This window comes from Paenibacillus sp. URB8-2 (assembly GCF_013393385.1).
GTDB lineage: Bacteria > Bacillota > Bacilli > Paenibacillales > Paenibacillaceae > Paenibacillus_AQ.
Window position 1 is genome coordinate 230686 of the sequence record NZ_AP023239.1, and the last position, 57671, is coordinate 288356.

General features: G+C 51.1%; 49 protein-coding genes, 1 tRNA gene and 1 pseudogene (2 of these 51 only partly in view). 33 read left to right on the forward strand and 18 right to left on the reverse strand.

Annotated elements, in window-relative coordinates; genetic code table 11:
• Window positions 1-706, reverse strand: the 5' portion of a protein-coding gene (locus tag PUR_RS01155) for a Bug family tripartite tricarboxylate transporter substrate binding protein (RefSeq protein WP_232101665.1). The gene continues 125 nt to the left of window position 1, outside the view; the window shows 706 of its 831 coding nt (coding positions 1-706); it begins with the start codon at window positions 704-706; its stop codon lies off the left edge, out of view.
• A 537-nt stretch (window positions 707-1243) separates the two neighbouring features.
• Here PUR_RS01155 and PUR_RS01160 point away from each other — a divergent pair.
• From PUR_RS01160 to PUR_RS01170, 3 genes are all read left to right on the forward strand, one after another.
• Window positions 1244-1690, forward strand: coding sequence for an Lrp/AsnC family transcriptional regulator (locus tag PUR_RS01160; protein ID WP_165103569.1), 447 nt, complete (start codon window positions 1244-1246; stop codon window positions 1688-1690).
• A gap of 180 nt (window positions 1691-1870) precedes the next feature.
• Window positions 1871-3322, forward strand: coding sequence for an IS1182 family transposase (locus tag PUR_RS01165; RefSeq protein ID WP_179033663.1), 1452 nt, complete (start codon window positions 1871-1873; stop codon window positions 3320-3322).
• A 283-nt stretch (window positions 3323-3605) separates the two neighbouring features.
• Window positions 3606-4871 carry an acyltransferase gene (locus PUR_RS01170; protein WP_179033664.1) on the forward strand — a complete coding sequence of 422 codons (1266 nt, stop codon included), beginning with the start codon at window positions 3606-3608 and terminating at the stop codon, window positions 4869-4871.
• 104 nt (window positions 4872-4975) lie between these two features.
• Here the strand turns inward: PUR_RS01170 and PUR_RS01175 are convergent, their stop codons facing one another.
• From PUR_RS01175 to PUR_RS01185, 3 genes are all read right to left on the reverse strand, one after another.
• Window positions 4976-6034, reverse strand: coding sequence for a hypothetical protein (locus PUR_RS01175; RefSeq protein WP_232101666.1), 1059 nt, complete (start codon window positions 6032-6034; stop codon window positions 4976-4978).
• Window positions 6035-6188: 154 nt separating this feature from the next.
• On the reverse strand, window positions 6189-6590 hold the full coding sequence (locus tag PUR_RS01180; protein WP_179033666.1) for a hypothetical protein: 402 nt from the start codon (window positions 6588-6590) through the stop codon (window positions 6189-6191).
• The gene (locus PUR_RS01185; protein WP_179033667.1) at window positions 6563-6730 is read right to left on the reverse strand and encodes a helix-turn-helix domain-containing protein; all 168 of its coding nucleotides are present in this window, start codon (window positions 6728-6730) and stop codon (window positions 6563-6565) included. The genes PUR_RS01180 and PUR_RS01185 overlap by 28 nt, the downstream gene beginning before the upstream one ends.
• Before the next feature lie 487 nt (window positions 6731-7217).
• Here PUR_RS01185 and PUR_RS01190 point away from each other — a divergent pair, with 487 nt between their 5' ends.
• From PUR_RS01190 to PUR_RS01200, 3 genes and pseudogenes are all read left to right on the forward strand, one after another.
• Entirely contained in the window at window positions 7218-8411 is a 1194-nt protein-coding gene (locus tag PUR_RS01190; protein ID WP_442953818.1) for an MFS transporter, read from the forward strand.
• A gap of 133 nt (window positions 8412-8544) precedes the next feature.
• The gene (locus PUR_RS01195) at window positions 8545-8988 is read left to right on the forward strand and encodes a hypothetical protein (protein WP_179033668.1); all 444 of its coding nucleotides are present in this window, start codon (window positions 8545-8547) and stop codon (window positions 8986-8988) included.
• Between the two features lie 349 nt (window positions 8989-9337).
• Window positions 9338-10163, forward strand: a pseudogene (locus tag PUR_RS01200) (aldo/keto reductase).
• A gap of 80 nt (window positions 10164-10243) precedes the next feature.
• Here PUR_RS01200 and PUR_RS01205 read toward each other — a convergent pair.
• Complete coding sequence (locus PUR_RS01205; RefSeq protein WP_179033669.1) at window positions 10244-11098, reverse strand: HDOD domain-containing protein; 855 nt, start codon at window positions 11096-11098, stop codon at window positions 10244-10246.
• A gap of 385 nt (window positions 11099-11483) precedes the next feature.
• On the opposite strand from PUR_RS01205, the gene PUR_RS01210 reads away from it, so the two are divergent.
• The 4 genes from PUR_RS01210 to PUR_RS01225 all read left to right on the forward strand — a co-directional run bounded on the left by PUR_RS01210 (window position 11484) and on the right by PUR_RS01225 (window position 15042).
• Window positions 11484-12449, forward strand: coding sequence for a S8 family peptidase (locus PUR_RS01210; protein ID WP_179033670.1), 966 nt, complete (start codon window positions 11484-11486; stop codon window positions 12447-12449).
• A complete protein-coding gene (locus PUR_RS01215) occupies window positions 12446-13246 on the forward strand; it encodes an endonuclease I family protein (protein ID WP_179033671.1) in 801 nt (266 codons plus the stop codon). Before PUR_RS01210 ends, PUR_RS01215 begins: the two co-directional genes overlap by 4 nt.
• Before the next feature lie 213 nt (window positions 13247-13459).
• Window positions 13460-13544, forward strand: a tRNA-Leu gene (locus PUR_RS01220).
• A 112-nt stretch (window positions 13545-13656) separates the two neighbouring features.
• A complete protein-coding gene (locus PUR_RS01225; protein WP_179033672.1) occupies window positions 13657-15042 on the forward strand; it encodes an MATE family efflux transporter in 1386 nt (461 codons plus the stop codon).
• A gap of 1103 nt (window positions 15043-16145) precedes the next feature.
• On the opposite strand, the gene PUR_RS01230 is transcribed toward PUR_RS01225, so the two are convergent.
• Entirely contained in the window at window positions 16146-16868 is a 723-nt protein-coding gene (locus tag PUR_RS01230) for a hypothetical protein (protein WP_179033673.1), read from the reverse strand.
• 313 nt (window positions 16869-17181) lie between these two features.
• Between PUR_RS01230 and PUR_RS01235 the strand changes: the two genes are divergently transcribed.
• Both PUR_RS01235 and PUR_RS01240 read left to right on the forward strand, forming a co-directional pair.
• Window positions 17182-17604, forward strand: coding sequence for an ArsC/Spx/MgsR family protein (locus PUR_RS01235; RefSeq protein WP_179033674.1), 423 nt, complete (start codon window positions 17182-17184; stop codon window positions 17602-17604).
• Between the two features lie 345 nt (window positions 17605-17949).
• Window positions 17950-18276, forward strand: coding sequence for a NifB/NifX family molybdenum-iron cluster-binding protein (locus PUR_RS01240; RefSeq protein ID WP_179033675.1), 327 nt, complete (start codon window positions 17950-17952; stop codon window positions 18274-18276).
• A gap of 102 nt (window positions 18277-18378) precedes the next feature.
• On the opposite strand, the gene PUR_RS01245 is transcribed toward PUR_RS01240, so the two are convergent.
• Window positions 18379-19473: a glycosyltransferase family 4 protein gene (locus PUR_RS01245; protein ID WP_179033676.1), complete on the reverse strand. Its 1095-nt coding sequence runs from the start codon at window positions 19471-19473 to the stop codon at window positions 18379-18381.
• A gap of 13 nt (window positions 19474-19486) precedes the next feature.
• Window positions 19487-20293 (reverse strand): glycosyltransferase family 2 protein, encoded by an 807-nt coding sequence (locus tag PUR_RS01250; protein ID WP_232101667.1) that lies wholly within the window; start codon window positions 20291-20293, stop codon window positions 19487-19489.
• Between the two features lie 549 nt (window positions 20294-20842).
• On the opposite strand from PUR_RS01250, the gene PUR_RS01255 reads away from it, so the two are divergent.
• Genes PUR_RS01255 through PUR_RS01270 form a run of 4 tightly spaced genes read left to right on the forward strand, consistent with a single transcriptional unit; the run spans window position 20843 to window position 24747 of the window.
• Window positions 20843-21655, forward strand: coding sequence for an ABC transporter ATP-binding protein (locus tag PUR_RS01255; protein WP_197970139.1), 813 nt, complete (start codon window positions 20843-20845; stop codon window positions 21653-21655).
• A gap of 18 nt (window positions 21656-21673) precedes the next feature.
• Window positions 21674-22450, forward strand: a complete 777-nt coding sequence (locus PUR_RS01260; protein WP_179033678.1) for an ABC transporter permease — start codon at window positions 21674-21676, stop codon at window positions 22448-22450.
• Between the two features lie 32 nt (window positions 22451-22482).
• On the forward strand, window positions 22483-23508 hold the full coding sequence (locus PUR_RS01265) for an ABC transporter substrate-binding protein (protein ID WP_179033679.1): 1026 nt from the start codon (window positions 22483-22485) through the stop codon (window positions 23506-23508).
• Window positions 23509-23547: 39 nt separating this feature from the next.
• Entirely contained in the window at window positions 23548-24747 is a 1200-nt protein-coding gene (locus PUR_RS01270; RefSeq protein ID WP_179033680.1) for a radical SAM protein, read from the forward strand.
• Window positions 24748-24871: 124 nt separating this feature from the next.
• Here the strand turns inward: PUR_RS01270 and PUR_RS01275 are convergent, their stop codons facing one another.
• The 3 genes from PUR_RS01275 to PUR_RS01285 form a co-directional block, all read right to left on the reverse strand.
• On the reverse strand, window positions 24872-26116 hold the full coding sequence (locus tag PUR_RS01275; protein ID WP_179033681.1) for a SpoVR family protein: 1245 nt from the start codon (window positions 26114-26116) through the stop codon (window positions 24872-24874).
• A gap of 138 nt (window positions 26117-26254) precedes the next feature.
• Window positions 26255-27613 (reverse strand): DUF444 family protein, encoded by a 1359-nt coding sequence (locus tag PUR_RS01280; RefSeq protein WP_179033682.1) that lies wholly within the window; start codon window positions 27611-27613, stop codon window positions 26255-26257.
• Window positions 27614-27809: 196 nt separating this feature from the next.
• Window positions 27810-29711 (reverse strand): PrkA family serine protein kinase, encoded by a 1902-nt coding sequence (locus PUR_RS01285; protein WP_179033683.1) that lies wholly within the window; start codon window positions 29709-29711, stop codon window positions 27810-27812.
• A 492-nt stretch (window positions 29712-30203) separates the two neighbouring features.
• Here PUR_RS01285 and modD point away from each other — a divergent pair, with 492 nt between their 5' ends.
• The 5 genes from modD to PUR_RS01310 all read left to right on the forward strand — a co-directional run bounded on the left by modD (window position 30204) and on the right by PUR_RS01310 (window position 34135).
• On the forward strand, window positions 30204-31055 hold the full coding sequence (gene modD / locus PUR_RS01290) for a ModD protein (RefSeq protein WP_179033684.1): 852 nt from the start codon (window positions 30204-30206) through the stop codon (window positions 31053-31055).
• Window positions 31056-31280: 225 nt separating this feature from the next.
• Window positions 31281-32045: a type IV toxin-antitoxin system AbiEi family antitoxin domain-containing protein gene (locus tag PUR_RS01295; protein WP_179033685.1), complete on the forward strand. Its 765-nt coding sequence runs from the start codon at window positions 31281-31283 to the stop codon at window positions 32043-32045.
• Entirely contained in the window at window positions 32046-32987 is a 942-nt protein-coding gene (locus PUR_RS01300; RefSeq protein ID WP_179033686.1) for a nucleotidyl transferase AbiEii/AbiGii toxin family protein, read from the forward strand.
• Between the two features lie 109 nt (window positions 32988-33096).
• Entirely contained in the window at window positions 33097-33258 is a 162-nt protein-coding gene (locus PUR_RS01305; protein WP_179033687.1) for a hypothetical protein, read from the forward strand.
• A 157-nt stretch (window positions 33259-33415) separates the two neighbouring features.
• Complete coding sequence (locus PUR_RS01310) at window positions 33416-34135, forward strand: YebC/PmpR family DNA-binding transcriptional regulator (RefSeq protein WP_179033688.1); 720 nt, start codon at window positions 33416-33418, stop codon at window positions 34133-34135.
• A gap of 312 nt (window positions 34136-34447) precedes the next feature.
• Here PUR_RS01310 and udk read toward each other — a convergent pair whose 3' ends face one another.
• A complete protein-coding gene (udk, locus tag PUR_RS01315) occupies window positions 34448-35080 on the reverse strand; it encodes a uridine kinase (RefSeq protein WP_179033689.1) in 633 nt (210 codons plus the stop codon).
• A 167-nt stretch (window positions 35081-35247) separates the two neighbouring features.
• On the opposite strand from udk, the gene PUR_RS01320 reads away from it, so the two are divergent.
• From PUR_RS01320 to PUR_RS01350, 7 genes are all read left to right on the forward strand, one after another.
• Window positions 35248-35586 carry a DsrE family protein gene (locus tag PUR_RS01320; protein WP_179033690.1) on the forward strand — a complete coding sequence of 113 codons (339 nt, stop codon included), beginning with the start codon at window positions 35248-35250 and terminating at the stop codon, window positions 35584-35586.
• Window positions 35587-35718: 132 nt separating this feature from the next.
• Window positions 35719-36696, forward strand: a complete 978-nt coding sequence (locus tag PUR_RS01325; RefSeq protein ID WP_232101668.1) for a threonine aldolase family protein — start codon at window positions 35719-35721, stop codon at window positions 36694-36696.
• Window positions 36697-36809: 113 nt separating this feature from the next.
• Window positions 36810-37943: an alanine dehydrogenase gene (gene ald / locus PUR_RS01330; RefSeq protein ID WP_179033691.1), complete on the forward strand. Its 1134-nt coding sequence runs from the start codon at window positions 36810-36812 to the stop codon at window positions 37941-37943.
• A 296-nt stretch (window positions 37944-38239) separates the two neighbouring features.
• Window positions 38240-39493: a PucR family transcriptional regulator gene (locus PUR_RS01335; RefSeq protein ID WP_179033692.1), complete on the forward strand. Its 1254-nt coding sequence runs from the start codon at window positions 38240-38242 to the stop codon at window positions 39491-39493.
• A 169-nt stretch (window positions 39494-39662) separates the two neighbouring features.
• On the forward strand, window positions 39663-40898 hold the full coding sequence (locus PUR_RS01340; RefSeq protein WP_179033693.1) for a Zn-dependent hydrolase: 1236 nt from the start codon (window positions 39663-39665) through the stop codon (window positions 40896-40898).
• A 133-nt stretch (window positions 40899-41031) separates the two neighbouring features.
• Window positions 41032-41499, forward strand: a complete 468-nt coding sequence (locus PUR_RS01345) for a nucleoside deaminase (RefSeq protein ID WP_025332770.1) — start codon at window positions 41032-41034, stop codon at window positions 41497-41499.
• Window positions 41500-41624: 125 nt separating this feature from the next.
• Window positions 41625-42293 (forward strand): Type 1 glutamine amidotransferase-like domain-containing protein, encoded by a 669-nt coding sequence (locus tag PUR_RS01350; protein WP_179033694.1) that lies wholly within the window; start codon window positions 41625-41627, stop codon window positions 42291-42293.
• Window positions 42294-42426: 133 nt separating this feature from the next.
• On the opposite strand, the gene PUR_RS01355 is transcribed toward PUR_RS01350, so the two are convergent.
• Window positions 42427-46551: a S8 family serine peptidase gene (locus PUR_RS01355; RefSeq protein ID WP_179033695.1), complete on the reverse strand. Its 4125-nt coding sequence runs from the start codon at window positions 46549-46551 to the stop codon at window positions 42427-42429.
• Between the two features lie 504 nt (window positions 46552-47055).
• Between PUR_RS01355 and PUR_RS01360 the strand changes: the two genes are divergently transcribed.
• Window positions 47056-47355 carry a GNAT family N-acetyltransferase gene (locus PUR_RS01360; protein ID WP_124696159.1) on the forward strand — a complete coding sequence of 100 codons (300 nt, stop codon included), beginning with the start codon at window positions 47056-47058 and terminating at the stop codon, window positions 47353-47355.
• A gap of 89 nt (window positions 47356-47444) precedes the next feature.
• Here the strand turns inward: PUR_RS01360 and PUR_RS01365 are convergent, their stop codons facing one another.
• The 3 genes from PUR_RS01365 to PUR_RS01375 form a co-directional block, all read right to left on the reverse strand.
• Window positions 47445-50474, reverse strand: coding sequence for a DEAD/DEAH box helicase (locus PUR_RS01365; RefSeq protein WP_442953819.1), 3030 nt, complete (start codon window positions 50472-50474; stop codon window positions 47445-47447).
• A gap of 98 nt (window positions 50475-50572) precedes the next feature.
• On the reverse strand, window positions 50573-52303 hold the full coding sequence (locus PUR_RS01370; RefSeq protein ID WP_179033697.1) for an SWIM zinc finger family protein: 1731 nt from the start codon (window positions 52301-52303) through the stop codon (window positions 50573-50575).
• A gap of 92 nt (window positions 52304-52395) precedes the next feature.
• Window positions 52396-54660, reverse strand: coding sequence for a 7TM diverse intracellular signaling domain-containing protein (locus PUR_RS01375; protein WP_179033698.1), 2265 nt, complete (start codon window positions 54658-54660; stop codon window positions 52396-52398).
• Between the two features lie 365 nt (window positions 54661-55025).
• Between PUR_RS01375 and PUR_RS01380 the strand changes: the two genes are divergently transcribed.
• Genes PUR_RS01380 through PUR_RS01395 form a run of 4 tightly spaced genes read left to right on the forward strand, consistent with a single transcriptional unit; the run spans window position 55026 to window position 57171 of the window.
• Window positions 55026-55628 carry a bifunctional transcriptional activator/DNA repair enzyme AdaA gene (locus PUR_RS01380; protein ID WP_179033699.1) on the forward strand — a complete coding sequence of 201 codons (603 nt, stop codon included), beginning with the start codon at window positions 55026-55028 and terminating at the stop codon, window positions 55626-55628.
• Complete coding sequence (locus tag PUR_RS01385; protein WP_179033700.1) at window positions 55594-56148, forward strand: methylated-DNA--[protein]-cysteine S-methyltransferase; 555 nt, start codon at window positions 55594-55596, stop codon at window positions 56146-56148. Before PUR_RS01380 ends, PUR_RS01385 begins: the two co-directional genes overlap by 35 nt.
• The gene (locus tag PUR_RS01390) at window positions 56129-57028 is read left to right on the forward strand and encodes a DNA-3-methyladenine glycosylase family protein (protein ID WP_179033701.1); all 900 of its coding nucleotides are present in this window, start codon (window positions 56129-56131) and stop codon (window positions 57026-57028) included. Before PUR_RS01385 ends, PUR_RS01390 begins: the two co-directional genes overlap by 20 nt.
• The gene (locus PUR_RS01395) at window positions 57025-57171 is read left to right on the forward strand and encodes a hypothetical protein (protein ID WP_179033702.1); all 147 of its coding nucleotides are present in this window, start codon (window positions 57025-57027) and stop codon (window positions 57169-57171) included. Before PUR_RS01390 ends, PUR_RS01395 begins: the two co-directional genes overlap by 4 nt.
• Before the next feature lie 159 nt (window positions 57172-57330).
• Here PUR_RS01395 and PUR_RS01400 read toward each other — a convergent pair whose 3' ends face one another.
• Entirely contained in the window at window positions 57331-57543 is a 213-nt protein-coding gene (locus PUR_RS01400; protein ID WP_124696166.1) for a cold-shock protein, read from the reverse strand.
• 83 nt (window positions 57544-57626) lie between these two features.
• On the reverse strand, window positions 57627-57671 hold the 3' portion of the coding sequence (locus PUR_RS01405; protein WP_025332779.1) for a cold-shock protein. Its footprint extends 156 nt past the window's final position; the window shows 45 of its 201 coding nt (coding positions 157-201); the start codon falls outside the window, past its right edge — the gene reads right to left on this strand; it ends in the stop codon at window positions 57627-57629.

Here is a 57671-nt window from a genome sequence, read left to right on the forward strand (position 1 = left end):
GATCTGCCAAAGCTTTCTCGTATGCGTTGTCCAGCACATCGAGAATTTCGGCCGGAGTTCCTTTCGGTGCAAACATTCCACGGGATACCGGAAGGGAGAAATCGATACCCTGTTCAATCATTGTAGGCACATTCGGCAATGCGGCATCGCGCTCCGTGTTTACGATACCGAGCGGTACCAGATCGCCCGACTCAAAATATCCTTTACCGGATGCGTAGTCGGCAACCATACCTTCGACCTGATTGGCGACCATGGCGGCATATTGTGGCCCGGTACCCGGATAGTTTACGTATTTCAACGATTTCGTATCTACGCCCGCTTTGTCCAAAAGCGACGCAATGGTGTAGTGGTCCTCGGATCCGACCGTATAGGCCCAAATCACTTTACCGGGATTTTTTTTCACATAATTGATAAAATCGGTCATGTTTTTGACATTGTTCTTTTGGGAGAATTCTTTGGTGACTGCAGGAATGTGCGGGGTGGACGTAATCTGGGCGATGCCTTCGAAAGAAGAAAAGCCGTAATCTACAATTCCGGTATGCTGCGCTGCGGCAACAACCTGGTGAGATCCGAGAATCGTATAGCCGTCCGGAGCGGCATCTTTTACATACCTGGAACCAATAGTTGCTGATGCGCCTGCCATATTGACCGGTACAATCGGTTTGCCCAGATGCTTCTCGGCGTAAGAGGCGACCAACCGGAACAATACATCGGAACCTCCGCCCGGTGGATAAGGGATAACCATTTTAACGGGTTTTTCAGGAAACTTAGTACTAGTCTCTTTTGCAGACCCGGCTGCAGAACCTGTCCCAGAGTTAGATCCCCCGGATGATACTGAGTTATTGGAACAAGCGGTAATAAGAATTAAGCACAAAACTAACATACCAACCAGCTGCAACCTCTTCATGAGTGTACCATCTCCCCTAAATGTGATATTTATCATAACAATATAAGTCATATTACATTACGTCAATACTTTTTTGATAAAAAGTAACCAAATTTGAAAAAACACATACATTTTGATTGATATATAATAAAATCATTACAAAAGGTAACCGTTTTCATATATTTTGTTTCATGTTGGATATAAATGGTTGATTGATATTGGTCAAAATGTATGAATAAGGTGGCTATAATGGTTTAACTATGATAGAAAACATGACATTAAAGAGAACGCTTCTTTTCAACGTCCTTCTTTATTTGCTACAATCCTAAATATGAGGATAATGGGGTGATACCAAATATGTTGGATCAAATAGACACGCTTATTTTGCACCAGCTTTCCAAAAACAGCAGATTGTCTTACGTCGATCTAGCCAAAGAAGTCGGTTTGTCGAGGGTGGCAGTCCGGGAACGGATCGACAGGCTTATAGAAGAAGGAATTATTGAGCAGTTCTCCATCGTCATCAATGCGGAGAAGTTAGGAAAGAAGGTTTCCGCTTTTCTGGAAATTGATGTAGAGCCGAAATATTTCGAAAGTGTAGCGGAAATGTTGATGGCAAACCAGAAGGTTGCCGTTCTGTATCAAATGACAGGCCCCTGCACGCTCCATATGCATATCCTTGTGGAAGATCATCAGGCTTTGGATCGATTTCTGCGGGATTCGGTATATTCCATCGAAGGAATTGTCAGAGTGGAAAGTCATATTTTGTTGAGGAGATTCAAAGCTCAGGATGGTCTTAATATTTGAGGGAGTAAATCGTGGATTTAAGATTTGGCTCCATACCATGCGAAAAACACCGATCCGTTGGAGAGGCCACTGAAAAAGTCCGTCTCATAGGAAAAGGTACAGATCTTCAAGAAAATTGAAGAGGCTGTACCTTTTTTGTTTTATACTGAAGTCATCTAACAAAAAAGCGGGTGTGAGTGGATGATTCGGCAACAACAAACCTTAGTTTTGAGTCCTTATGCGGCATTGTATGACATCGTTGTCCCGAAGGACAATATACTCCGTCAAATCAATGAATTGGTGGATTTCACTTTCATATACGAAGAACTGGAAACAAAGTATTGCTTGGATAATGGACGCAACGCCATTGATCCGGTGCGCATGTTTAAATATTTACTGCTGAAAGCCATTTTTGAACTCTCTGACGTCGACATCGTGGAGCGTTCAAAGTACGACCTGTCGTTCAAGTACTTCCTCGGCATGGCGCCGGAAGACCCGGTCATCGATCCGAGTTCCTTAACGAAGTTCCGTAAACTACGTTTGAAAGATATCAACCTTTTGGACATGCTCATCGGCAAGACCGTAGAACTTGCCATCGAGCAAAATATCCTAAAGAGCAATTCCATCATCGTCGACGCCACGCATACGAAAGCACGTTACAACCAGAAAACGCCTCAAGAAATTCTACAAGACCGTGCACGGAAATTGCGAAAAGCCGTGTACACCATGGATGAGTCAGTCAAGGTCAAAATGCCGGCAAAGAATACAACGAGCGAACTCGAAGATGAAATTGCGTACTGCCAAAAACTCGTCAACTTCATCGAAAATGAGAGTGGCATTGCACAAGTGCCAAAAATTCTGGAGCCGCTTAACCTGCTGAAAGAAACGGTTGCGGATGACGTCGAGCAACTTCGCCTGGCGGCGGATCCGGATGCGCGCGTTGGCCACAAGAGCGCAGATTCCGCATTTTTTGGATACAAAACTCATCTAGCGATGACTGAGGAACGCCTTATTACGGCGGCTGTCATTACAACCGGTGAAAAGAATGACGGCAAGCAATTGCAGACCCTTATCGAAAAAAGCAAGGCAGCTGGCATGCAGGTCAAAACGGTGATTGGGGATACTGCATATTCCGAAAAAGATAATATTGCGTACACGAAAACAAATGAAATTGAACTTGTGGCCAAACTAAATCCCCTCGTCACGCAAGGTGCGCGTAAGAAAGAAGACGAATTTTTATTCAACAAAGATGCAGGCATGTACGTATGTCCAGCTGGACATATGGCCATTCGAAAGGCTCGGCAGGGTAAAAAAGGGGTCGGCAAAAATCAAACAGACACCTATTATTTTGATGTGAAACTATGCAAGCATTGTCCGTTCAAGGAAGGGTGCTACAAAGAAGGCGCTAAAAGCAAAAGCTATTCGGTAAGTATTAAATCCGATGAGCACACCGAGCAAATGACGTTCCAAGATTCAGAGTATTTCAAGGAAAAATCCAAGGAACGCTACAAAATTGAAGCGAAGAACAGTGAACTCAAACATGGACACGGGTATGATGTCGCGACATCCTCGGGTCTGCTTGGCATGGAAATGCAAGGGGCGATGACAATTTTCGCTGTGAATTTAAAACGAATCTTAAAGTTAACAGACTAAGAATTACCGAATGATGGAGCCGTACTTGACCTAAAAAAGAAGACATCCGTTCCTAAAAGGTGGGAAATGGATGTCTTTTTGTTTGAGACATAAGCCGTCAAAGAAAAATACGTAAGTTTTTCAGTGGCCTCCCGTTGGACCGGTGTTTTTTTGCATCTAAACTAGTAGAGGGAATTTTTTTGCGGGCGATTATTTAATCGAATTCCGTTTTTTAAGCTTCTGCTAATATTGATAGGTTAGAATCGTTGAATGTTACCCAAAAGTAAGGGGGGAGGACAATAAAATGCCGCAACGAACCGTGACGACATTGGATTTGCAGGCTGCCCCGCAGACCGACTTGCTCCCGACGAAAAAGAAAGAACGGATCGAAGAAATAACCCTGTTAAGGGCGTTTGCGTTTCTCGCCATTACCATGCAGCACAGCATAGCGGAATATATTTACCGGAGCGATATTTTGCAGTCCGATGCAATAATGCTGGCGATGCTGTTTGATTTCACACGTTTCGGGACGCCGGCTTTTGTGTTTCTGTCCGGGCTGCTGCTGTTTTACAACAACAACGGCAAGCTTTCCTATTGGCCTTTTGTTCGAAAAAGGCTGGTAGATATTTATTTGCCGTTTGTATGCTGGACGGTCATTTATTGGATCGCCGTACAGGGGGTTGCATTCGGTCAATTGGGAAATCCGGCAGACTGGCCGAGGACGTTGCTCCATGAGCTGTTCCTGCCGACATACGGTTATCATCTGTGGTTTATTCCAATGATTTTTCAATATTATCTCTTATTCCCGCTGTTTGCGCTTGCGATCCAGAAGGTGCGCCAAAAGCTTCAAGCGATGCCGGGAGGAGCGTCTTTCCGCCGCGTGTTTATGATCGTTACCTTTATGGGTGCGTTATACGGCATCCTGATGTGGTTATCCAGTTACCGGATGCCGGACTGGGCGGACGATTGGGGCGGGTTCTGGGCGAGCGTACTCTCTTACCGATCGTATTATTTTGTGTTTTACTTTTTCTACTTTCTGCTTGGCGCGGTTTGCGCCTTGGGACTTCAGCGCTGGCGGCGTTTTGTGGAAGATGGCTTTATCTGGTTCGGATTTGCATTTATTGCTCTGTACATCTGGCAAGGTTATGAGATCCTTAACCATTCTACGGAAACGATAAACCTGAACTATGCCGGATATTTGAGGCCTTTTACCTTCGTTCTTATCGTGTCCCAGCTGCTACTGCTGTACGGTATTATACGGTTCGTGCAGACAAGGGGAGGAGCGGCGTGCAGGATCTTTCGCTTTATCGGCACTTATTCCTTTGGCGGTTTTCTAGCTCATGCCTTTGTTCTGATGCTGATCAGCTCCATCACCAGGCCGCTTGCGCTCACCGGCTACCATCTGCCTGCGGCTGTCCTTACCTTTGCGCTAACGGCGGCGGGTTCGATCGGGCTTGCCAAGCTGCTCAGCAAGCTGTCTTTCGGGCGGTGGCTTATCGGAACGACAGGGAAGCGGGCGAACCGAAATCGGATAAAGGCCAGTCCGGCGCAGCAAACCTTTCCTCAATAAAGGCCGTTCGGCTCCATATAGCCGCGAAAGACACCCTTCCGGGTGTCTTTTTCATTCTACCATCTGTTTTTACTGTACAGGGAAGGCCGTCCTCCAAAAATGTCTTAGTCCTTTCCAGTAGCTGCTAAGATTCGCCTGGCCAACTCATCCCCTCGCTGTTCCAGAATCTCGATGGAATGGAGTAAATCCGCTTGATGCTGCCGTTGCTCCTTCGTCCAGGCTTTTTTTGGGGAATCGTAGGTGTCCAAGGATTTCGCATCTGTCAGACTCGCGTAGAAAGGTTGAAGCCGGGAATGCATTTGCTCGTAGACGTCCGCCATTTCGCTTAGGTACACGGTTAGGGAGGACGCCGGGAATGAGAGCATATACTTTAAATAGATTGCCGCACTTCTTCTGGCATCTGTCAGAGCCATTAGACAAAAGTGGTTGACGCCGAGTCTTCGAGCAAAATCCTGCTGGTTCGCTGTTTGATACCATCGTTCATCCAGCAATCCTTCCCGCCATGCTTGCAGGGCTTGATAACCTAGCTTATATCCTCTGTTTTCCTCGGCGTACATGGAGTCCAATTTGACCTGAAGCGAAGCGTAGAGATTGTCCAGAGCGGATGGCTTTGCGACTTCGCCGTTAAAACGAATGAGGATGAAAGGCCATTGATCCACATTCAGGTACCCTTTGCTTATTTTCATGTACTCTTGAAATTCCGGGTCATCCTTATGATCCTCAAAGGTCTCATCGTCAAAATAACTCCGGCACAGCAAGGTTTCTCCACCATTTAGATAGCCTGTGATGATTCCCCACTCGGGAGCAACCCGCAGATTAATGGCTATCGGCAAGTGATGTTTTTTGATGCTTTCCTTGATGTGTTGCATTTCCAATTCGCGTTCTTTGGATGTGATCCGGTCTGTCCAGCTGACCTGAAGGCCATAGGTTTTAAATGCCGGAGCGGCATAGTCGTAAGCTACCAGAGCATCCGCGGAGCTATAATCCCAAACGGGGGTAAAAGCGACTCTCCAGCACGCCCCGGAAACGCCCATTACGGTTTCATAAGCGGTTTCCTGTCCCATGGTTTTTAGTGAAAGATAAAGAGCGCCTGCCCATGAACAATCCATACCTTGACCAAAGCCCAGATGGCCCACATCCTGAGCAATATAGCAATCATTCACGGAGTCACTTCTAAAAAGTTTCGTCCGGTCCGGTGTGTAATGAATCGTATCTCCTTCCAGGCAGCTTATGGCGTGTATGCCGGTGGCGTTTACATAAACAAGCAAGAGATAATCTTCACCGTGATTTTCGATAAGGCTGGGAACAGCTCATGAGTTACGGTGAAATGCTCCACTTAAAATATTGATAATGTTTCATTTTATTCATGATATTCTGATGCTTCCGCTCATTGCCGTATGCAGAACATACAAATTCCAGTTCTCCAGGGGATAGATCATAGCCCTCGCTATCGAGATTGATAACTAACAGGTCATCCTGCAAAACGTAAGCGGCATAGGTGCCCGAAGGGATCTGGTATTTGATAAGCAGCAGCTTAATTCGTTTGCTTTGAATGCGGTGGGGGAGGGTCTGGTCATTAAGGATGAATGTCAATTGATTGTCGATAACGAACTGGTTTACAAAATGAGTGACATCGTGGCTTTCAAAACCATCGGTGTACATGGCTTGAAGAACAACCAATTGCTGCGGCATCAAAATGCGGTCGATCGATTGGGCCAATATATGTGATAGTAACCTGTCTCCCACTTTGAAACGGCTTGGGCGCTGACATTTAATTGTTCAGCCAATTGTTCTTGTGACAATTGTTTTTCTTTGCGAAGAGTACAAATCCGTTTCCCGACTGCTTCGGCACTTATCATTAATCACATCTCCCAAGATTGGATTGCGACGTCGCTGTTTTTATTATAGTAGCTTGGAAACGGGAGCACCATTTATCCAGAGATGAGTGTAGCTGATATTCTGCAACTGGGGGTTGAGTGGTAGATGCTAGAGATATGTCAAAAAGATTATCCTGATTGACACATAATCATCTGAATAATACGATGAGTACGAATCTGGTTGTTTTAAAGGAGGCTTGCTTATCCATGCATTCCATTCGCTGGAGATAAGACGGCAATACAAAAGCAGATTTTTTTCCATTTTTTATGGGATTTTTTGTTGTGCTTATTTTCCGAATTGGAGTAAACATGGATGAGTTAAGGAATAGCCTCTATTCGCTATACCTTTTATTTCTCTATGCTTTTTCGTCGGAGTGCAGACTTAAGCCCGTAATTGTGGACTTGAGGCCTGCATTTTTTATTGCCTAAAAATCAATAAAACCAATAAAAATGCGGGGAGAAATAGATGATGAAAAATCAAAAGATGAATTGGAAACGAAGTTTTTTCACAATTTGGGCGGGCCAAGCCATATCACTGATTACTAGTGCTATTCTTCAAATGGCGATCATTTGGTATTTGACCGAAAAAACAGGTTCGGCTATGGTGCTTTCCATGGCAACGCTGGTCGGATTTTTGCCGCAAGCGGTTGGCGGGCCTATGATCGGTGTACTGGTGGACCGTTGGAGCCGCAAAAAAGTAATGATTTGGGCGGATATTGTCGTTGCTGCAGCGGCTGCTTCTTTGGCCGTGGTCGCTTTTTATATGGACTTGCCTGTCTGGGTGATTATGGTTGTGCTGTTTTTGAATGCGACAACGCCTTTGATCGTACCGGAGGTTCAGCTGGCGAAATGTGCGGGGTACAGTCAGTCCGTGCAATCGTTCAGCTATATTATTAGTCCGGCGGCCGCGGCGCTCCTGTACTCTAGTTGGGATCTGAATGCGATTATCGCCATTGATGTTGTGGGTGCATTGATCGCTTGTATTGCGGTCGCGATGATATCGATCCCGAAGCCGGGACACGTAGAGTCCGCTACTCCAAGCAGCTTTACAGAAGAACTCAAAGCAGGATATGATGCGCTGAAACATCACAAAGGCTTAGTTGCTCTTTTTTGGATTGGAGGATTATTCATTTTTGCTTTTATGCCGATTAATGCGTTGTTTCCTCTAATGGTAATGGGTTATTTCGGGGGAACGATGAAACAAGCATCCGCTGCAGAAATTATTTTTGCTGTCGGCATGTTGGCTGGGGGTTTACTCCTTGGCAAATGGGGAGGCTTCAAGAACCGATCTCTTACTATTGTCACTTCTATTTTCGTAATGGGCTTTGCGTTGTTCATCTCGGGATTATTGCCTGCAAGCGGGTTTTTCATTTTTATGGCATGCTGCGCCGTAATGGGCTTTTCCGGGCCATTTTACAATGGGGTGCAGATGGCGTTATTTCAGGAACAAATTAAACCGGAGTATTTGGGAAGAGTGTTTGGATTATTCGGGAGTGTGATGGCTCTGGCAATGCCCCTTGGCCTGGTCATTTCGGGTGTTTTTGCGGATCAAATCGGTGTGAATCGGTGGTTTATGCTGTCCGGTATAATGATTATTGGGATTGCAGTAATTTGCTTGGTTGTTCCGGCAATTAGACACCTTGATGACTCGCCAGAGCAATAATTATGTAAACCAGAAACAAAAACAATTGCTCCGTTCCATTGCGATGCTATAATAACAACGAAAGAACTAAATCCATTGATTTCCTGTTGCACTAAATATACATCATCTATTTTTCGCAAAGGAGTTCTACAGAGTGAGTTATTTCTGGGGATTTTCGTGGGAAGGGCTTGTCGTTTTCATATTGGTTATGGTACCGAATCTGTTTTATTTTTGGCTTCCAAATTCAAGTGAATCGGGAAGAACCCCAAGCAAACATTTGATTTTGGATATTATCGAGCATGGAAGCCAGGCCATTTTTGTCTTGCTTTTAGTGTTTTTGATAAGCCGTCACGATTCTCCTTTGCTAAGTCCATATACTTTAGGTATGGCGATATTCCTATTTGTATATTATTTGCTATGGATCTTCTATTTCAGAGGCTACAAAACTTTGACCGTGCTGCTTGGAATGGCTGTTGTACCTGTGGCGTATTTCATTCTGGCGGAAATTTGGCTTCATAAAGGGCCGGCAATTGTGCCGACCGCGATTTTTGGATTCACACATATCGTTATTACCTATATCGATTATCGAGTAAAATAAGGCACCTTTCGGGGTGTCTTTTTCATTTTTCGGCCTGTTCAGGCTGTATGGGGGCATCCCCGCAAATAAAAAAGCCAAACCCAAGTATCAAAAACATCAACTTAGGTTCCCTATAAGGAATCCGTCCTTCGAGACGATGCGGCGCTCATTGCTAAGGATGTACAGGTTCCCGTTATATTGGTTGGACTGAACAGAACGCCCGCTGTGATGGAAGAAATATTGAATACGACGGACATCGAATATTTTGCCGTATCGCGCCCCCTGATCCATCAGGCGGATTTGCCAAAAATGTGGCAGGAGCAGGCCAAGCAGCAGGCTTGAAAAGTAGAATGGAAAGGATGTCGATCATATGAACAAGATTACGGATACCGTAACACTCCATAACGGTGTGAAAATGCCGCGCTTGGGGTTTGGCGTATATCAGGTTGAGGACGGCCGCCAGGTGGAGCAGTCAGTGCTGTCCGCACTCCGCTCGGGCTATAGAAGCATCGATACGGCGGAAGCCTATTTTAATGAAGACGGAGTGGGAAGAGCGATTAGGGCAAGCGGCGTACCTCGGCAGGAGCTGTTCGTCACGACAAAAGTCTGGAATTCCACATCAGGGCTATGAAACGACGCTTCAAGCGTTTGAGAACAGCAGAAAAAGGCTCGGTCTTGAGTACATCGATCTCTATCTGATCCACTGGCCGGCGAGAGGAAAGTACCTGGAAGCGTGGAGGGCTTTTGAAAAATTATACCGGGAAGGCTATGTGCGCGCCATCGGGGTGTGCAACTGCCACGAGCAGCATTTAAACGCGATCATGCAAAATTACGAGACCACGCCGATGGTTAATCAGGTGGAGCTGCATCCGCTGCTTTCGCAGGAACGGCTGCGCGCTTTTTGCCGGGACAACGGCATTCAAATCGAGGCTTGGGCACCGCTGATCCGTGGGCAGTTAAACATCCCCCTGCTTTGGGAGCTGGGAAGAAAATACGGCAAGACGCCTGCGCAAATTATCCTCCGCTGGGACTTGCAGCACGGCTTCGTCACCATTCCCAAATCGGTTCATGACAGCCGGATTCGGGAGAATGCCGACATTTTTGATTTTGAACTTGCCGAGGAAGATATGAGAGCCATCGATGCGCTGAACCGTAATGCCCGCTGGGGGCCGGACCCTGATAATTTCAACTTTTGAGCTGCCATACGCGAACTCTGAAAAAAACCAAAAGGAGCCCTGCCGCTGCACAAGCTGGCGAGCTCCTTTTTTCTGTGCAATTAGGCGAAAATCCGGCTGACTTGCTCGACTTCGTCCGGAAGCGATGCTCCTGTTTCCTCCACCATATCCTTGGTGATGCCCAGGTTTTGCATGACTCTGGCATTGATCGGATGGTGCACATTCAGTCCAATCAGCCTTTGATAATATTCCGTACTGATGCAGTCGGCTACGTGAATGAGTTCAATTTCGTTTAGATTGTCTGTGGACAGCAAAGGGGAATGGTGATATTTTACGACCAGCCCCAGATCCTCGGGAAGACCCCATCGTTCACAAATCCATGAGCCGATATCTGCGTGGGTCTTACCTCCTAAGGTGATTTTTTCCGCCACGATATGATGGACGCCTCGATTCATAGCTTCATATATCTTATCAACAAGCTCCGGAAGACAGGCGTTGAGGATCGCGAAGCCAATATCATGACATAGGCCATAGGAGAAAAGCTGAAATTTGTCCCCGATCTTCAGTTTGGACGAGAGCAGATTGCAGGCTACCGCGGTTCCCAGATTATGCTTCCAGTATTGATGGCTTGAGAAAAGCGTGGATTTCCCAAATTCATCATGGAATAACAGTTCCGTAATAAAATAAATCAACAAGTTCCGCATCGTTTTCATGCCTAGGAAGACTATGGCTTCATTTATATTATTGATCGTTCTGGATATTTGATAATATCCGGAATTTACATTTGCAAGAACAGCTTGATTTAATTCATCGTATAACGTTACTTTTTCCGCAAGCAGATCGATATCCAGCTGATCCGGTTGTCTGATCATTTCAAAAATATCACGGATTGCCGGTGGAATAACAGGCATTTTGGGCGACGCTTCAAGCGCTTTGTACACGTCTATTTGATTCATGATTTTCACTTCCTCCAATACTTTGGCGATACATGTCGAAATGTTTCGTGAACGTGAAATTGTAGCTGGACTATATAATTATATAATACACGGAAGTGCAATTGATGGATAAAATGTTACAAAATCCCCGGTGACAGAATTGAGAATATTGAATAAAGAGTTGAACGGAATGAGTCACGCGATTAAAAGTGAATTCAATAAATTGATTGTTTTAATTGGAATGTTCTGTTAAACTATGAATATATCAAGAACAAATGTTCCTATTTATTGAATGAGAGAGTTTGAAGGTGTTATAATAAGTTACTCCAAAAAATACTAAAATTAAGATTTTAAGGGTGCGTTGGCTGGCGATTCTCATTTTACTCTTAGGAGGAGGAGAGAAGAAATGGAACGACGGAAAATCAAGCTGTTTCCTTATCGGGTGGAAGCTCAGGCCCAGAAGGTAAGCGAAATTCCGAAAGGCATCGAGATGATTCAGGCGCCGGCGGTGTGGGGCCAGACAAAGGGCGAAGGCATTACGGTAGCCATTCTGGATACGGGGTGCGAAGTCTCACATCCGGATTTGAAGGGACGGGTCGCAGGCGGGCGGAATTTTACGGACGATGACAACGGCAATCCGGACGTATTTGTGGATTATAACGGGCACGGCACGCATGTAGCCGGGACGATAGCGGCGATCAGCAATAATACCGGTGTGGTTGGTGTAGCGCCGGAAGCGAATCTGCTGATCCTGAAGGTGCTGAACAAGGACGGCTCAGGCCAATATGAGTGGATTATCAATGGAATCAATTACGCGGTTGAGCAAAAGGCGGATATCATCTCCATGTCGCTCGGCGGACCGGAGGATGTGCCGGAGATGCATGAAGCGATCCAGCGGGCGGTGGCGGCGAATATTTTGGTTATCTGCGCGGCGGGGAATGAAGGCGACGGTAATTTCGCTACCGACGAATTTGGCTATCCCGGCTCCTATAATGAAGTCATCAGCGTGGGCGCCGTCGATTTACAGCGGAACTCGACTAATTTTACGAATTCGAATAATGAAGTGGACCTTGTCGCGCCGGGTGCGGGAATTCTGTCAACCTATTTGAACAAGACCTATGCGACACTCAGTGGCACCTCCATGGCGACGCCGCACGTATCGGGTGCGATGGCGCTGATCAAGCTGATCGCGAACGAAAGCTTCGGCCGTGACCTGACCGAACCCGAGCTGTATGCGCAGCTGATCAAGCGGACGATCCCGCTTGGCAACTCGCCGCGGCTGGAGGGCAACGGACTCTTGTACCTGACAGCTCAGGAGGAACTGGCCAAGGTCTTCACGCCCGCTGTCATCGCGAAGGTATTAAGTCTATGACGCATATGAGGATGCTGGCGCTTGAGCTGGAAGAGGCCAGGGAAATCCACCTCGCGATGGCCGGCGAACGCCCTTATTACGACGAAATGCGGGATAACGAGCTGAAAGCTAGTTACTACAGCGGTGGCATTACGAATATACATGAACTCCAGCAGCTGCTGGACCGGACTCATGACCACCGGCTGCCTTACAAGCCTTACCGCTATGTCTATCCGTGGGTCGATCTGCAGGAGAATGGGCAGCTCAAAAGCCTGTATTCCGGCCGTGCTATGTCCCCGCTTGAAGCAATTGAAGCGGATATCCGGCTGCTTGAAGCGGAGGATGATGTAAGCCTGGCGGGAGAGATCATGCTGAACTGCGAGCATGTCGTGCCGCAGTCATGGTTCGGTAAGAGAGAACCGATGCGGGGCGACCTGCATCATCTGTTTGCCTGCGAGCCGGGCTGCAACAGCCGCAGAGGGAATAATCCGTATTATGATTTTTTGGATTATACGCCGGAAGCGAGTGTGCAGAATGTGATTGCAGGCTGCGGCAAGCAGGAGGACGGCCGATTTGAGCCTGAATACGGCAAAGGCATTGTCGCCCGCGCAACCCTTTATTTCCTGCTGCGCTATCCCGGCGTTATCGGCAGCAGCCATGTCGATGAAACGCTGCTGCTGGAATGGCACCGCTCTTTTCCGGTTACGCTTTATGAATTGCATCGGAATTTGGCGGTTTTCGAGCTGCAGGGCAACCGCAACCCGTTTATCGATTTTCCGGAAGAAGCAGAGCGGTGGGCGGGAAGCGGCGCTAATTAGTGTGTTATTCATTGCTCGACACTCTTATACACATTCCGACACTCGATTTTGTAATCATTGAACCCGATGCCATGCTCATTCCTCTCCGGATATCGTGCTTAACAATATGGAGGAGCTTTTTCGCCCTCTACTTTAAATTAAAAAACTCTTATTGTCCTTTCAATTAATTCATGCTATATTATTTTTTGTGCCCGCACTATTTTTATTGCATACGCGGTCGTGGCGGAATTGGCAGACGCGCACGGTTCAGGTCCGTGTGGGCTAACCCCCCGTGGAGGTTCGAGTCCTCTCGACCGCATATTTAAATAGACAGATAACATCAATGCAGGCCGATCCCTTGAGCAGCTCTTCAAATATGAAGAGCCTTTTTCTTTTTCGGCGACATATTCTATTGGAAATGAAGTGAGGTTATGATTCAGCCCAATGCGAACGTTAAACAAGGATTGCTTAATAAATATTTTTCCGGCGAAGCGATAGATTACCGGCAGATGATCTCGCTTTTTATCCCGATTCTGATTGACCAGGCTTTCGTAGTCGGCCTCAATTTGATCAACACGGCCATGATCAGCTCGGCGGGAGTGGCCGCGATCAGTGCGGTGAACATGATTGACTCGCTTAATATTTTTCTTCTCAGCGTGTTTATCGCCGTAGCGACGGGCGGGACGGTTGTAGTGGCCCAGTATAAAGGAAGCGGCAACGATGCCATGGTCTCCAAGGCGACGGCCGGAGCTGTATCTTCGGTGTCTCTGCTCGCGCTTTTCGTCGGTTTATTCGGCATTTTGTTCCATGGTCCGCTGCTTAACCTGCTGTTCGGCGCGGCTGAACCGGATGTCATGGCCAATGCCCGAACGTATTTGATCGGAAGCAGCGTGTCCTACTTGGGGATCGCCGTCGTGGAAGCGGTATGCGGAGCCCTCAGGGGAACCGGAAGAACGCGGGCGTCGCTGGTGCTGTCGCTGATCATGAATCTGATGTATGTCCTCCTTAATCTCGTGTTTATCAATCTTTTGCAGATGGGCGTTCTTGGCATGACGATTTCCATCAATGCAGCCCGTTATTTGGGGGCGGCTTGCGCTCTGTATTATTTGTTCCGGATGGACAGCAGCCTGCAAATCAAAATCCGCGATATCCTGACGTTCAATCTATCCATGCTGAAAAAAATCATGTTTATCGGCTTGCCGTTCGCCGCGGAACAGATGTTTTTTAACGGTGGCAAAATTTTGACCCAAATATTCATCGTCAGCCTGGGCACGTATGCGATTGCCACCAACGCGATCTGCTCCGCTCTTGCCGGAGTTATGCAAATTCCTGCGAATGCGCTGGCTTTGACGATTATTACGGTGGTCGGCCAGTGTATGGGAAGCGAAAATATCAAAGATGCTAGAAAATTCACTAAATCTTTTACTGTGGCATCTTCGCTTTCCTTTGTAGTCATGGGGCTATTGATCCTGCCGATTTTTAAACCGCTCGTATCGCTGTTTCATCCCCCCGCTGAAATTGTTGACGATATTTTCTTGATCGTACTTATCAATACAATTGCCCAAATCCCGCTGTGGTCCACCAGCTTTGTCATGCCTTCTGCGCTTAGAGCGGCAGGCGATTCCAAATTTACGTCCATCGTTTCCATGCTATCCATGTGGCTGTTCCGCGTCGTGCTCGGTTACATTTTGGGTATTGTTCTGCATTTGGGCATTCTGGGCGTCTGGCTCGCAATGGAATGCGAATGGGCTGTCCGGGGCGGGATCTTCCTGAAGAGATTTCTCGGCAAAAAGTGGTATCAGCACCGGCTTATTTAATCGAGTATTACTATGATTGGTATGCAGGGTACGTGAGGTATTTCAGAAATTTCATGCTCATTACCATCAAGGTGATACTCCGGATGAAGTCAAAAAATATGCTTATTTTTACCTTCATACATTTACCTCCTTTGGTTGTAAACTTGACCATCACAAGGTGCTTTGATGGTATAATAAATATCAAACGGGAAAAAAGTAGTCGTAGTCGCGCTTGTGATGATACAGACTAATTGATTTCTCATCATTCGATGATGACGAGCCCGAGTTCTTCTGTTCGGAATGTATTGGAACACACGAGAAAGAAAGAGCATACGAACAAATGAAACATCAGCGAGAAAGATTAGCTACCTGTTTGGGAGAGCACTGAAAAAGTCTTCTTTACCGAGCTGAACTAAATACTCAAGGAAAAACGAGCCTCTAGAATCGTTTCTAAGGCTCGTTTCGCGTGTAAGGAGGCATATTTGCCCCCCTAATTTTTATTGTTTTTTCAAAATCGGTAGTTTATTATCAGTGCTTTACCTGTTTGGGTGATTTTGTTTGTTGTCGGGTAATGTTCTGAGACTAGATGTTGACAAGAACATTGTCCGATTCCCGATTCATGACAAGAACATAATCTAATTCAGGGTACAGAAAACCTCGTTCTCAAATACTGCAGGATGATCGTTGTTAAAATGAGTTCTGCTGTACATCATCCGAAGTAGTTAAACTCTGCCGGAGGTCAAGAAGGTTATCCCGCAAATAGTAGTGAAACTCGCACCTTTTTTAATTTCGATTTTCGAGGTTTCAGATGATGTGTGTTGTATTCACGACGCCTTACCACCTTAAGTCCCGAAGGACACGATAACGAATAGGATAAGCAACTTGAATTGACTGTCGGTCCGTTTACTGAGAAGAACTGGACAAATAAATATAAGTAGCAAAAATCATATATACAAGAAGAAATGCAAGTACTACAATTATTATTCTTAGAAATGTTCTTTTCCGTTTATTCATTTGCTTTTTCAATAGATTACCCCCTTGAATTTTGTAATCAATTAAATTGATTACAGATATGAGAAAAAAGGGAGCTGAGTAGCTCCCTCATATTAAATGTAGGGTTAATCTTAGAAAGACCAATCGTGTTCTAGTTGCTTTGAAGTAATATCTCCGACACCTTCCCATATAATCGACAATGTCAGAATACCAACAATGTGGGCATACCCACCTGTTCTGTTACTATTAATTGTAGCATATGATGCACCAGCTTTGTGCTCCCAGCTATTCCCAGGATGGAAGCCCAATAGAGCACTATCAGTTGTTGCTGGATCACTATTAATCTTACCATCAACAAAATGAACTGTCACGTATGAGTACATCCAAGATAGTCCATTATCATTCCATTTCTTAGAATAAGTAGTCCAGTAATCATTTGACGACGCTAGTGTAGATACTGTGTTTGTCTCTACTTCAACAGGATTATTTTGAGCATTTGTTGCTAAATCGTTGTAGTAATACAACAGCGCAGCATATTCATCCAGCGAATCTACTTTAATACTCTTATTGGGTTCTACATTAGTTGAAAGATTAGCTGAAGCTTTAGAGGTGTTGGTATCGTAACCAGCAGCCTTTTTCAACTCATCCACTGAGTCGAACTTTCCTGCATAAGTTTTAAAGTAAGATTTTGGTACAATGTCATGAACAGGAACGACAGTCTTATTGGTGGAGACCGATGACTGAGTTTTATCAGCAGCAAGAACTACGGTTCCAGAAAACATACTAGCAATTAAAGCGAAAGAGAAAAGCATTTTAGTAGAAAAATTAATAACATATCCAACAAATCGTAGCAATTAATCCCACTCCTGTTTAATATTAATGAATATATTCATTAAGCAGTCGACTGTTACACATTACATTTTTTACAATAAAATGTAAACCCATATTTTTAATTTAATGGAAAAAGAGTATGTTTGTTGGGTAATATGGGAGTTTATTATTCTATATTCCGGTCGTTGGATATAGTCAGTCTTCTAAACGAAGTGTAAGCAGGGGAAGTTCATCAATTGTCCAAACTCTCGCTGCGGAGGTTCGGAATTCATTGCCCGGGATAGAGGGACTGCCTTATGATGGATGTAATCAATCTGTCCTAGGGAGGTATAGTAAATGGCGCAAATTATTTTATATACGAAAAATGGCTGTATGGGGGGTGCCCGTCAAAAGGCGCTACTCGAGAGTTATGGTCACACGGTGGAGGAGCGGTCGCTGCTTGATACGGAATGGACGCCTGAAACGCTGCAGCCGTATCTGGCCGGCCTTGAGCTGAAGGACTGGTTCAACCCAAACGCTCCCTCGGTCAAAGCGGGCCGGGTCGTCCCTGGAGCTCTTTCCCGGGAGGAGACGCTGGAGCTGTTATGCAGCGACCCGATTCTGATCAAGCGCCCGTTGATCGACACCGGCAGTCAGGTTTTTGCGGGATTCGATTCGGAATATCTGAAGGAGATCGGTCTCTGTGAAGTTCCCTCGGGATACAATACAGGGTGCCAGATGAAAGACCAGGGAAGCGGCTGCTCGTCTTCCGAGGCGTGAAGGACGCTGGGAACCCAATAATCGAAGCGTGTGGATGAGAGAGTGCCTTTTTAGGCGCTCTCTTTTTTTAAAATATAAGAATTTATAAGTTTCCCGCTTCTAAAAAGACAGCGAAGCCGTTTCTTCTTAGGGATGGCGGACGTTTTGCGCCAGGTGGCGATCGGACGGTCCGAGGCTCTAGCTAATGTTAACTTAGCTCCCGTGTTTTCCGAAGCTTTGTTGAACAGCCTTGGTATTTGATTGTGCAGGCAGTATAGTGTTTGTTAATTACTCTGGCGCTCAAGAAGAACCACCCGGCGGTGCGTATTTGAAGTATAAATATTTAAATAAAGAGGAGGCAGGCGAATGCCGAACAGGATTGCGATTGGCAGCAGCGACGGGCAATGGATCGACCAGCATTTTGGCAGCTGTGAGCAGTTTATGGTTTATGATGTATCCGCGGCAGGTGATTGGACGCTGGTGGAAGTACGCACAACGGGAAGCGAAGGCTTCACCGGCAGGCACAGCCAGGAGCAGTTGAACCAAATTATAGCTCTTATATCCGATTGCAGCACCGTGCTTGTCAGCCGGCTCGGCATGGGGGCCTCGGAGGAGCTTAAGGAGCGCGGGATTGCGTTCAGCACCGATTATATCTCATTAAAGCATGCCCAGGAGAAGTTGGTTACGGGTTGAGTTTAAGACCTCCGCCGTTTCGTGATGTTATCTGAAGCGGAGGTTGTGCCTTCTGTGTTTTTTGCTGAAACGATCAATCATAGCGATTTCAGTCTGCGGACTTTACACTCCATGCTTTGTTCCCGGCACCTCGGTCAGCGCGGACGCTCCCGGCAGCAATTCGCGATAAACGCTGAGCATCTCTTCCGCCATGCGCCCGGCACGGTAGTAGTCGAGTCCGATGCCGGACCGGGCGCGGTAGCGCTGCCGCATGACGTCGTCGGAGAGGAGCCGGGAGATCGCGCCTGCGAGCGCCCTGGCGTCGCTGGGCGGCACCAGTAGGCCGGATTCCCCGTGATCCAGCGCCTCGGGAATGCCATCCACTTCGGTCGCGACGATGGCGCAACCCGATTCCCTGGCCTCAATCAGGACAAGTCCGAACGGTTCCTTATGGGAGGCGAGGACGAATACATCGGCCGCTTTCATCCACCGGCTGCTCTCGGACTGGAAGCCTGCGAACCGGATGCGGCTGGAAAATGGGGAGGCAGAAGCGCGCTCCTCGAATTTTGCCCGGTCCGGACCGTCTCCTACGATGTACAGCCTTGCGTCCGGGTGGCCGCCCGCAAGAAGATTGAAAGCGTCAATGAGGTCGGATATTCCTTTGCGCTCGTACATGCCGGCAACCGTGACGATGGCCCGACCTTCCAAGGGTTCGGGGCCGGAATCCGAATGGCGCGGGCTTCCGATCGTGCCGTTCAGAATGACGCGCAGCTTGTCCCGTTTGACGCCCCGGCTCGCCATGGCATCGGAGACCGCCTGGCTTACTGCGATCACCCTGTCGCCGACTCTCATGAAATCGGCGCTCTTTTGAAATTCGTTATGGACATGGGTCACGATCTTGTATTTGCGGAAGCCCCTCAGAAAGCGGGCGAGCACCGCGCCGGTCATCATATGCGCATGAATGATATCGGGTGCGAAGTCCGCAACCATCCGTCTGAAATCAAAAACAGCCCGCATAAGCTGGGCGGGCTTTCTCGTCTGGTCCAGGCGGTAGTGACGAATATGATATCGGGTAAGAAGTTCTTCATACTGGCCGCCTGCCGATATAATTCCTACCTGATGATTTCTCGCAGTCTGTTCGCAGGCCAAGTCGATCATGACGTTGACGATGCCGTTGCCCGACTCTTTCACGTGATTGGCAACATGAAGGATACGCATCAAGCTTCCCTCCTTATACAGGCCGTTTCTCGCTTTCGATAGCATAGACCGGCTTCTCGCGCTTTTTCTCCCGACCGTACAGCTCGTACAACTTGATTTCCTTAAGGAACTCATAATACATCCAGAAAAAAGCGACGCTGAACCCGGCAATTCCTTTCGTAATCATCTTGCGGACGAACAGGGTATAGACCAGCTTGGCGGGCGGGCGGAACAGAAGTCTCATCAGGCTGAACGGCCGTTGCCTGTCATATTCTTTTCGCGCCTCAAGGTCGGTGTATTTGTTGAAGCGCCGTACATGGTCCTGGATGCTGCGGTAGCCATGATGCCAGAGAGTACCGTCCAGACAAGGCACGGCGGCAGGGTCAACATCCGGTCCTTCGTGAACGAGGACATCTTTCATCCGCACTTCGTCTTTTTTGTACAGTCTGACGAGATGCTCGCCCTTCGGCATCCACTTGCCGAGAAAATCGCCGATCCGGTAGACCGTATAGGCTTTTACCTCATTTTCCGGCTGCGTTTTCCAGTTGGACAACGATTTCTGAAGCTCTTCGCTGACTTCTTCATCCGAATCGATAAAAAAGATCCAGTTGCTGGGCGCTTTTTCCGCTCCGAATATACGCTGTTTGGCATACCCCGGCCAAGGATTGTGATAGACGCTGCAGCCCAGATGCTCAGCGATAAGAACCGTTCCATCCGTGCTGCCTCCGTCGACGACGACGATATCATCCGCAAAAGGGCGGCAGGAGAGAATAGCTTGCTCGATTTTCTCTTCTTCGTTTTGAGTGATGATCACAACAGACAATCGTTTGGTGTCAGTCAATGGTTGGTTCACCTCTTTCGGGTTATTCGCCAGCTAAAGCGTAACGGGAATCCATTCTGTATGCCATATATTGATAATAAATGGTTTTAGCTTTAGTTTAATCCTTAAACGGAACAAGTGTATATACCTCAATAGTTCACCTTATATTCATCCAATTGGGTGAGGGATTCGGCGCCCGGTCATTGCAGTCCAAACCACAACACAAATTTGTAACAATCTGAGAAAAACATGAAAAGTATGCAATCTGATCATTGACGCCGAACGGGCGAAAACAATATAATCCTATCAAGTAAGTTGGAATTAACCGAATTAACCTTGTGAAAGAATGCACCATTCATATCCCAAAGTCGAGCGGATCACCGCAGGCCTTACTTTCTCTTTCAGGGGAGATGTAGGGCTTTTTTTGTAGAATTTTGAATGTAGTTGGCGTCATATGAAAAAGGGTGCAAGTCGTATGCAGTTTTAAAACCGAGTATTCACATTGAAAAAGTCAAATTAAAAGGAGTGATTGAGGTGTCCCGTTATCCTTTGATCTCATCCGGCACGATCATCGAAGGTTCCCCTGAGGAAAATGTCCAGTCGCCCATTATATCTATACGGCAGCTCGGTAAATCTTTTCAGTGCGGAGCCGGTAAGAATGCCGTTCGCTATCAGGTGCTGAAAGATGTCGATCTGAACATTAATAAAGGGGAGTTTTTTATCCTCCTGGGCCCCAGCGGCTGCGGCAAATCCACATTGCTTAACCTGATCGCCGGCTTTGAGAAGCAAACCGAGGGCGAGCTGCTTGTGGATGGCCAGGCAATCGAACGTCCCGGAAAAGAGCGCGCGATGGTATTTCAGCATCCGGACGCCTCTTTGTTCCCCTGGCTGAATGTGAGAGAAAATATCGAATTTGGCCTTCGCATGCAGGGGATGAAGAAGGGGGAGCGCAAAGCGATATCCGACCGTTACATTGAACTGGCGGGTCTTACGGGACATGAACGCAAATTTCCGCGTGAGCTGTCCGGGGGCATGAAGCAGCGGGTGCAAATCGCCAGGGTGCTCGCCAATGAGCCGGACATTCTGCTGATGGACGAACCGCTTGGAGCTTTGGACGCATTCACCCGCAGAGTTATGCAGGAGGAACTGGTGCGAATCTGGTCGGAGACGAAGAAGACAATTATTTTCGTCACGCATGATATTCAGGAAGCGGTGCTGCTCGGCGGCCGGATCGGGATCATGTCCATAGGTCCGGACTCGCGGGTATTCGAAATTATGGACAATCGCCTGGAGTATCCCCGTGATTTGACCTCGCGGGAATTTAATCTGATACAGAAGAAGCTGCAGGGTATCTTTCAAGACGATCTTTATTTCCATTTGTAACAGAAAGGAGGAAAAGATATGCGTTATGTTCGGAAGGGACTGCAGATGGGGATTGTTTCCTGGATATTGTTCCTTATTCTGTGGCAGATCTTTGCCATGAATTCGAACCAGGACTATTTTCCGACTCCCGTTCAGACGCTTCACGGAGCGATTGAGCTGATTGCCGACAATTCGCTGTTCACTTATGTCTTTATCAGCTTTAAACGGGTGCTGCTCGGTTGGCTGCTTGGCAGCCTGCTGGGCATTCCGGCGGGCCTCTTGATCGGCCGGTTCAAATGGCTCCGGCAGCTCGTCGAGCCTTATCTGAACTTCTTCCGGTTCATTCCGGCCCTGGCCTTCATCACTTTGTTCATTCTGTGGTTTGGGATCGGAGAGCAGTCGAAGATCATTCTGATTATGTATGCGACGCTGTTCATCGTCATTCTGAACACGGCAGCCGGCGTAGTGAACGTCGAGGACGACAAAATCCGCTCAGCAAGGTCGCTTGGAGCCTCGGAGCGGCAGATTTTGATCCATGTGATTATTCCCGCCGTCGTTCCCGCCTTCTTTAACGGAGTCCGGCTGGCCATGGGGAATTCGTTCATGGCCATTGTCGGCGCGGAAATGATCGCCGCCAACGAAGGGGTCGGCTATCTCATCTGGACTTCGCGGCTGTACTCCAAGACGGACTGGATTTTCGTTGGTCTGCTGCTGCTTGGACTGATGGGTTTTATCGGAGATCAGCTGCTGCGCTGGCTGGGAAAGACATCGCTGAAGCGCTATGGAATTGCCAAGGAAACAAGATTTGGAAGGTAAATTTGAAAGTAACCAATGGGGGGACAAGACAAATGAGAAACAAGCAAGGTCGGGTTTGGAAAGCAGTTGCAGGAGCCATGTTGTTGACGGGAATACTGATTTCGCTGTCGGGCTGCGGAGACGCCAAGGCGGAGAATAAGGAAGCTTCGAGCGCTCCGGCTCTGCAGAAGGTGCGTATCGGGGGAGACTCCGCCATATTCTCGCTGCAATTTCGGGTAGCCAAGGAGCAGGGAATCTTTGAAAAGAACGGAATTGATGCCGAAATATCGACATTCTCCTTCGGAATCGACACGCTCAATGCCGTACTGACCGACCGGGTGGACGTCGGGGAAGCGATGGACTATGCGGCGCTCAGCGCGATTTCCAAAGGGGACCTCAAGGTATTGTCCTTGTTCAACTCGCCGAAAGCGACCAGTTCGAAGCTCTTCGCCAGAGACGGAATCAGCAAGCCGGAGGATCTGGTGGGCAAGAAGCTTGGCGTACAGAAGGGAACCGTGAACGAGTACATTTGGGGCAAATATTTTGAAACGTTCCATATCGACAGCAAGGCTGTTACGCTCGTCCCGCTGCAATCCACTGCTGAAATATTGGCTGCATACGACAGAGGCGACATTCAGGCTGCCTGGTTCGGTACCGCGTTCTTCGACAAGGCCGAAAAGGTAAAGGGCTCGGTAGCGCTTAACGACCAATCCGCCATCAATGTCCGGACGAAGGGATTTTTGGTTGCAAAGGGCTCCCTGATCAAGGATAATCCCCAAATTTCGGCGGAACTGAACAAATCGCTGGCAGAGGCTTCCCAGTATATTATCGATCATCCGGAAGAGGCGGCCGAACTGGCATTCAAGGAGTTGAAGATTCCCAAAGAAAACGCATTGACAGAAATTAAGAATCAATGGGATTTTGATGTCCGCTTCAAGCAGGAGGATTATGACCAGTTGAAACAGATCAAGGAATGGAGCATTGCCAACGGCTATATCGAGCAGGATTTCAATCTTGACGACAAGCTGGCTCTGGATGGTCTGAAGGAAGCCTTCCCCGATAAAGTCGATATTAAGTAAAAGTCGACATTGAGTAAAAAATAAAGGAGATGCATACCAATGAGCGATTTGAAAATCCGGCTCCATGAGGAGCTTGCCATCAAGAACGCCTGTCAGGTTGAGGGCATCAACGCCGATCCTGCCATTTTTGAAGGGGTAGGGCTGGGCGACATCTACCAGGAACAAATCCAGACGCTGTTTGATTACAATCTGCATAATCATACGGGTGTTGTGCTGCCGATGTGCTTCTATACACCGGGGGGACTGCGGGTGGCCTACCGCTGGAATGACCGCTCTCCTTACAAGCTGCGCAGAGAGGGCAACCAGTTCATCCTGTACAATGAGCGCAAGGAACTGTTTCCGGTAAGCCTGAAAAAGCGCCCCAAGTACTACAGCCTGAAAACGTCTGACGGCGCCAACATGAATCAGGTTGCGACTCATAACGGAGAAGGGGCCATCTTCGTCTCCTACAGCAACGAGTGCTTCCTGAAGGAAACCGGCCATGACTGCAAATATTGCAATATCAACTATACGCATGATACGTATGGGGAAGAGCATGGCGTAAGCTGGAAATACCCGCGCCAGATTGGCGAAACCGCTGCGGTCGCTTACAAAGAGGGAGCCAAGCATATTACAATCAGCGGAGGATTTATCCCCGAGCGGCGGGAGATTGATTATTACTTCGACGTGGCGGAGGCGATTCAGGAGCATACCGGACTTCAGGACTTCAATGGCACAGCCGTAATCGGCGCGCCGCTTGACCTCAGCATCCTGGAGCGTTACAAAGATGCCGGCTACCGTACGGTTGCCATGAATCTCGAGATATGGGATAAAAATATTTTTAATTCGGTCTGCCCCGGAAAAGTGATTCACTGCGGCGGCTGGGATCATTGGGTGAAAGCGCTGGAACGGGCTGCGGTCGTCTTCGGTCATGGTCGTGTCCGCTCCAACTTTGTCGGCGGCATGGATACCAAGAAATCAACGCTGGAAGGCGTAAAATATCTTGCCTCCCAGGGGGTAATCGCCTACGCCGGGTCCTGGATTCCGAATCTCGGTTCGGAGTATGAGGGCCATCGGTCGCCGCTTCCGGAATGGCATTTGGACGTTGCGTACAAGACCGTTGATATTTTCCGCAGTGCCGGGTTTACCTATGAGCAGCTGTATGATTCCAGTGCCTCGGCTGACGGAATTTGGAATGATATTTACAAGATTGAGGATGAGCGGTTGCCGATATTCCGCGGCGAGACTGTCGTTGTCTAACTATAAAAAAAACCGGGAGGCGTTCGGCCGAGAATACAGGCCGAACGCCTCCCGGCCGTTTTCCGGCCACATGGAGTTAAGCGGAAGATCGGGCTTTCAGGCGCTGCGGGACTGCGTTCCCGCCTTATCCCGCCAACTGCTTGCCGTCATACATGTATATTTTCTCCTGCCCGTCGACCACGGTCTTTAAATGCACATTCCGGCCCCACAGACGGTGAACAAGGGGAAGCGTACGTTCGATGTATTTTCGGTCAAGCTCCAGGCCCTCAAAGCGGTTGTCCAGCAGCAGCTCGCCCCGGCCGTACAGGTCGTCGTCTTTGACCGTAAGGTAGGGGAAGCCGCCGTTGGTCCGGGAACGGATCAGGTTGTCCTTGATTTCTTCGACGTCTTTCGCCGTTACTTTGTATACCTGATCTTCCTGCTTGAAGACGAACAGATCCATCTCTTCCGCCAGCTCCTGCGTCAAATAGTTGCGGATGAACGATACGTCCGACTCCGTCTCCCGGATTTCAAACAGTGCTTCAAGCCCTTCCTTCTTCTCGATATGCCGGAGCATCATGAGACCGAGATAGTACGGATTGATCCGCCCCGGGGAAGGCTGGATGACGCCGGCATTCATTTTCGCAAATTCCACAATTTCCGAATCGCTGAGGTCAAGCTCGCGGACGAGCTTCAGATGCCAATAGCTGGCCCAGCCCTCATTCATAATCTTCGTCTCCATCTGAGGCCAGAAATACAGCATTTCGGCGCGGAGCATATATAAAATTTCCCGCTGCCATTCCTCCAGATACCGGCTCTGTCCCGCGATATAGCCGATAACATCCTTCACACCTCCGTCCGCTTCGCGGAAGCCCTCCGTTCGGCCGAACCGTACAAACGGATCGACATGCTCTTGAATGGCAATGCCGGCGTCCAGAAAGGCCTCGACTTCGTCCGCGCCGTATTCGTGGCTGAAATGCTCGATGCGGTCGGCGAATACGGCCATACGGTCAACCATCTGCCGGTCTGTGCCTGCGAACATGGCGTTATTTTTGAAGAAATCGCTGTGTCCCAGGACATGTGCCACAATCAGCTTGTTCTGAAGCAGGGTGTTGCTGTCCAGCAGGAACGCATAGCAGGGATCGGAGTTGATAACCAGCTCGTAAATTTTGCTCAGCCCATGATCGTATTCCGTCTTCATGCGCTGATAGGCTTTGCCGAAGCTCCAATGCGCGAACCGGGTTGGCATGCCGTAGGCTCCGATGGAATACAGCACTTCCGCCGGGCATACCTGGTAGCGCATCGGGAAGAAGTCGAGCCCGCTCTCCAGCGCAAGCTCCGTCAAGCGCTCCGCCGCTTGTTCCAATTGCTCCGCATCTTGATCGATCATAAGCGCTGCTCCTCCTATGTCATACGGCGGCCTTTGCGTTCCGAGACTTCCATCTCCGCAAAGACCGCCGCCGGTTTTTTTCGGGGCCCATCAAGCACCCCATCAGACTTTGAAGCTAAATCCCGCTCCGGGCTTATTTCAGCTTGCCTCTACTTCGTCGCCGAAGAAAGCCTTCAGCGTCTTGAACACATCCTCTTTCTCCTTCAGGACGGACCGGATAAAATCGGGCGATTTCAGACCGGACATCGACTCCCAGAGCCGTTTGCTTCCGTATACATGCTGCCGGATTTCGCCGTAACCGAGCACATTGACTTTTTCCAGCAGGTCGCCTGCCAGCTTTACGGTCGTAAGGTTGTCGCTGTCGAGATTGTCCCCGTCCGAGAAGTGAAAGGCGTAGGCGTTGTATTGGCCCGGAGGGTAATCGTTCTCCAGGATATTTAGCGCCAGTTCGTAGACCGAGGAGCATTTCGTACCGCCGCTTTCGCCCTTGCGGAAGAAGGATTCCTCGTCCACCTCTTTCGCCTCTGTGCAGTGCGACAGAAACCGGATCTGCACATTCTCGTACTTGGTCCGCAGGAAGCGGACCATCCAGAAGAAGAAGCTGCGGGCCACATATTTCTCGAAACTGCCCATGGAGCCCGACGTATCCATCATGGCGAGAACAACGGCTGAGGACTGGGGCCTCCGGATATCCTCCCATGTCTTGAACCGCAAATCTTCACCGATAATCGGGCCGAGAACCGGTACCGACGCCCCGGAGCCCGGCATGTAGCCGGTGCTTTCGGCCGCTTGGAAGCCGAGAGTCAGTCCGAGCCGCGCCGCCGTTCCAGCCAGATCATTCGCCCCAGGGCCCGGAGCGGCCCCGGCATTCCCGCCGCCGGTATCGTAGTCGCCGTAATCGGCGGAGGATTCCGACCACGCCGCGGCGCCTGGCGATCCCTGCAGTCCGCTGCTTAGCGCCTGGCGTTTGATCGCTTCAAACAGCGTCCGCTTTTTATCGACATTCGAGATCATGCCCTGCTTGCGGACGTCCTCGAACCGGACGTCTTCGACGGTCAAATCCGGCGCGGCCTTCGGTTTCAGCTTCGGCAGCTTCAAATCCTCGAACACGAGCTCGGCCAGCTCATCGATCGTCAGCTCCGCTTCGTAATAGTCGGCTCCTGGCTGATCGCCCGCTTCGCGTCCCTTGCCCGGCCCCGCCGCCTCGCCTTGCCCCGCCTTGCCGATGATATCGCCGACTTGGGTGCCGCCCTGTCCCTGTCCAACCTGCGGCTTGTCCTGGGAGTTGTAGCGGAACTTCGGCTCATCCAGGCTGCGGATCGGAACCTTGATCACTTTATCGCCCTGGGGCATTATAATCGACTCTTCGCTGACAAGGTCGGCGAGATTTTCACGAATCGCTTCCTTTACTTTGCGCTTGTGACGCTCCTGGTCGATTTCTCCCTTGCGGTGCAGCGACCAGTCGTCGCGCGCGATCACGAACAATCGTTTGTCCATGCCGCCCACCTCCCGGAAATGATTGGATTCGAAACCTGGAATTGCGGAATATTAACGCGTGACCGTCCGAAAGTAAAAAGGGAAAGGGGCGAACGGCCGGAATGGCCGCCGCCCACAGGCTGAGTGCGATAACAGGTAAATCCTCCCTGGTTATCGATTCAGCAAGCTGAAACGGTATCGAGGTAAGAAATCCTCGTCACCGATTCAGCAAACTGCCGACGTATTTCATCAGCTCATTCGCGCAAGTGGCGCAGTAGCCGTGATGGTCGATCAGGCGCCGGGACACTTCGTTCATGCGCTTGAGCTGGCCCTCATCCGGATTGATCGTCGAGGTCGTTATTTTGATGACATCCTTCAGGTCGGCGAACAGCTTCTTCTCGATAGCGTCCTTCAGCGGCTCATGCGACGTATATTCGAACTGCCGGCCGCGGCGTGCGAACGACGAAATTTTGATCAGAATTTCCTCGCGGAATGCCCGTTTCTGATTCTCGGTCACGCCGATTTGCTCCTCTATGGAACGCATCAGCTTCTCGTCGGGATCATGCTCCTCGGAGGTGATCGGGTCTTTCATTTTGTGACCGCTGCAGTAGGCTTCGACATTATCCAGATAGTTGTTGAGCATCGTGTGGGCCGATTCCTCGAAGGAGTAGACAAACGCGCGCTGCACTTCGGTCTTCGCTTTATGATCGTATTCCTTGCGGGCCTGCGTAATCAGATTCATCAGCCGCTCGCGTTCTTCCTTGGAGATCGATGGATGCTGGTCCAGCCCCTCTTTGAGGGAACGGAGAACGTCCAGGGCATTGATGCAGGACTTGCTGCCTTTGATGAGCGCGCTGGAAATCCGGTTGATGACATACCGGGGATCGACGCCGGACATGCCCTCGTCATGATGCTCCCGCTGCAGCTCTTCCACATCGGCTTTTTTCACACCGTCGACTTCGACGCCGTCGTAGAGGTACATTTTTTTGATAAGATCAATGCCCGGTTTCTTCGGTTCTTTCAGGCGGGACATGACCGTGAAGACGGAGGCTGTCCACAGCGCTCCCGGAGCCAGATGCACCTGATTGTTCAGGCCCGAGGCGTCGACGAGCTTGCGGTAGATTCGTTCTTCCTGACTGGCTTTCAAATTATAGGGAATTCGCATGACAATCATGCGGGAGTGGAGGGCTTCATTCTTCTTATTGGAGATAAATGCGCGGTATTCGGTTTCGTTCGTATGGGCTATGATCAGTTCGTCGGCGGAGATAAGCGCAAATCGTCCCGCTTTAAAATTGCCTTCCTGAGTCAGAGAGAGCAAATTCCACAGAAACTTCTCATCGCATTTCAGAATCTCTTGAAATTCCATCAGGCCGCGGTTGGCCTTGTTAAGTTCGCCGTCAAAACGGTAGGCTCTGGGGTCGGATTCGGAACCGTAGCGGGTAATGGTGGAAAAATCAATACTGCCGGTCAGATCGGCAATATCCTGCGATTTGGGGTCTGATGGCGCGAATGTTCCGATTCCCGTCCGGTCACTTTCTGAGAACAGTACCCGGACCACGGGCATGTCCTCGATTCGGCCTCCGTGTTCACTCTCCAGTCTCATCCGGCAGACCGGGCAGAGATCGCCTTCGATATGCACCCCGTACTCTTTGCGGAATTCATCGCGCAGTTCACGAGGGATAAGATGGAGGGGTTCCTCTTGCATCGGGCACCCTTGAATGGCATAGAGCGCGCCTTCCGGCGTACGTGTAAAAGATTCAAGTCCGTTCTTCAGCAGGGTGACGAGCGTCGATTTGCCGCCGCTGACCGGACCCATAAGCAGCAGAAGACGCTTGCGGACATCAAGCCGCTGGGCCGACGGCCGGAAGTATTCTTCCACGAGCAGTTGAATCGCATCCTCCAGGCCGAACAGCGTGCCGCTGAAAAAAGCGTACTCCCGCCGTCCGTCCCCCAGCTCGGTTATGCCTGCCGCCTCGATCATCCGGTAGACTAATTCGTGAGATGTCCCGGCGATTCGCGGATTTTCTCTAACGAGCTGCAAGTAATCGAGAAAGGAGCCTTCCCAGAAGAGATCATTCTCCTTGTCCCGATACGTTAACAATTTTTCCAAGAACGTCATGCTTACCGCCTCCCTTTTTAATAATGTGGTTCGTGAAAGGTTCAGGTGACAGATGCAGCGCCATGCATGTAGCAGGCACGTCCATTCCGACAGAGCAGTAGAGACATTGTTCTTGCATATTTAGTTGTCTATAAAGTGTAGCACAAACTCTATCATCTAGCGACAACAAAAATGTCATACGAGAGTTATAAGCGAACGTAAACAGCCGGGTTCACAAAAATTTTAAATATTTTTAAGGGGGGGTTAATAGATAACTTAACATTCTGGAAAAAAGAGGGAAACCCAGGGCTGTTCTAATCGGTCTTATGTTATGAAAACTCACAAGATGGTGGCGACACCGCCTGCTCTATGAATTTCCTCATTTGTATAAACCGGAATAAGGAATACAATAAGCGCCATATTTAATTCAAAAAGAATAGGCAGATGAACCGTTTATTACAGCATAGGAGGATAGAGTTGAAGGGGCTATCGCCTGAACAGGAGGGTCAAGCTATGATCTATATTCCCGATGAGGCCATTGACCGGATGATCGGAGAGGATATTCCTTATCTCGATTTGACGACATGGGCGCTTGATATCGGCGGAAAACGGGGAAAAATTGAGTACTTCTCCAGAGAGAAGGCGGTGCTGTGCGGGACGGAAGAAGTGCTGCGCATGTTGGTCAAACTGGGGGTTGCGCCCGAGTTCAGCCTTCCGTCGGGTACAGTGATTGAACCGCAGCAGGTATTTCTGTCGGGAACGGGTACGGCGCAGTCGCTGCAGATGGCCTGGAAAGTAACGCAAAATCTGCTGGAATGCTGCTCCGGCATTGCTACCAAGACAAGACGAATTGTAGACAAAGTGAAGTCAGTCAATCCGGCTGTCTCCGTGGCAAGCACGAGAAAAAGCTTTCCCGGCACCAAGGCGATGAGCGTCAAGGCGATTCTGTGCGGAGGCGCCGCTCCCCACCGACTGGGGTTGTCCGAGACCGTGCTCGTCTTCAAGGAACATGCAGGCTTTTGCGGCGGTCCGGATGCTTTGGTCGAGCGGATCGGAGAGCTGAAATCCAGAGTCCCGGAGAAAAAGCTGGTGGTCGAGACAGACTCCGTGGAATACGCTCTCCGTCTGTGCCGCGCCGGGGTGGATTGTGTGCAGTTCGACAAGCTGTCCCCGGATGAACTGCTTGCGGGAAGCGCGGAGCTTCGGGCCGTGAATCCCAATGTGGTGCTGCTGGCGGCAGGAGGCATCGACGAGCACAACGCCGCAGCCTATGCGGCTTCCGGCGTCGATGTGCTGGTGACGACCGGCCTGTTCTTCGCGAAGCCGCTGGATATGAGCGTCCGGTTGCTGCCGGAGGGGGAGTGAGCGGGAACGCCGGGAAAGGGCGGCGGATTTGGACTCAAAAAATGAAAGTTGTGCATCCCGAAGGAAGCCAGGAAATAAAGATGTTTTAAAAAGTGCAATCATTTTTCAGTAAGTGTATATGTTTTGTTGAAAAAAACCAAGAAATATAAGTATAATTTAAAAATAAACGTCTACACTTAACTGTATGTGATTACATATTTTAAAATAGGTGGGGGGTGTCTCAACATGGGGGATTTAGATTTTGATTATATAAAAAAGGGTTTTTTGAATGTTTTTGAACAGCTGGGCGTACACGAAGAAGAATTTTTCAATCTGGTTCGTCGTTATCCTAATATCCATAAACTAGACGATCTTATAGCCGCTATTAAAACTGAAGGCGAAAGTGAAAAAGAGGCGGCAATCTATCCGGAAATCATAAAGCTGTTTAGGAATTATAATGGGATTGTCAATACGAACATTCTTAAAGAAAATCAGATAAATTACTATCAGCTTAACAAGCTTGAGTCGATGGGTAAGATTATCAAACTTAAACGTGGGCTCTATGCTCTTAAAGATATCAATTACATGGTTGACGAAATAGTAGAAGCGGCTCTTCTTATACCTAAAGGTGTTCTATGTCTATACTCTGCACTTGCCCATCATGAACTAACTACTTATACTCCGAGTGAATACAATTTTGCAGTATCCCGAAAAGAGAGAAAGCCTACTCTCCCTGACTATCCACCGATCCGGATATTTTCTTATGATGACGATACCTTTGACATGGGAATTGAAAAAATAGAGAAGGATGGTCATTTTATTAAAGTGTACGATCTGGAACGAACCATTTGTGATACTGTAAAATACAGGAATAAACTTGATGCCAATGTCGTTAAGGAAGGTCTGAATAACTACTCAAATAGCAGGAAGAGGAATTATATCCAACTCCTTAAATATGCGGAGAGATTGAGAGTGAAGTCTATCCTGAATAATTACCTTGAGGTGCTATAGATGGTCACAAATGTTGCCGCTTCAGTCATTGATAAATTAAAGAACGTTGCCAGAGCTAATAAAAAGGCGTTCAACGTCATCTCCATCCTTTATTATCAGGAGCGTTTCTTAAAACGCTTATCAATGTCCAGTTATAAGGATAATTTTATCCTTAAGGGTGGATTATACTTATACTCCGTAACACAGTTCAAATCCAGGCCGACGAGAGATATGGATTTCTCAGGCCGTAGAATGAACAATGATGCCTCTGCATTGGTTCATATCGTTACTTCTATATGCCAGTTGCCCGCTGGTGATGTTGAGGATGGAATTGTTTTTCATACGGATCAAATCGTTTCCGAAATCATTAAAGAAGATGCAGAATATGAAGGCGTACGGATAAAGATACCTTGCTCGCTTGGACAAATGAGGGAAGTACTGCAACTCGATATTGGTTTTGGAGATGTGATAGTACCGAGTCCGCAAACGATAGAATTCCCAGTTCTCTTATCTAGCATGGAGAGGCCAGAAATATTGGTATACACGAATGATTCCGTCATTGCAGAAAAATTTGAAGCCATGATATCACTTTCCCTGGCGAACAGTCGGATGAAGGATTTTTTTGATATCTACACGTTGGCCCGTACAAACCCGTTTGAAGGGCTTCGCTTGTACGAAGCTGTATCTGAGACATTTAAGCAAAGGACAACCCTTACCGAAAGAGAGCATGTCATTTTCACAGCTGAGTTCTATAAGGATAGACGTAGAGTCACTATGTGGAATGCATTTATAAGGAATTTATATCTGGATTATTCGCCATCATTCAAGGAGGTTATGGAACTCATTCATACCTTCCTCAAACCGATCTATGATCATGTGTTGGATGAAAATGAGTATTTTGGTAATTGGGATTTTCAATCATTGAATTGGAAAGCAGACAGACCTCTGCCCTCTAAGATTTGATTAGTTTTTTAACCCCCGCCAAAGGTTCCTTGCCGATTTCCTCTCCAGAGCCGAACGTCCTCAGGCGGATGACTGGGAAACCTTTCTGCTGTTTCTGGAAATAGGCAACGTGATTAGTGAAATGGGGCTGATCGATCCCGTCCTGCCTGGGTGTCTGCTGCCCGGCTATTGGCGAGGGAATGAGATTCTCGGGAAAATGTTCGCCTGCATGCGCCGGATCGGAAGCGCCTTGCCCCCCGATTCCGTATACCGGAAATATGTGCGGCTGTAATCCGGTCGCTATTTGCGGGATTTTTCATTCACCGAATTTTCGATTTAACAAGCCTTGTGCCTGCTTATTTGTCCCGCACCCCCTTTAAGAGATATAATGACAGGAGTATACTATAATAGACTGCGTCTAATTACTTGTTGAAAGAGAGCGATAACGTATGGGTCGTAAGTGGAATAATATTAAGGAAAAGAAGGCGTCCAAGGACGCCAACACAAGTCGTATATATGCAAGATTCGGGCGTGAGATTTATGTAGTGGCCAAGCAGGGCGAGCCGGACCCGGAGTCGAACCGGGCGCTGAGAGTCGTGCTGGAACGCGCCAAGACGTACAATGTGCCGAAGGCGATTATCGACCGCGCGCTTGAGAAAGCGAAAGGCAATTCGGATGAGACTTATGATGAGCTGCGCTATGAAGGCTTCGGACCGAACGGATCGATGATTATCGTCGACGCGCTGACCAACAATGTCAACCGCACCGCCTCCGAAGTGCGCGCCGCATTCAGCAAGAACGGCGGCAGTCTTGGCGTGAGCGGATCGGTCAACTATATGTTCGATTCGACGGCGGTCATCGGCCTTGTCGGCAAGAGCGCAGACGAAGTGCTGGAAATTCTGATGGAAGCGGACGTGGATGCGCGCGATATTCTGGAAGAAGACGAAGCCGTCATTGTATACGCCGAGCCGGATCAGTTCCATGCCGTTCAGGAAGCGTTCAAGACCGCGGGCGTAACCGAATTTACGGTTGCCGAGCTGACGATGCTTCCCCAGAACTACGTGACAATTCCGGAAGATTCCCAGGCACAGTTCGAGAAGCTGATCGATGTTCTGGAGGATCTGGAAGACGTGCAGCAAGTTTATCATAACGTGGATTTTGAAGAGTAGTTAGGGCTGCTTTGTCATCCCTCAACAGGATGCAACAACCGTTCTTATACTGCTTTAATGAATCCGAATGAAAAACACAAGCCCGGCCCCCTTATAACGGGGGACCGGGCTTGTCATTTGTTCAAATATAAGACTTTATAATCTGCGCGCTTATCGTTTGGTCTTATATTTTTACGAGAAACGTACTTGCGTCTTAAAAAGACGCTGTCAGGCGTTTCTTCTTATTGCCGTCTGATGAGGACTTGCGGCTGCTGCGCTTGGATCGGGCCGCAACGTGATAACGGCTTTTTTGCTGTCTGAAGACGGCCGTTCTTAAGCTCTGGACCAGTTCTCGCCCGTCAAATATTTCTCTGTCAAGATGGATAGGAGCTGAATCCCGACCTCGTTGTGCCCGCCTTCGGGAATAATGATGTCGGCGTATTTCTTGGAAGGTTCGATAAATGCCTCGTGCATCGGCTTGACCGTCGTCAAATACTGCTGGTGGATCGACTGGATGGTGCGGCCGCGCTCCTCGATATCCCGGAGAACCCGGCGGAGAATGCGGACGTCCGGGTCGGTGTCGACAAATACCTTAATGTCGAGCAGCTCGCGCAGGTTCTCGTCGGACAGCACATGAAGCCCTTCGATAATGACGATATGATTGGGCAGGAGCTCAACCGTCTCCGTCGTCGAACGGGCATGAACCGTAAAGTCGTATACCGGAGCCTGCGCCTGCTGCCCCTGTTTCAAGCACTTTAAGTGCTCAATGAGCAGCCCATTGTCGAAGGCAAACGGATGATCGTAATTGATCGCTCCGCGGTCGGCAAGGCTGAGATGCGAATGATCCTTATAATAATTATCCTGAGAGATAAAAGTTACTTTACCCGGACCGAGCCGGTCGATGACGGAACGGGCCACCGTTGTTTTGCCGGAGCCTGTTCCGCCGGCGATACCTATAATAAGCATGGCGTTTTCATAAACCTCCCTAAGATATTCCCTCTGCCAATTCCAGTATTGTAGCACAGAGGCTCCATTTTTTCATCCTGCACTGCCAATGTTATATACTTATTAAACCATCATGAGCGCTATAAGCGCAGCCATGCAGTTTTTTCAAATGAGAGAGGATGAAGAAGATGAATCGTAAAATTATTTTTCTGACAACTGATAGTATGGGGAACGGAGACGTTCGGCTCGGAGAACAGCTTCTGGAAACGTATTTCACGCTTCTTAAGCAGCAGGAGCAGCTTCCGGCCGCCGTGTTCTGCGTCAATCGTGGAGTGCTCGCGCTAACGGGGAAATCGATGGCTTCCCTTCACTTAAAAGAACTGGCCGACCGTGGAGTTCCGGTGTTGGCCTGCTCCACATGCGTGAACTACTATGGAGTCGGGGATCAGCTGTATGCGGGGGAGGTCTCAAGCATGGGACATTTCATCGAGCTCTCCGCCCAGTATGAAGTCATAACGATATCCTAGAATAGAGGAGAAGCATAACAATGAGCAATCCGCTTTCAGGAAGCGTTTAACCGGACGGCATACCCGATCACCGGCCACGGCAAACGGAATGTTCAAGTATTAAAGGACGCGCTGGATGCCTATGACGGCGAATTGGACAGCGACATGTACGGCGCCGGCAGGCTGATCGAAGATTTTCAGGGCAAAATGGCCGGGATTTTCGGAAAAGAAGCGGCCGTCTTCTTCCCCAGCGGAACAATGGCGCAACAGGTTGCGCTGCGGATCTGGTGCGACCGGAGGGGAATAAAGAGAGCTGCTTACCACCCGATATGTCATCTGGAGATTCACGAACAGCGGGGGCTTCACGAGCTTCACGGGATCGAGCCGGTGCTGCTTGGAGGCAAGGACAGGCTAATTGATCTCGGCGATGTGCAGAAGCTGGACGACACTATTGCCTGCCTGCTGCTTGAACTGCCCCAGCGCGAAATTGGCGGGCAGCTGCCGGATTACGGCGAGCTTGAAGCCATTTCGGCGTACTGTCGCGAACGGGGGATTGCCCTGCACCTTGACGGAGCGAGACTGTTTGAGATTTTGCCGTATTACCGGAAATCGGCGGCGGAGATCTGCGCGCTGTTCGACAGCGTGTATGTCTCTTTCTATAAAGGCATTGGCGGGATTGCCGGAGCGATTCTCGCGGGCGATTCCGAATTCACGGAACAGTCCAAAGTGTGGAAAAGACGTCACGGCGGGGACTTGATCAGCCTTTATCCTTACATACTCTCCGCTGATTTTTATTTTGAAGAAAGGTTTCCTAACATGGGACGGTACTATGAAGGCGCAAGGGAACTGGCCGGCTTTTTTAATGAATGCCACCAAATCACTACCCTTCCGGCGGAGCCTGTCTCGAATATGTTCCATGTCCATGTGAAGCTGCCTAAAGAAAGACTGGAGCCTTTGCTGATGGAGCTATATGAGGAAACGGGTGTCGGATTAACGCATTATTTGCGGGAAAAAGGCGAAGCATCGTGCTATTTCGAGACCAGCATCGGCGACCGGTATGCCCGTATTCCCAAGGACGAGCTGCGGCGGGCGTTTGCCCTGCTGAATGAAAAACTGGCAGCCGCATTGTGATAAAACACAATCATGGCAGATAAAGTTTTTAATTTTCACCAAATGGAAAAGCCGCAGGGTATGTTATCATTCTTTACATAAGAGACATCCACAAGACAGGAGATGTGAAGAAAATGATCATCGGAGTACCCAAGGAAATTAAAAACAATGAAAATCGTGTAGCCATTACGCCGGGCGGTGTAGTCAGCTTTGTCAAAGAAGGTCACAAGGTTCTGGTAGAAAAAGGTGCAGGTCTGGGCAGCGGATTTCTGGATGAGGAATATGCAAAAGCCGGAGCGGAGCTGATTGACGGCGCAGCCGAGGTGTGGAACAGCGCGGAGATGGTAATGAAGGTTAAAGAACCGCTGGAGAGCGAGTACGGATATTTCCGTGCCGGTCTGGTTCTGTTCACTTATCTGCATCTGGCTCCCGAGCCTGCTCTGGCAACCGCGCTTAAAGAAAAAGGTGTATTCGCCATCGGCTACGAAACGGTTACCGAAGGCCGCACTTTGCCGCTGCTGACGCCGATGAGTGAAGTGGCCGGCCGCATGTCGGTGCAGCTGGGCGCTCAATTCCTGCAAAAAAACCACGGCGGCCAAGGCATTCTGCTTGCCGGCGTTCCCGGAGTAAGCAGAGGCAAGGTCAGCATCATCGGCGGCGGCGTTGTCGGAACGAATGCGGCCAAGATGGCCATCGGACTCGGAGCGGATGTTACGATTGTTGACCTGAGTGCCGACAGACTGCGTCAGCTGGACGATATTTTCGGCGCGCAAATCAATACCCTGATCTCCAACCCGTATAACATCGCCAAAGCTGTTGCCGAAGCGGACGTGCTGGTGGGCGCAGTGCTCATTCCGGGCGCCAAAGCTCCGAAGCTGGTAACGGAAGAAATGGTGAAGACGATGAAACCGGGCTCTGTAATCGTCGATGTGGCCATTGACCAAGGCGGTATCGTGGAGACGATCGACCAAGTGACGACACATGACAATCCGGTATTCGAAAAACACGGCGTGCTTCACTATTCGGTAGCCAATATGCCGGGTGCCGTGGCCAAGACATCGACGATTGCCTTGACGAACGTTACCGTTCCTTACGCGCTGCAAATCGCGGGCAAAGGCGCGCTGAAGGCTGTCCAAGAGAATGAAGGATTGCTCAACGGCGTTAATATCGCTAACGGCAAAATTACCTGCAAAGCCGTTGCCGACGCGCTCGGCGAAGAATACTATACGGTAGCCCAAGCCATGTCCCAGGAGTTTACACTGATCTAAAATATAGAAAAAGATAAGTCGGCTTATAGAGATAAGGATGTTTCCCGGTGAAGAAGAGGAACCCAATCAAGGACAGTGCCCATTAATACGGGCCTGTTCTTTTTTGACGTGAACCAATTAAGGTTCTGTGCAGCGGATTCGGTTGTTTTTTGAAAGGGATGGAAGGTTTCCTATCACAACTTTGCCCAGCCTATAGTCAGCGCAAACGAAGCGTACTATAATGAAACAACCGATTAGTAGTATGAAGGCTGATTTGCGTGTAACACGCGGCTATTCTGAAGGTTGGAGTGGGGACAGTGACAGAAGCAAGCTTATCCTTTGACCGTTTTTTTGACAGCATGGAGTCCTTGGCGGATGCCATCAGCGAATCGCTGCAATCTCAAGTGACCATTGAGGATGACAATCATCATGTGATCGGCTACAGCTCCCATCAATTCGAGAGCGATCCGGCGCGGATTTCGACCATTATCGGCAAGCGGGTGCCCGACTCCGTCATTATCGGCCTGCGCAAAAAGGGAATCATGCGCCAGCTTGAAAATACGCCCCATCCCATCCGGATTTCCGGGGTGATGGAGGTGGGGCTTGGCCCCCGTCTGGCGATGTGCATCAAGCACCAGAAGGAAGTCCTCGGCTATATCTGGGTTGTCGATGCGGGCAATCTGAAGGATGGCTATGCGGAGAGCGTCGTGAGCAAGGCCGCGCAAATCGCCGCCCGGTACTTGCTGAAGCAGCGGGGTTGGAAGACGAAGCAGACCCAGGTGCAGGAGGATTTTTTCTGGAAGCTGCTGACCTCGCATTACGGCACGGAACAGGATATCCGGCGGGATGCGGGGGCGGATGGCATTACGCTGCCTTCGGGTTATTTTATCGGCGTATTCGAATCGGACCGGACGGTGGACAATCATTTTCTGCTGAAATTCCGGCAGACCGCGGAAGGGTATTCCGGCGTATCGCTTGTGTTCCTGACCACGGAGCATAACCGGATCATTATTTTGTTCTCTTTTCATTTTCCGATTGAGGGCACGCAGGTGCTGTCTTCCTTTATGCGGTTGCTCATCGACCAGACGAACAGAAACGAAGACTGCCGGATATCCGGGGGATGCAGTCTCTATTACGGGGAGTATCTCTCTGCGGCAGTCGCCTATATGGAGGCGGCGTCGATTGCCGAGATCAAGCGGCTGCTGCCTTTTCAGGCCCGCGAGCTTCTGCTTTACGAGGATATGGGATTTTGGGCGCATCTTCCGGCGATTATCGAGCAGAAGCGAAGCCGCAACCGCAGAAGCCCTTTGCTCTATCCGCTGAAGGAGCATGACCGGGTGCACAAGACTGATTTTGTCAAAACCGTCGCCGTCTATCTTACCTTTAATGGTAATCTGAAAGAGTCGTCCTCCTTTTTGCATATCCATACCAATACCTTGATGTACAGATTGAACCGGATCGCCGAAATCACGGGTAAAAATCTGAAGGATACCCATTACCGGTTCTCGATCTACCTGGATATTTTGACCGAAGAGACCCGGCAGTTGAATCAGTGGTTCACGGAAGGTTAATGGAAGATATGGCGGATTCGCGAATGATATGGCAGAAAATATATACATGGATGTAACATAAACCGGCCATTCCCGAGCCAATCTTATTACACTCTGTACAATGAAAAGAGAGGATACGGGTCGTAACATAGTGATTAGGAACGACCAGATCATGGACGGAGGGATAGGAATGCAGACGCAAAACATATTCGTTAGCGGAGCCCGGCTGAAAGATACCATCGAGGCCTTTGCCGATTTCGGGCGTACGCCCGGGAACGGGGTCACCCGGCTGAGCTTAGGCGAAGAGGACATCAAGGTGCGGGATTACTTCCGTTCCTGCTGCGAAGAACTCGGAATGACGGTCAAAGTGGACGATATGGGCTGTATGTACGCGACGCTGGAAGGCACCGAAGATAAGCCCCCGATCGTCATGGGTTCCCACCTCGATACCGTAGTGAAAGGCGGACGCTTCGATGGCGTTTTCGGCGTAATCACGGGCCTTGAGGTCGTGCGGACGCTTGTGGATCATGGCATCAAGCCGCGCATTCCGGTGACGGTCATGAACTTTACCAATGAGGAAGGCGCGCGGTTCGAGCCTTCGATGATGGCGTCCGGCGTGCTGTCGGGCAAATTCGATAAAGAGGTTATGCTGAAGAGCAAAGATCCGGAGGGGGTAACCTTCGGGGAGGCGCTGAAGGCCAGCGGATACGAAGGGGCTGCCGAGAACCGCATAAAGGAAGCGACCGCTTATCTGGAAATGCATATCGAACAAGGTCCTGTACTGGAAAAAGAAGGCCTGACGATCGGGCTCGTCGACTGTGTGGTCGGCATGGTCTGTTATGAAATCGAAGTCACCGGAGAATCGAATCATGCCGGAACGACGCCGATGGGGATGAGGAATGATGCTTTTTTCGCCGCTACGGATTTGGTGGCGGAGCTGCGGAGCAAGCTGGGCGAGCTGGACTCCGAACTGGTCTATACGATGGGCCGGGTCAATGTATATCCCAATATTCACACGGTCATCCCGAATAAAGTCGTCTTCACCGTCGAGGCGCGGCATAAGAATGAAGAGGTCATTGCCGAAGTGGTGTCGATCATAAACTCGCTTCCGGAGACGCAGACTGGCTGTTCCGTGACAAAGAAGAAGCTGTGGGGCCGCGATACAGTCTGGTTCGACGAGAAGGTACGCGGAGCGATTGAGAGCTCGGTGAAGTCGCTTGGCTATTCCCATAAAGTAATGGCCAGCGGCGCCGGACACGACGCCCAGTTCGTCGCAAGCTACCTGCCGTCGGCGATGATATTCGTTCCAAGTGTGAAGGGCAAGAGCCACTGCGAAGAAGAACTGACCTCGTACGAGGATTGCGAAAAAGGCGTAAATGTGATGCTGGAGACGGTGCTGACGCTGCTGGGAGAGAGCCGGGAGTAAGGTTCAAAGAAAATCGTGGCTTACACGTAAGGGTATATAGTAGAAGGCTGTTCCGGTAAGGGTCTGTGGGACCCTCGGGACAGCCTTTTGTTTACTGTCCTTAGTCTAGCATCTATATAAAAGGAGAAAAAGTATGAATCAAGATGAGTTTTTTATGAAAGAAGCAATCAGGCTATCTAAACTTGCGGTTGAGCATGGTAACGAACCTTTTGGAGCGATATTGGTTAAAGGCGGAGAAATTGTATATTCTAACGAAAACCAGATTTATTCTGCAACCGATCCAACGTTTCATGCAGAAGCAGGGTTGCTACGGAGATTTTGTGCTGAAACCCATATTACCGATTTACGTGAGTACACCTTATATTCGAGCTGCGAGCCTTGTTTTATGTGTTGCGGTGCAATGGTTTGGACAAAGGTTGGGCGATTGGTTTATGGTGCCAGTGATATAGATCTGTGTAATCTACTGGATGAACAGGGAAGTCATTGCAGTCAAATTGTATTTGAAAATTCTCCCCATAAACCGGATATTACAGCGGGCATATTACGGGAGGAAAGCTTGAGTGTATTGGCCAGCTATTTTTCTCACAACACAAAAGGCTAAAAATCATAAATGTCGGGTCAGTTTGGGTTTAATACAGCTTAAGCTGTTCCATTACAGGACCGACCACCGGTTGAAAAGTCTAAAGGATTAAACGACAGACGCACACAAAGACAAGGAGTGAAGTTATGAAATTTCTGCTCACATCTGCAGGAATCATTAACAAAAGCATACGCGATGCGCTGGTTGAGATGCTGGGCAAGCCGATCGCCGACTCCAACGCCCTGTGCATCCCCACCGCGATGTACGGACACCCCTGGGTTGGCCCCGGCGTCAAAGTCTGGCAGTTCATCAGTGGGAAAGAGGACAATCCCATGGTTAACCTGGGTTGGAAGTCCGTCGGCGTGTTGGAGCTCACAGCGCTGACAAGCATCGACGAAGACCGCTGGGTGCCGCTGGTTCGGGAGACAGACGTCCTGCTTGTGGCGGGCGGCGACGCCCTCTACCTGTGCCACTGGATGCGGCAATCCGGGCTGGCAGACCTCTTGCCGTCGCTGCAGGCGGTCTATGTAGGCATGAGCGCCGGGAGTATGGTGATGGCACCTAACATCGGTGAATTCTTCATTGGCTGGACTCCACCCAACGGTGTCAATGAAACACTGGGACTGGTTGACTTTGCAATGTTTCCACATCTGGATCACGAGATGCTGCCGTATAACACAATGGCGGCTGCTGAGAGGTGGGCCGCCGGGATGCAGGGGCCGGCGTATGCGATTGATGATCAGACCGCCATCAAAGTTATCGACGGAGCAGTCGAAGTTGTTTCCGAAGGGCATTGGAAACTTTTTTCGCCCTGATATCACTCCGCTGTTAGATAGCGACATGACATATTAAGCTGACGGAGAACGATAGTTCAATCAGTGCCGCTATGTAGAAAGAAAACGGGCCGATCAAGGATTGCTCCTTGATCGGCCCGTTGCTATTTACGTGTTATTCAGCCAGTCCGGCTTTGACCAGAAGCTGGTGCAGTGTAGCGGCAATCGTCTCGCGGGTTGCCGGTGCGGAAGGATTGAACGCCGAACCCGAAGCGCTGCTTAAAATTCCCGCAGCTGACAGGGACTGTACGCTGTCCTTCGCATAGCTTGCAATCTTGGCGTTATCGGTATAGGTGGTGAAGGAAGGATTGGCGGGGATCAGTTCGATACCGGCCAGCTTCACGGCTCTATCCAGAATAACAGCCACTTCCTGACGGGAGACATTGGCTTTCGGCGCGAATTTGCCGCCGCCAACACCCAGAATCAATCCGGCCTTCGTAGCGGCTGCAACATCGGCTGCATACCAGTCGGTTGACTTCACGTCGGTAAAGGTCGCCGCTGCATCGGTACGAAGACCGAGTGCGCGTACGAGTATCGCCGTAAATTCGGCGCGGGTCAGGTTGCTCTTCGGCGAGAAGGTCGTTGCCGAAGTGCCTTTGAAGATCAGCTTGTTAGCCAGTGCCGTGATGTCCGAAGCCGCAGGCGAAGTCGCGATATCGGCGAACGTTGCCGGACGGCTTACAGCGGCATAAGTCGAGAAGCCCGGACGATTAACGGTAACCAGCGTCGTTCCGTCAGCTTGCGTCTTGAATACGGAAGCTACCGGAGTAATCTTGCCGTTCTCTTCAAAAAGAACGCCGGCCGTATTCGGAGTGATGCTTCCCGGAACGGTGAAGGATCTCTTGATGAACGTATTGCTCGGCACCGTCAGATACGTGCTGCCGGTTGCCGTTGCCCAGCTTGCTTCAAAGGATACCGGAGCCCCGATGACGGACGACCCGGCTGTGCTTGCCGTGAATTTGCTTGCTTCCTCCGAAGCCGGCTTGATGGACAGATCGAAGGTTGCGCCTGCAGGAGAATTGCCCAGCAGCGATACCGGCAGGGAAACCGCGGCATCCTTCGTGCTGACGATGACCTTGCTGCCGGAAGAGATCGCTGCAAGCAGCTTCACTTGATCCGCAGTCAGGCTGACTTTGGCCGCTGAGCCGCTGACCGAAGGAGCGGAAATGATCACAGCGGTTTGGGTAGTGGCTGCATTGGCCAAAGCTGCCTTCAGGTCGCTATCCGACACCGTGATGGTTGTAAGACCGTTTTGCACAGTCGTTGCAGGAGTGACGGTTACTTGCTTGTAGCCTTGGTCGACCAGGGCTGTGGCGGACTCGGAAACCGTTGGTGCAGGTGGTGTAGTTGGTGCAACTGCACCGCCGCCACCGCCTGCTCCGCCGCCAGTTGATCCGCCTTCAATGCTGCTGCTTGCGGAGTTATCTACACGCAGCGAGATAAAGCCGTTGTAAATATCGGTCGCCTCACCCTCAGGGGTAATATGTGCGAACACGATATTGAGTTTGTAAGTGCCATCGGTTAGATACCCGACACTCGGTTTGCCATTGGCGTCGAATACAGGATGGCCTTCTTCATCATACTTGTAATAAGAATTATCAAGGCCTTCGAAATTATAAACTTTTGGTTCAAAATACGTAGCTTCATACACCGTATCGTAATAATCCTTATATCCAATGAGTTCATCATCCAAGTTATAGACATCGAGTTCATACAGGTTCGCATCGTCAGCAGTCAATTTAAAGCTGAGATCAGTTGTCGCCTGAGAGCTTCGTTTTGGATAAATGATAGGATGAGTCAATGAAATTTCCTGAATGCCCACAGGGCTGTCAGGCAGATCAGTACCTACATATACTGAGAACGGCAAATGCAGTGCAGGCAGATTTCCGGATGTGAGGTTGATTTGACCCTCATAGAAGCCGGATTTAACCCCGTTGGCCACATCCACTTTCAGAGAAAATGCTTTTGCTTGATATTCGGCTGCTGTTACGTCTGTTTGGCTTAGTGCAGCTGCGATTCCGTCTGGGGCTGCACCATGCCATGTCACGGAGGCCGTATAAGTTAAACTGGTACCCCCGGTATTGTAAAGACGCAAATCTTCAACCTTCGAACTTCCGGGAGCCACAACACCAAAATTGGCTGAAGAGTTATAGTTGGTAATGTCCTCCGGTTGGAAGTTTTTGTCGAGAATCGTGATCGGTTCAACAGATTCAAGCACTGCCGGCGTATCAATGGCTTTCGCAACATTTACGCGTCCGGCTCCTTGCTGATACACGCTGTACTCGTCAAGAATATCAGCTGTATTGGCAAGTGCCGCCCGAATCTCAAATGGCCCCCAGCTCGGATGCGCTTGTTTCAAAAGAAGGGCAAGACCGGCCACATGCGGCGTAGCCATGCTTGTTCCGCTAATGCGGTTGTAGGCTTCGTCATAAGACGCGCTTTTATAGGCGTCGTATTTCTTGTAAGCGGGCCAGGTTGACAAAATACCTACACCCGGAGCGACGAAATCCGGTTTAATGCTTAAATTCTTGTCAACGTTCGGACCCCAGGAAGTAAAGCTGGCGAGCTCATCTCCCGAAGACTGGGTTTTGTGGTAATCATCCCCGAATGTAAAGGTGACGGGTGTATTGGGGTTTGCAAGAATAGCTCTTGCCAATGCGCGGCCCTTGGCACCTTCTATATCAAAGGTCGGAAGGCTGTCATAGGTGTCACCCAGGTAAGAGTTTATATAGCCGTTGCGGTTTTTGATGTTTTCGCTCAGGTCGACTTTACCGTCCGCGGTTGCGTTGCCGTTAAAGATTACGATAGCTTTAGCTCCGCGTTCTTTTGCGTTTCCAATTTTTTCGGTAAACGCGAGCAGCCCGCGCGAGACGAAGACTACCGAGTCTTTGACCTCATCCGCAGTGTAGCCTTTATAATCGTCATCCGCGCCGAGACCTGCGTAAACGACTTTTAACGGCGCCGTGCCTACAAGGCTTGGGTCGGCAAAGTTCTCGCTGCCGAGTTCCCATGCCATTACATTAAAATCGCCGTAAGTAGCATAAGTTGCGGTCGTGGCGGTGTCATCAACGAAGGTGGTCTCGAATTTTCCGGAGAAGTTCTTGGTTGGACTTGTTACCGCACCAACCGAAATGGCCAGCTGCGAAGTGGCCGGAGAGCCGAGCGTATATTCACCCGGTCCTGCATTGCCGTTGGCAATTACCGCCGTGACACCGGAAAGAATAGCATTATTGATGGCTATGGCGTCCGGAGAATTGACATCCTTCTCAGCGTCGGAGCCGAGCGACAGGTTAATGACATCCATGCCGTCTTTTACGGAGCGCTCAATCCCGTCAATAACTTGAGCGGAGGATCCGGATGCGGAGCTCGGATTGGCCGGATTATAACCCAGCACTTTATAAACATAGAGATCCGCGCCATAGGCAACGCCTTTTTGAACGATCTCGCTGGTCGGATTCGCGAACCGCCCAATGATCGTACCGGACACGTGTGTGCCGTGAGAGGTGCCTTCAAACTTCTTGTCTGCGTTAGGTTCTTCCTCATAAGGATCATCGTCATTATAGAAAGAATCCCAGCCGCCTTTATAAGCGGGAGCGATATCCGGATGAAGGTAATCTACACCGGTATCAATTACACCTACTTTGAGCCCTGCGCCTGTAAAGTCTTTTGCCCAGGCTGCATCGGCCCCGATTTGGTGCAGAGGAGCTGCGCCATGCTCGAGCGTTCCCTGTATAGCGGCATCCGCTTCTTCAACCGGTATCGGATACCAGGTGCTGTTTTCGTAAATGGATTTAACTCCGGGAATTTGGGCCAGCTCCGGAATTTCATTGGCTGGTATGGTAACCTCGAAGCCGTTCAATACCGTGTTGTACTTATAATTCACCCTAAGGTCCAGACCTTCGCCCTCAGCTTTGTCGAGAACGGTGGACTGTTGGCTTTCTACAGCCGCTTCAGTAGATGATTTGGCCAGAGAGGAAATGCCTTGCTTCACCGCATATTTTCCTACGGCCGCCGGTTGGCCGCTAAGCTGCACGATAACGCGGACATCTGCAGACGAATTGGTGTTGATCTTAGGCGAGATGTACGTTCCCGGCGAGGTATGAGTCAAAGAAATGCTTTTCGATGATAAATGCGTTTGCAAACTGCCGGCGGCAAAAACCGTACCCGGAATAGATCCGGCTGTTAGTCCCAAAGCCAGAGCCGCGACGGACAGCTTGCGTGTTAATTTGCCCCACTCCAAAAAAATCCCTCCCAAAGATTCTGTGTAATTGGTTTGCTTCCTACCGTCCGGGTGAATCGCTTATGTAGAATTCTCCTTTTCTATTAATTCTCTTATTTATTTCCACCTAGATTAGTAGGAAAAAAGATTAAGAAGATTCTACCACTGGTAAATTGGAAAATCCAGATAAAATTTCTTTTTTTCTCGCCAAAACTCACATGCTCAGAAAACTTTATGTGACATTCAAAAGAGGAATAAATGCATAATATAAATTTTTATGGAACAAACAGGCAATAATTTGCACGTTTTTTAATGCTAAAGGTGTGGTTGAAAAAAAGTAACGTGATGTAACCTGTCGTATATTGTCGGAAAATAGGTCTTTGGGGCTAATTGTTGGTTTTTGGAATAGAATGTCAGATTGCCTGAAGCCCGAACCGGTGCGTCCATAGGAAGGTGCTGAAGAAAAAGGAGCCGATTGGGTAAAGTAATAGTAGAGCTCAAGGAAAGCAACAAGGAGGGAAATACATGGACAGCAAAGAATTCAGTGAAATCGGCGTTATTTATAAAGAGCATAATGCCTTCGTTATCCGTACGGACGAGGGGCCGATCGGAGAAATCACCTATGTGCCAAAAGACGAGCATACCTGGATAGCCGATCATACGTATGTATCGCCGCATTACCGGGGCGGCAATATCGCCCAGCGGCTGCTGAAACGGCTGGCGGAGGAAGCGAGAGCGGAGGGGGCCAAGATTATCCCCCAGTGCTCGTATGTCGGCGTCCAGTTCAGAAGAAATCCGGAGTATGAGGATGTGTGGAAGCATTAGGACGGGCAGGCTGCGGCTAACAATAAAGAAGCCATCCTCCGCATTTAAACGCGGAGGATGGCTTTTGAACATTTCAAGCTTACGGCGAGCTATGTTTCCGACCACCCGCGCCGCAAGGTGAACAAATCCTTCAGAGCGTCGGTGGAAAGCTCGGTAATCCAGCCTTCGGAGCTGGTAATGATGCTGTCGCTGAGCTGCTGCTTGGTCTCCAGCATTTCATCGATCCGTTCCTCCAGCGTTCCAAGGGAAATAAATTTATGCACCTGGACATCCCGCGTCTGGCCCATCCGATAGGCGCGGTCCGTAGCCTGGTTCTCCACGGCTGGGTTCCACCAGCGGTCGAAATGAAAGACGTGATTGGCGGCCGTCAGATTCAGGCCCACGCCCCCAGCCTTGAGCGACAGAATGAAGATACAGGGCTGCTGCCGTTTCTCCGGGGAAGAAGCTGCCAATGTTCGGACCGAAATCACCGGCTCTTCGCGTCCGGTCTGAAAGTCTTCGATCATGCGGTCCCGCGCCGATTTGGAGGTGCTTCCGTTCAGATAGAGCACGGGTTCGCGGAGCTCTTCCCGCAGCACGCGCTGAAGCATCAGCCCCATCCCGACATATTGGGTAAAAATCAAACAGCGTTCTCCCTCATCCCGCAGCTCCTTAACCATGGCGAGCAGCCGCTCCAGCTTGGCGGAGCGTTCGATCAGCAGGCCGGTGTCTACCGATTCGGCGTCTGAAGTCTCTTCGTGCGGCGCGGCTTCCTTCGTGATGAGCAGCGGGTGGTCGCATAGCTGCTTAAGCCGGGTAAGTGCAGCGAGAATGGCGCCTTTGCGCTGAATACCCTCCAGCTTGTTCATTTTGCTCATCAGTTCGTTTACCGTCTGATCGTAAAGGGCCGCCTGCTCGGCTGTCAGATGAACATAGGTCTTCATCTCGTTCTTGTCGGGAAGGTCGAGCTGGATGGCGGGATCTTTCTTTTTGCGGCGCAGCATGAACGGCTTGACCAGCTTTCGAAGATCGGCCGTTCGCTTGGCGTCGCCGTCCTTCTCGATCGGATGAATGAACCGTTCCTGAAAAGCGCGCAGCGGTCCAAGGAATCCCGGCGTAATGAAGTCGTAAATGGACCACAGCTCGGCCAGCCGGTTCTCGATCGGCGTTCCGGTGAGCGCGATCCGGTGCAGGGCCGGAAAGCTGCGGACGGCTAACGACTGCTTGGTCTGGGCATTCTTGATGTTTTGCGCCTCATCCAGACACAGCGCCGACCAGGTGCAGCCGGCCAGCAGCTCCTGGTCCAGCGCCGCCGTTGCATAGGAGGTGAGCACGACGTCGGACCCTCCGGCAGCGGCATGAAAGCCTTCCCCGTCAAGGCGGCCGCTCCCGTAATGAAGCATGACCGAGAGCGAAGGCGCGAACCGGTTCAGTTCCTTCTGCCAGTTGCCGAGCACCGAGGTCGGGCAGATGATAAGCGATGGCCGCGGACCCTCTGGCCGATCCATGAAGTCCTCCTTCACGCGGAGCAAATAAGAGATCAGCTGGACGGTCTTGCCAAGGCCCATATCGTCGGCGAGACAGGCGCCCAGTCCGAAGCGGCGCAGGAAGACAAGCCAGGAATAGCCTTCAAGCTGATACGGGCGCAGCTCGGCGTTCAGGCTGGCGGGGGGCCCTGGCTGAGGCCAGGCTTCCCTGCCGCCAAGCTGCCCGACAAGTCTGACGAACTGCTCGTTCAGCTCGACCTCAAGCTGCAGACGATTCGCCTCTTCAGCTGGCGGGACCGCTGCTTCATCCGCTGCTTGATCCCCGGCTTCCTCTTGCGTATTCAGGAGATGCAGCTGCAGGACGTCCTGAAAGGACAATCCCCGGCGTTTGTCCATGCCGTCCATCGCTCTGCGGATTTGAGCCAGCAGCACGGGATCGAGCGGGATCCACTGGCCGTGGAAACGCACCAGACGTTCCCCGCGGGCAACCAGCGCCGCGAATTCCTCCTCGGTGAGGTCGGCGTCTCCAATCGAGATGCGCCAATCAAAATCGATAATGGCATCCAGGCCGAACAGCGAGCGGCCGCTCCGGTTCTCGCTCTCCGGGCTGAGCTTCGCCCGCAGGCGCGGCTTCCGGCGGCTCGCGGCCTCCCACCAGGCCGGCAGCAGTACCAGCCAGCCTGCATCCAGCAGACGGCGGCTGTCCGCAGTCAGGAAAGTCCAGGCGGCCGCGCTGTCCAGCGGCCGGCCCAGCAGGTCGCCGCCGTCCCCGAAGCGCTCGGCGGGCAGGCAGGCGCGCAGGCGCTCCAGCCAGCCTGCCGAGCGGCCCTGCACATGCGGCGACCATGATGCGGGCCAGGCGCCATGGGCGGCGCCGTCCGCGGCCAGCTTCACCGGGACAAGCGACGCCGCGTCGGTCTTGTCCTGCAGGACGAGACGAAGCCGCCAGGAGGCTTCGGCTTTATTCGGCTCCAGCAGCTGGAGCGCGGGCCGAAACGGCGATACATCGGCCTTCCAGCCGATGGAGACGAGCCAGGTCTCCGCGTCCATGCCGGCCGCCGCCAGGCGGCTGCGCTCCAACAGCATCGGGTATTCCCGCCGCAGGTCGGCGGCCAGCTCTTCCGTGCTGTAATGGCGCCCGAATACGGCGGCGGAGAAGGCCGCCCGGACGCCGCTCATCAAGCCTTCGTCGTCCTTCAGACGGGCCAGCGCGCCCTGCGCGTTCGGTTTGTCTTCAGGCCGGACGCCGAGCCCCACCCGGGCGCTGTCTGCCTCGGTGGGGGCGCCAGGCGGAAGGGCTTTTTCCGGCTCCCGCCGCGCCGCCGCTTCCCGGTCCGCGGCTTCCGCCGCCGTCCAGAGAGCCTTCTCATCCCAGGTCCACTCCAGCCGGCCTTCCCGGTATGCGGCAAGGCTTGGCTCATACCGCTTATTCTCCAGGCAGAAGGACAAGCAGGGAGCAAGCAGAGCAAGCGTCGCCGCTTCGCCTTCCCACGACCAGCCGATATGCGTCAGCAGCCGCCCCTTAGCGAAGAAGGGCAAAACCTGCTCGGCGGGAAGGGCGACAAGTTCGATCTCTCCGGCTTTATGAATGGCCAGCTCGGTGCCGTAGCATGATTCCTCATGCCAGGCAAAGAGCAGCTGCTTCAGAGCCATGCCGGGAAGATCATCCCCATTTTCCGTCAGGCCATACAACAGCGCATCCCCGTATTCGCTGAGGCTGATCCGAACCGCAATATTCCGCAATCGTCCGTTCATGGTGTGAGTTTTCCTTTCCGGAGCTCTTCCTGGAGTGCTCTTAGCCGGCTGTGGCGAGTGGTAAACGATTCGAGAAAACGCTCGAAGCGATCCTCCGCTTTCATTTTCTTATAAAGCTTATTCAACCGTTTCAGCAGCTTTACCGCCGCTTTATAGCTGCTTCTGTTCTTCTCCGAAACGTACCGCTCCACCGCCTGATGATAGAACGGCAGCAGCAGCTCGGGCGCGTGCTTCTCAAGAGGCTGCAGCTCCCGCACCCTGAAATCCGCTGGATCTTTGCCTGAGCTTAGCTGGTAATCCATCCACTCCCGCCAGCGGCCGCGCTCCAGCAGCTTCTCCTCGTAAATGTCGCCGCTCAGCGGAAGCATGCCGGTCAATTCGTTCCACATTTGCAGCTCGCTTTCGGGCAGAAGCCGGACGGCTTCCTCCCAGTAGCGCGCATAGCTCTCAAGCCCGTGACGGCGATGCCCGGCGAGCAGTTCGCCGGTCTCGGTCAGCCAGTCCACAAGACGCTGCGGCTCCCCGGCTTCCGCCAGCGCCTCCCAGAACATATCCAGCCGTTCCGGATGGAATCCCGGCCGTCCGGCCGCCTCGCGCAGCAAGCTTAAGGCCTTATCATCTTCAGACTTAAGGAAATGCATCCAGGCGCGGGCGGTCAGCAGAGCCTGAAGGGGCGGAGCATCCGTCCGCTGTTCTTCTTCCCGTTCCAGCCGCCGCAGTTCTTCCTTAAACAGCGTTCTGCCCTGCATTTCGGGAATAATCCATTTTCTCCACAGCAAATAATAAAGAGCGGAATAAAAGGTGTGTTCCCTGGACTCCGCCAGCAGTTCCTGCCGCAGATAATCGAGCGTGTCCATTATGCGGTTCCACTGCTCCGGCTCGGAGGCGAGGGGCAGCTTCGTATGAAAGCCGCGTTCGATTTCATCTTGGAGTTCCGTTACGGCTATATGGGTATAATAGCCGAGCGAAGGCGCAAAGGCGCCTGCGCGACCGCCGGAGCGGTTGGTCAGCGTTTCCAGAACAAAGAGACGGGCGTGCAGACCGAACAGTTTGTCCAGTTCAGGCGTAAGCGGCGGCTTGATGCGAAGAATTGCCGTGAGTGCTTCATCCACATAACGGGGATTCCGGGTATCTCCGGCCAGAGCAGATACACAATGGGCGAACAATTCATGCCACTGGGCGACGTTCATGACCGGGATGAGCCGGCCTCGCTCCCTCAAGGATTCCCGGCTTCCGTGCAGGAATCCGCTATTGGCTTCGCCTTTGCGATCTGCTCCGCCGGCGTAGCCCGTTCTATTGGCGCCGCTTCCCATCCCGGCGCGGCTTCCCGCCCCGCCATCGGCATTCCCGGCCCCCGGTACGGGGCGGGCGGAATTCACGGCCGCCCGAGCCTGGGCGGACGACTTGGCATTGGCCAGCTGCTGAACCGGCCGTCCCTGAGCTCCGGCGTAGTCCATCAGAACAGCCGCCATATGCTTGCACGGCCCAAGGACAGGGCAGCTGCAGCTGCTGATCGAGATGGCGCCCAGGACGATCTCGACGCTGTACCGCTCTGTTCCGTCCACGAAGGCCGTAACGAGTCCGGGCGGAACGGCCGTCAATCCGGAAACGCGCTTCTGCTTATAATATTGAAAGCCCCGTTTAAGGGCCAGGTCGTCGAAATAATACGCCGCATCTTGAATGAGCCGGCTCCAACCGGCGTCATCAAGGAGGTGTGTCGATTGCATGAATTTACTCTCCCGTATGCATAAGGTTGTTCCATTATACCACTTCTGTGAGCCGGACCGGCGCGAGCTGATTATTTGTCCGGGAGAGGGGGCTAGGCGAAGTGTCCGGTAGTTTCAAATTCCTTGACGCAGTTCCGCCCGTTCTTCTTGGCTTTGTACAGCGCTTGATCCGCCTGGTCGATGAGCATCGTAATGCCGCTTGTGTCCGGTGAGGCCTCCGCGACGCCCAAACTGATGGTGTACCTGATGCTGTCCGAATGCTCGAGCGGGACAGAAGAGGCGGAGATGCTCTTTCGCATGACTTCCGCCAGGCGGTAAGCCCGGTCGGCCGCGATTCCAGGAAGCAGGATCATAAATTCTTCTCCGCCGAAACGGCCGATAATCCCGCGGGGCTGCGCCAATTCGGTAAGCCGTCTCGCCGTTTCCTGAATGACCTTGTCGCCGGCAAGATGCCCGCACCGGTCATTGATGCTCTTAAAATAGTCGATATCGACCATGATGAGCGATAAGGGCTTATCCATGCTCCAGGATTGAGACAATTGCCTATTGGCCAGTTTGAGAAAATAGGTTCGGTTATACACCCCGGTCAGGCCGTCGGTTGTCGCCATTCGGTTGATCTCGGAGAACAGCCGGGCATTTTCAATGGAGATGCCGACCTGTCCTGCAAAATCACACAAAATATCCCTTTCGCTTTCAGTAAAGGTTCTGGGGAAACAGCTGTACAGCACGACCAGACCGAGCAAACGATCGTGGTAGAGAATCGGGATTTCGATACAGGTCGCCGTGCCAGGGTCTACCCCGTAGGGAATGTCGCTGCTGCCTTCGTGGACCGCCACCCTTTTTTTCTGGAGCAAGCTTTGGAAGAAGGGCTCCGTTTCAAGCTCCCTATAACGCAGCTCGTCCCCCGGCCCGGCGCCAACCGACGCTTTAAGTCCGTACCCTTCCTCGGTTCTTAATAGAATAAACCCGCTCTCGCAGCCTGTAATTTTGGACAAGCAGTCCAAGGTGTAATGAAGGAGCTTATCCACATCGTAGGTGGAGGTCAACTTTTTGGTCGTATCGTGCAGATTCTTCAGCAGGGTGCCCTGCTTCTCTTCAAGCAGCTTCTCCTGTCTGATGCGGCTAAACCTGTCGGCCAGCGCCAGTGACAGCAAGATGGTCTCAGCTACCGAGCCGAACCGCATAGAATACACCGACAGAAAGTTCAAGGGAACCAGCTTGTAAGCGGCCATAATGTTCAGTAGCGAGCTGGCCAGCAGCACCATCCATGCAAGCATGTAAAACAAAACGGATCTGATCCGAAACCGTAAGGACGCAATCGTGAACACGCAGAGCAGAATGCTGGCGGATGCAAGGTAGACGGCCAGTTTGGTGCATGCGCTCGGCGTCATGAACGTCATCAGCGGAAGCGTCAGGACCAGTCCGGCGATAAATACCGACAAAATCCTGCCCATTCTCGGCGAATGTTTCGGAACCGACAGAAAGCTTTGCGAGAACAGACAAGCGAACAGGCAGGTTAGCACAATAAAGATGGGGTTCGATTTCAGCTCCCAGGCGGGATGCCCCGGCCATAAATATTGGTAGGCATATCCGTCCCAAACTGCCTGCATGACGGCAAAAGAAACGATAAAGAGCACATAGTACAGATAAGCCCTGTCTCTGATCGACACGTAAAGAAAGCTGTTGTATATCGCCATCACGAACATAATCCCGTAATATATGCCGAACAGGAGGTTTTCGTGAAGTTCTCTTTCCAGAAAGCTCCGCGTCTCCCATAGCTTTATCGGAAGCTGGAGGTAACTGTCGGTCTGAATTTGAAAATACAGGCGCTGTCCGGATTCGGCGGGAAACGAAAGGTTGAAAATAAAATTTCGATGGTCAATGGCCCGTTCGTTAAAAGGCAGACTTCTTCCTGAACGGGTTTGCCGCAAAAACTGGCGCTCATCGTCAAACTGGTACAGAGTCACCCGGCTGAGCTGCGGTTTGCTCAATTCAAGCAGAAGCTCCCTCGCTTTCGAAGAGGTGTTGTACAAGTTCAATTTGACCCAATACGTGGAACCCTTAATCGAACCGCCGAGCCCGCTGGTCTTGTACGGAACGAACAACGAATCCATTTCCGGATTAGCCACATCCTCTATCGTGAGCCGGCTGTCCTTGTCCTCATATATTTTCAGATCGTCCTGAAGATCCGTATTCGTCCGGAGGCTGACGGTATCCGGGGACACTTCCAGGCGGGCCGATTCCGCCATTTGACTGCAGAAAAGGAGAAGGAGAACGATCAGTCCGATCGCGAGCCGTCCAGTCCGGCTAATGCGGATTTTAGAGGCTTCGGATAATGCTTTTATGATATCCTTCATTTTTCGTCCGGTTAGGTGGACGCCATGATGGCTGCATTCGGCTTCGGACAGCCCGTGAATAGAATCAAATCGCCTGTTTGTCTCTGTAATTGTATTTCTGAATATGGGAATTTTTGCATTTCCAACGCCCCCTAATGTAGGTCTGACTCTATTTTCTTTAATACGAGTTCGACGGTTGGAATAATAATCCTGTTCAATTTTATGAAAAATGCGATTTTTATCACAGTTCGGCGGATGTAAGCTCTACCATGCGAAGATTATAGAGTCTCGGGAATCGTCGAACTGTCGTATTCTTGCCGTCTTGTTCGGCCGTCCTGCCAAGGCGCGGCGCAATGCGTTATAATGGCGGAGTGGAGGGATGCATCATGGATCAGGCACTATTCGACCTTGTGTACCGGGCCGTCGCTTCGCGTGACGCCCGGTATGACGGGATTTATTATACCGGGGTAAGGACTACCGGCATTGTATGCCGGCCATCCTGCCGGGCCAGAACGCCCAAGCCGGACAATGTCACGTTCTATCCGACGCTTACGGCTGCCATTCAGGCAGGCTTCAGGCCCTGCAAAAGATGCCGTCCCGAAGAGGGCGGGCCGCTGCGCCCGGATGCCGTTCTGGCGGCTCAGGCCGATGCCGTGATCACCGCTGAGTACGGGGAGCGGCTGACGCTGAACAGCTTGGCCGAGCGGCTCAAGGTCAGCGCCTCTCATCTTCACCGCGTATACAAGGAAGTGACCGGCCTTACTCCGGCTGCCAAGCTGGACCAGGTGCGGCTGGACCAGGCCTGCGGGCTTCTGCGCCACAGCCGGATGCCTGTGTCCGAAATCGGCAGATCGGTCGGCTTTCGCGGCGCTTCCCATTTTGCCGCCTGGTTTCACCGGAACACGGGCGCTTCGCCCACGGAATACAGAGAACGATTTCAAGGAGGAACGGCGGATGAGCCAGAATACAATATACCGGCACACCCTTAACTTTGGGGGCCGGACATGGACGCTTTGGGGAGGCGCGGACGGCCTGTGCCGCCTGTCCTTTCAGCATGATACGGAGCAGACGGCAAAAGCCTGGCTGGACCGCTACGCTCCGGGCAGCGGCGTAGCAGACGATAAACGGCCCTTTGAGGAATGGGGTGCGGTTCGCCTGCTGGAGGACTACTTTGCCGGGCTTCGTCCCGGCTTCCGGGAGCTGCCGCTCGATCTTCGGGGAACGGCGTTTCAGCGGCAGGTTTGGACGGCTCTGGGCGATATCCCGTATGGCGCGGTCATCACGTACGGGGAACTGGCGGGGAGGATCGGCCGGCCGGGGGCGATGCGCGCCGTGGGCGCGGCCAACGGCCGCAACCCGCTGCCTGTGTTTCTGCCATGCCACCGGGTCATCGGGGCGAACGGCACCCTGACCGGCTATGCCGGAGGGCTTCGGCTCAAGCAGGAGCTGCTGGAACTGGAGGGAATCGCCCATGTGGCGGCGGCCGGACATGAACGATTTGCTTTTTGAGCTGCCGCTGCCGGAACTGTTCGATTGGAAAGCCTGCCTCGACTATATGGCGCGTTCGCCGCTGGAATGTCTGTACAGGACGGACGGTGAAGGAGTGACCCGCCTGCTTCAGGCGGACGGAACGGCGCTGCTGGTCCGGTTGACGGTGCCGGAGCCGGGGCGGCTGCGGGTGGAGCTGCTGGAAGGGGAGCGGCCCGGGGAAGCGGGATTGGAAGACCTGGTGCGTTATATCCGCGACTGGTTCGACCTGGACCGCGATCTTAGGCCGTTCTATAAGCTGGCGGAGGGCGATCCCTTGCTTGGTCCGCTGGCGGAACGCTTTCGCGGCCTGCGCATTGTCGGCATCCCCGACTTGTTCGAGGCCTTATGCTGGGCGATTCTTGGACAGCAGGTCAACCTGGCCTTCGCGTACAAGCTGAAGGCGCGGATTGCGGAACAATACGGCGAGTCCGTGCTGTGGGCCGGACACCGGTACCATCTGTTTCCGCCGCCGGAGTCGCTTCTTGGCGCGAAGGAGGAGGAGCTGTGCGCCCTCCAGCTGAGCCGGAGCAAGGCGCGGACGATTCTTGCCGTCGCCGATCTTCTAGCCGGCGGCGCGCTGAGCCGGGAGGAACTGCTGGCCCTTGGCTCGCCAGAGGAGGCCGAAGCGATGCTTACGGCGGTGCGGGGCATCGGCCCCTGGACCGCCCAGTATGTAAGGATGCGCTGCCTGCGCGACGCCTCGTCTTTTCCCATCGGGGATGTCGGTCTGCACAATGCCGTCAAAGCCGTGCTTGGGATGGACCGGAAGCCGACGCTGCCGGAACTCAGGGAGCTGTTCGCGGATTGGCGGGGCTGGGAGGCGTATGCGACCTTTTATTTGTGGCGGGTGCTGTATTGAACAGATTTAGTGTCGCAGTCGCCAAGGTTATCGCGGGGGATATGAGTCTGGTGGCAGCTGTTTTTTATGCGGCGCTGACTTTGTACTTGTGGAAACGCCGGATCCCGTCGACTCAAAAAAATGCGGCGAACAGTGCAGCCTGACGACCGGAAGAACCCCCTCCGTTTCAAATGGAAGTGATATTGACAGCCGGAGGCAGGGGCTTAATGGTCAATGTGGGACCGAATCGGGAATTCGAAGAACAAACAAAATAAACTTCGGCTAAGGCCGAAGCTTGAAGTACACCTGTGTGGTGCTCTAGTTTATTGTTTGGATTGATTGGGACTTGTATTAACTACCGCAGGGAGCATTTTCTCGCCTTTTTCCATCGGAGACTGGCATATCGAACAGGTGGGCTGAACCAAGAAAACAAAGTTGTCTCTCATCCAACCGTTGCAGCTTTCACTGGTACAGGACCATATGGCCGTGAGTTCCTCCGGAATATTGTCCAGAGGTCTCTTTCGTGAATAGTACAAGAAGCATCCTTCTTTCTCTCACGGAGTTATTGTCATAAAAAACAAACGCCCCAAACGCTAGGTTCGGGGCGTATTTTCCGGATTTACAGTTTAACGACGTTCTCGGCTTGCGGACCGCGGTTGCCTTG

Coding starts and splice junctions, on each gene's coding strand:
- udk (WP_179033689.1), bottom strand. CDS start 35,080: ATGCTTATTATAGGTATCGCCGGCGGAACAGGCTCCGGCAAAACAACG.
- PUR_RS01265 (WP_179033679.1), top strand. CDS start 22,483: ATGAGAAACAAGCAAGGTCGGGTTTGGAAAGCAGTTGCAGGAGCCATG.
- PUR_RS01295 (WP_179033685.1), top strand. CDS start 31,281: ATGGGGGATTTAGATTTTGATTATATAAAAAAGGGTTTTTTGAATGTT.
- PUR_RS01225 (WP_179033672.1), top strand. CDS start 13,657: ATGATTCAGCCCAATGCGAACGTTAAACAAGGATTGCTTAATAAATAT.
- PUR_RS01365 (WP_442953819.1), bottom strand. CDS start 50,474: ATGGCTCTGAAGCAGCTGCTCTTTGCCTGGCATGAGGAATCATGCTAC.
- PUR_RS01260 (WP_179033678.1), top strand. CDS start 21,674: ATGCGTTATGTTCGGAAGGGACTGCAGATGGGGATTGTTTCCTGGATA.
- PUR_RS01390 (WP_179033701.1), top strand. CDS start 56,129: ATGAACGATTTGCTTTTTGAGCTGCCGCTGCCGGAACTGTTCGATTGG.
- PUR_RS01280 (WP_179033682.1), bottom strand. CDS start 27,613: ATGGACAAACGATTGTTCGTGATCGCGCGCGACGACTGGTCGCTGCAC.
- PUR_RS01160 (WP_165103569.1), top strand. CDS start 1,244: ATGTTGGATCAAATAGACACGCTTATTTTGCACCAGCTTTCCAAAAAC.
- PUR_RS01320 (WP_179033690.1), top strand. CDS start 35,248: ATGAATCGTAAAATTATTTTTCTGACAACTGATAGTATGGGGAACGGA.
- PUR_RS01370 (WP_179033697.1), bottom strand. CDS start 52,303: ATGCAATCGACACACCTCCTTGATGACGCCGGTTGGAGCCGGCTCATT.
- PUR_RS01240 (WP_179033675.1), top strand. CDS start 17,950: ATGCCGAACAGGATTGCGATTGGCAGCAGCGACGGGCAATGGATCGAC.
- PUR_RS01300 (WP_179033686.1), top strand. CDS start 32,046: ATGGTCACAAATGTTGCCGCTTCAGTCATTGATAAATTAAAGAACGTT.
- PUR_RS01190 (WP_442953818.1), top strand. CDS start 7,218: ATGAAAAATCAAAAGATGAATTGGAAACGAAGTTTTTTCACAATTTGG.
- PUR_RS01310 (WP_179033688.1), top strand. CDS start 33,416: ATGGGTCGTAAGTGGAATAATATTAAGGAAAAGAAGGCGTCCAAGGAC.
- PUR_RS01340 (WP_179033693.1), top strand. CDS start 39,663: ATGCAGACGCAAAACATATTCGTTAGCGGAGCCCGGCTGAAAGATACC.
- PUR_RS01210 (WP_179033670.1), top strand. CDS start 11,484: ATGGAACGACGGAAAATCAAGCTGTTTCCTTATCGGGTGGAAGCTCAG.
- PUR_RS01285 (WP_179033683.1), bottom strand. CDS start 29,711: ATGACGTTCTTGGAAAAATTGTTAACGTATCGGGACAAGGAGAATGAT.
- PUR_RS01215 (WP_179033671.1), top strand. CDS start 12,446: ATGACGCATATGAGGATGCTGGCGCTTGAGCTGGAAGAGGCCAGGGAA.
- PUR_RS01275 (WP_179033681.1), bottom strand. CDS start 26,116: ATGATCGATCAAGATGCGGAGCAATTGGAACAAGCGGCGGAGCGCTTG.
- PUR_RS01360 (WP_124696159.1), top strand. CDS start 47,056: ATGGACAGCAAAGAATTCAGTGAAATCGGCGTTATTTATAAAGAGCAT.
- PUR_RS01185 (WP_179033667.1), bottom strand. CDS start 6,730: ATGATAAGTGCCGAAGCAGTCGGGAAACGGATTTGTACTCTTCGCAAA.
- PUR_RS01350 (WP_179033694.1), top strand. CDS start 41,625: ATGAAATTTCTGCTCACATCTGCAGGAATCATTAACAAAAGCATACGC.
- PUR_RS01245 (WP_179033676.1), bottom strand. CDS start 19,473: ATGCGTATCCTTCATGTTGCCAATCACGTGAAAGAGTCGGGCAACGGC.
- PUR_RS01205 (WP_179033669.1), bottom strand. CDS start 11,098: ATGAATCAAATAGACGTGTACAAAGCGCTTGAAGCGTCGCCCAAAATG.
- ald (WP_179033691.1), top strand. CDS start 36,810: ATGATCATCGGAGTACCCAAGGAAATTAAAAACAATGAAAATCGTGTA.
- PUR_RS01375 (WP_179033698.1), bottom strand. CDS start 54,660: ATGAAGGATATCATAAAAGCATTATCCGAAGCCTCTAAAATCCGCATT.
- PUR_RS01235 (WP_179033674.1), top strand. CDS start 17,182: ATGGCGCAAATTATTTTATATACGAAAAATGGCTGTATGGGGGGTGCC.
- PUR_RS01345 (WP_025332770.1), top strand. CDS start 41,032: ATGAATCAAGATGAGTTTTTTATGAAAGAAGCAATCAGGCTATCTAAA.
- PUR_RS01380 (WP_179033699.1), top strand. CDS start 55,026: ATGGATCAGGCACTATTCGACCTTGTGTACCGGGCCGTCGCTTCGCGT.
- modD (WP_179033684.1), top strand. CDS start 30,204: ATGATCTATATTCCCGATGAGGCCATTGACCGGATGATCGGAGAGGAT.
- PUR_RS01385 (WP_179033700.1), top strand. CDS start 55,594: ATGAGCCAGAATACAATATACCGGCACACCCTTAACTTTGGGGGCCGG.
- PUR_RS01165 (WP_179033663.1), top strand. CDS start 1,871: ATGATTCGGCAACAACAAACCTTAGTTTTGAGTCCTTATGCGGCATTG.
- PUR_RS01170 (WP_179033664.1), top strand. CDS start 3,606: ATGCCGCAACGAACCGTGACGACATTGGATTTGCAGGCTGCCCCGCAG.
- PUR_RS01270 (WP_179033680.1), top strand. CDS start 23,548: ATGAGCGATTTGAAAATCCGGCTCCATGAGGAGCTTGCCATCAAGAAC.